This window comes from Rhodanobacter sp. Root480 (assembly GCF_001426645.1).
GTDB classification, from domain to species: domain Bacteria; phylum Pseudomonadota; class Gammaproteobacteria; order Xanthomonadales; family Rhodanobacteraceae; genus Rhodanobacter; species Rhodanobacter ginsenosidimutans.
This window is the reverse complement of sequence record NZ_LMEX01000003.1, coordinates 346,029-403,294: the sequence shown is the minus strand read 5'-3', so window position 1 is coordinate 403,294 and position 57,266 is coordinate 346,029. Positions and strand designations below refer to the sequence as shown.

Annotated in this window: 48 protein-coding genes, 1 tRNA gene and 1 riboswitch (2 of these 50 cut by a window edge); of the genes, 23 read left to right on the top strand and 26 right to left on the bottom strand. The window is 66.9% G+C overall.

Translation table 11 applies throughout. The features are described from left to right. Together ASD22_RS14515 and ASD22_RS14510 are read right to left on the bottom strand one after the other, a co-directional pair. A protein-coding gene (locus ASD22_RS14515) for a DUF2333 family protein (protein ID WP_056085097.1) crosses the window boundary here: on the bottom strand, positions 1-956 show its 5' portion. Its footprint begins 70 nt before the window's first position; the window shows 956 of its 1,026 coding nt (coding positions 1-956); its start codon is at positions 954-956; its stop codon lies beyond the left edge, outside the window. A gap of 46 nt (positions 957-1,002) precedes the next feature. After that, positions 1,003-1,911, bottom strand: a complete 909-nt coding sequence (locus ASD22_RS14510) for a LysR family transcriptional regulator (protein ID WP_056085095.1) — start codon at positions 1,909-1,911, stop codon at positions 1,003-1,005. A gap of 99 nt (positions 1,912-2,010) precedes the next feature. Between ASD22_RS14510 and ASD22_RS14505 the strand changes: the two genes are divergently transcribed. Genes ASD22_RS14505 through ASD22_RS14495 form a run of 3 tightly spaced genes read left to right on the top strand, consistent with a single transcriptional unit; the run spans position 2,011 to position 5,343 of the window. After that, on the top strand, positions 2,011-3,228 hold the full coding sequence (locus tag ASD22_RS14505) for an MFS transporter (protein ID WP_056085093.1): 1,218 nt from the start codon (positions 2,011-2,013) through the stop codon (positions 3,226-3,228). A gap of 19 nt (positions 3,229-3,247) precedes the next feature. Next, complete coding sequence (locus ASD22_RS14500) at positions 3,248-4,279, top strand: aldo/keto reductase (protein ID WP_056085091.1); 1,032 nt, start codon at positions 3,248-3,250, stop codon at positions 4,277-4,279. Between the two features lie 47 nt (positions 4,280-4,326). Then, the gene (locus ASD22_RS14495) at positions 4,327-5,343 is read left to right on the top strand and encodes a zinc-binding alcohol dehydrogenase family protein (RefSeq protein ID WP_056085201.1); all 1,017 of its coding nucleotides are present in this window, start codon (positions 4,327-4,329) and stop codon (positions 5,341-5,343) included. A gap of 36 nt (positions 5,344-5,379) precedes the next feature. Here the strand turns inward: ASD22_RS14495 and ASD22_RS14490 are convergent, their stop codons facing one another. Beyond that, positions 5,380-5,976: a ferritin-like domain-containing protein gene (locus ASD22_RS14490; protein WP_056085090.1), complete on the bottom strand. Its 597-nt coding sequence runs from the start codon at positions 5,974-5,976 to the stop codon at positions 5,380-5,382. Positions 5,977-6,130: 154 nt separating this feature from the next. After that, complete coding sequence (locus ASD22_RS14485) at positions 6,131-6,730, bottom strand: TetR/AcrR family transcriptional regulator (RefSeq protein ID WP_200945407.1); 600 nt, start codon at positions 6,728-6,730, stop codon at positions 6,131-6,133. Positions 6,731-7,012: 282 nt separating this feature from the next. Between ASD22_RS14485 and ASD22_RS14480 the strand changes: the two genes are divergently transcribed. Together ASD22_RS14480 and ASD22_RS14475 are read left to right on the top strand one after the other, a co-directional pair. Then, the gene (locus tag ASD22_RS14480) at positions 7,013-7,672 is read left to right on the top strand and encodes a protein-L-isoaspartate O-methyltransferase (RefSeq protein WP_056085087.1); all 660 of its coding nucleotides are present in this window, start codon (positions 7,013-7,015) and stop codon (positions 7,670-7,672) included. Between the two features lie 34 nt (positions 7,673-7,706). Next, positions 7,707-9,059 carry a TolC family outer membrane protein gene (locus tag ASD22_RS14475; RefSeq protein WP_056085085.1) on the top strand — a complete coding sequence of 451 codons (1,353 nt, stop codon included), beginning with the start codon at positions 7,707-7,709 and terminating at the stop codon, positions 9,057-9,059. Between the two features lie 65 nt (positions 9,060-9,124). Here the strand turns inward: ASD22_RS14475 and waaA are convergent, their stop codons facing one another. Next, positions 9,125-10,390 (bottom strand): lipid IV(A) 3-deoxy-D-manno-octulosonic acid transferase, encoded by a 1,266-nt coding sequence (gene waaA, locus ASD22_RS14470; protein WP_056085083.1) that lies wholly within the window; start codon positions 10,388-10,390, stop codon positions 9,125-9,127. Positions 10,391-10,629: 239 nt separating this feature from the next. Here waaA and lpxL point away from each other — a divergent pair, with 239 nt between their 5' ends. Next, a complete protein-coding gene (lpxL, locus tag ASD22_RS14465) occupies positions 10,630-11,556 on the top strand; it encodes an LpxL/LpxP family Kdo(2)-lipid IV(A) lauroyl/palmitoleoyl acyltransferase (RefSeq protein ID WP_056085082.1) in 927 nt (308 codons plus the stop codon). Here lpxL and ASD22_RS14460 read toward each other — a convergent pair. From ASD22_RS14460 to ASD22_RS14435, 6 genes are all read right to left on the bottom strand, one after another. Continuing rightward, positions 11,550-12,314: a glycosyltransferase family 2 protein gene (locus ASD22_RS14460; protein WP_056085080.1), complete on the bottom strand. Its 765-nt coding sequence runs from the start codon at positions 12,312-12,314 to the stop codon at positions 11,550-11,552. The genes lpxL and ASD22_RS14460 overlap by 7 nt on opposite strands. Further along, entirely contained in the window at positions 12,311-13,582 is a 1,272-nt protein-coding gene (locus ASD22_RS14455; protein ID WP_056085079.1) for an O-antigen ligase family protein, read from the bottom strand. Before ASD22_RS14455 ends, ASD22_RS14460 begins: the two co-directional genes overlap by 4 nt. 167 nt (positions 13,583-13,749) lie before the next feature. Then, the gene (locus ASD22_RS14450; RefSeq protein WP_056085077.1) at positions 13,750-14,874 is read right to left on the bottom strand and encodes a glycosyltransferase; all 1,125 of its coding nucleotides are present in this window, start codon (positions 14,872-14,874) and stop codon (positions 13,750-13,752) included. Positions 14,875-14,951: 77 nt separating this feature from the next. Continuing rightward, entirely contained in the window at positions 14,952-15,161 is a 210-nt protein-coding gene (locus ASD22_RS14445) for a zinc-finger domain-containing protein (RefSeq protein WP_007081103.1), read from the bottom strand. A 140-nt stretch (positions 15,162-15,301) separates the two neighbouring features. After that, positions 15,302-15,886, bottom strand: a complete 585-nt coding sequence (locus tag ASD22_RS14440; protein ID WP_056085075.1) for a YceI family protein — start codon at positions 15,884-15,886, stop codon at positions 15,302-15,304. Positions 15,887-15,925: 39 nt separating this feature from the next. Beyond that, positions 15,926-16,519 carry a malonic semialdehyde reductase gene (locus ASD22_RS14435; protein WP_056085073.1) on the bottom strand — a complete coding sequence of 198 codons (594 nt, stop codon included), beginning with the start codon at positions 16,517-16,519 and terminating at the stop codon, positions 15,926-15,928. A gap of 142 nt (positions 16,520-16,661) precedes the next feature. Here ASD22_RS14435 and ASD22_RS14430 point away from each other — a divergent pair, with 142 nt between their 5' ends. Continuing rightward, positions 16,662-17,630 (top strand): mitochondrial fission ELM1 family protein, encoded by a 969-nt coding sequence (locus ASD22_RS14430; protein ID WP_056085071.1) that lies wholly within the window; start codon positions 16,662-16,664, stop codon positions 17,628-17,630. Positions 17,631-17,832: 202 nt separating this feature from the next. Here ASD22_RS14430 and ASD22_RS14425 read toward each other — a convergent pair whose 3' ends face one another. Next, a complete protein-coding gene (locus tag ASD22_RS14425) occupies positions 17,833-18,540 on the bottom strand; it encodes an MgtC/SapB family protein (protein WP_056085069.1) in 708 nt (235 codons plus the stop codon). A 60-nt stretch (positions 18,541-18,600) separates the two neighbouring features. Beyond that, positions 18,601-21,441, bottom strand: a complete 2,841-nt coding sequence (gene glnE, locus ASD22_RS14420; protein WP_056085068.1) for a bifunctional [glutamate--ammonia ligase]-adenylyl-L-tyrosine phosphorylase/[glutamate--ammonia-ligase] adenylyltransferase — start codon at positions 21,439-21,441, stop codon at positions 18,601-18,603. Positions 21,442-21,609: 168 nt separating this feature from the next. On the opposite strand from glnE, the gene ASD22_RS14415 reads away from it, so the two are divergent. Together ASD22_RS14415 and metK are read left to right on the top strand one after the other, a co-directional pair. Next, entirely contained in the window at positions 21,610-23,502 is a 1,893-nt protein-coding gene (locus tag ASD22_RS14415) for an LTA synthase family protein (protein WP_056085066.1), read from the top strand. Positions 23,503-23,683: 181 nt separating this feature from the next. Continuing rightward, the gene (gene metK, locus ASD22_RS14410; RefSeq protein WP_056085064.1) at positions 23,684-24,883 is read left to right on the top strand and encodes a methionine adenosyltransferase; all 1,200 of its coding nucleotides are present in this window, start codon (positions 23,684-23,686) and stop codon (positions 24,881-24,883) included. Positions 24,884-25,041: 158 nt separating this feature from the next. Here metK and ASD22_RS14405 read toward each other — a convergent pair whose 3' ends face one another. Further along, positions 25,042-27,948: a serine/threonine-protein kinase gene (locus ASD22_RS14405; RefSeq protein WP_056085062.1), complete on the bottom strand. Its 2,907-nt coding sequence runs from the start codon at positions 27,946-27,948 to the stop codon at positions 25,042-25,044. 194 nt (positions 27,949-28,142) lie between these two features. Between ASD22_RS14405 and ASD22_RS14400 the strand changes: the two genes are divergently transcribed. The 4 genes from ASD22_RS14400 (at position 28,143) to ASD22_RS14385 (ending at position 32,238) form a co-directional block, all read left to right on the top strand. Continuing rightward, entirely contained in the window at positions 28,143-30,005 is a 1,863-nt protein-coding gene (locus ASD22_RS14400; protein ID WP_056085061.1) for an ATP-binding cassette domain-containing protein, read from the top strand. A gap of 194 nt (positions 30,006-30,199) precedes the next feature. Next, the gene (locus ASD22_RS14395; protein WP_056085058.1) at positions 30,200-30,829 is read left to right on the top strand and encodes a glutathione S-transferase family protein; all 630 of its coding nucleotides are present in this window, start codon (positions 30,200-30,202) and stop codon (positions 30,827-30,829) included. An 18-nt stretch (positions 30,830-30,847) separates the two neighbouring features. Continuing rightward, complete coding sequence (locus ASD22_RS14390; RefSeq protein WP_056085057.1) at positions 30,848-31,123, top strand: GIY-YIG nuclease family protein; 276 nt, start codon at positions 30,848-30,850, stop codon at positions 31,121-31,123. Between the two features lie 353 nt (positions 31,124-31,476). Next, on the top strand, positions 31,477-32,238 hold the full coding sequence (locus ASD22_RS14385; protein WP_056085054.1) for a TerC family protein: 762 nt from the start codon (positions 31,477-31,479) through the stop codon (positions 32,236-32,238). Between the two features lie 48 nt (positions 32,239-32,286). Here the strand turns inward: ASD22_RS14385 and ppc are convergent, their stop codons facing one another. After that, entirely contained in the window at positions 32,287-34,998 is a 2,712-nt protein-coding gene (ppc, locus tag ASD22_RS14380) for a phosphoenolpyruvate carboxylase (protein ID WP_056085050.1), read from the bottom strand. A gap of 311 nt (positions 34,999-35,309) precedes the next feature. Between ppc and ASD22_RS14375 the strand changes: the two genes are divergently transcribed. The 5 genes from ASD22_RS14375 (at position 35,310) to ASD22_RS14355 (ending at position 42,037) form a co-directional block, all read left to right on the top strand. Further along, positions 35,310-37,643, top strand: coding sequence for a cbb3-type cytochrome c oxidase subunit I (locus ASD22_RS14375; RefSeq protein ID WP_235577651.1), 2,334 nt, complete (start codon positions 35,310-35,312; stop codon positions 37,641-37,643). A gap of 62 nt (positions 37,644-37,705) precedes the next feature. Next, positions 37,706-37,815: riboswitch (S-adenosyl-L-homocysteine riboswitch) on the top strand. A 73-nt stretch (positions 37,816-37,888) separates the two neighbouring features. Beyond that, positions 37,889-39,328 carry an adenosylhomocysteinase gene (gene ahcY / locus ASD22_RS14370; protein WP_056085048.1) on the top strand — a complete coding sequence of 480 codons (1,440 nt, stop codon included), beginning with the start codon at positions 37,889-37,891 and terminating at the stop codon, positions 39,326-39,328. A 316-nt stretch (positions 39,329-39,644) separates the two neighbouring features. Continuing rightward, positions 39,645-40,469, top strand: a complete 825-nt coding sequence (metF, locus tag ASD22_RS14365) for a methylenetetrahydrofolate reductase [NAD(P)H] (protein WP_056085196.1) — start codon at positions 39,645-39,647, stop codon at positions 40,467-40,469. Positions 40,470-40,490: 21 nt separating this feature from the next. Then, a complete protein-coding gene (locus ASD22_RS14360) occupies positions 40,491-41,045 on the top strand; it encodes a DUF4124 domain-containing protein (RefSeq protein ID WP_056085044.1) in 555 nt (184 codons plus the stop codon). Positions 41,046-41,116: 71 nt separating this feature from the next. Further along, positions 41,117-42,037 (top strand): branched-chain amino acid transaminase, encoded by a 921-nt coding sequence (locus tag ASD22_RS14355; protein WP_056085043.1) that lies wholly within the window; start codon positions 41,117-41,119, stop codon positions 42,035-42,037. Positions 42,038-42,129: 92 nt separating this feature from the next. Here the strand turns inward: ASD22_RS14355 and ASD22_RS14350 are convergent, their stop codons facing one another. From ASD22_RS14350 to ASD22_RS14330, 5 genes are all read right to left on the bottom strand, one after another. Then, complete coding sequence (locus ASD22_RS14350; RefSeq protein WP_056085040.1) at positions 42,130-43,416, bottom strand: HAMP domain-containing sensor histidine kinase; 1,287 nt, start codon at positions 43,414-43,416, stop codon at positions 42,130-42,132. Beyond that, a complete protein-coding gene (locus tag ASD22_RS14345) occupies positions 43,400-44,086 on the bottom strand; it encodes a response regulator transcription factor (protein ID WP_007081123.1) in 687 nt (228 codons plus the stop codon). The genes ASD22_RS14350 and ASD22_RS14345 overlap by 17 nt, the downstream gene beginning before the upstream one ends. A 295-nt stretch (positions 44,087-44,381) precedes the next feature. Next, entirely contained in the window at positions 44,382-45,260 is an 879-nt protein-coding gene (rimK, locus tag ASD22_RS14340; protein WP_056085036.1) for a 30S ribosomal protein S6--L-glutamate ligase, read from the bottom strand. Positions 45,261-45,267: 7 nt separating this feature from the next. Then, entirely contained in the window at positions 45,268-45,726 is a 459-nt protein-coding gene (locus ASD22_RS14335; RefSeq protein ID WP_056085033.1) for a RimK/LysX family protein, read from the bottom strand. A 35-nt stretch (positions 45,727-45,761) separates the two neighbouring features. Beyond that, positions 45,762-45,835, bottom strand: a tRNA-Gly gene (locus ASD22_RS14330). Between the two features lie 178 nt (positions 45,836-46,013). On the opposite strand from ASD22_RS14330, the gene trmB reads away from it, so the two are divergent. Beyond that, a complete protein-coding gene (gene trmB / locus ASD22_RS14325) occupies positions 46,014-46,715 on the top strand; it encodes a tRNA (guanosine(46)-N7)-methyltransferase TrmB (RefSeq protein ID WP_056085194.1) in 702 nt (233 codons plus the stop codon). Positions 46,716-46,857: 142 nt separating this feature from the next. On the opposite strand, the gene ASD22_RS14320 is transcribed toward trmB, so the two are convergent. Further along, the gene (locus ASD22_RS14320; protein ID WP_056085030.1) at positions 46,858-47,205 is read right to left on the bottom strand and encodes a DUF559 domain-containing protein; all 348 of its coding nucleotides are present in this window, start codon (positions 47,203-47,205) and stop codon (positions 46,858-46,860) included. A 306-nt stretch (positions 47,206-47,511) separates the two neighbouring features. Here ASD22_RS14320 and ASD22_RS14315 point away from each other — a divergent pair, with 306 nt between their 5' ends. Beyond that, positions 47,512-49,353, top strand: coding sequence for an SLC13 family permease (locus ASD22_RS14315; RefSeq protein ID WP_200946374.1), 1,842 nt, complete (start codon positions 47,512-47,514; stop codon positions 49,351-49,353). A 42-nt stretch (positions 49,354-49,395) separates the two neighbouring features. On the opposite strand, the gene ASD22_RS14310 is transcribed toward ASD22_RS14315, so the two are convergent. Further along, positions 49,396-49,737: a Rieske 2Fe-2S domain-containing protein gene (locus ASD22_RS14310; protein ID WP_056085026.1), complete on the bottom strand. Its 342-nt coding sequence runs from the start codon at positions 49,735-49,737 to the stop codon at positions 49,396-49,398. A 78-nt stretch (positions 49,738-49,815) separates the two neighbouring features. On the opposite strand from ASD22_RS14310, the gene ASD22_RS14305 reads away from it, so the two are divergent. From ASD22_RS14305 to ASD22_RS14295, 3 genes are all read left to right on the top strand, one after another. Next, a complete protein-coding gene (locus ASD22_RS14305) occupies positions 49,816-50,091 on the top strand; it encodes a hypothetical protein (RefSeq protein ID WP_056085022.1) in 276 nt (91 codons plus the stop codon). Between the two features lie 75 nt (positions 50,092-50,166). After that, positions 50,167-51,078: a drug/metabolite exporter YedA gene (yedA, locus tag ASD22_RS14300; RefSeq protein ID WP_056085019.1), complete on the top strand. Its 912-nt coding sequence runs from the start codon at positions 50,167-50,169 to the stop codon at positions 51,076-51,078. A gap of 202 nt (positions 51,079-51,280) precedes the next feature. After that, a complete protein-coding gene (locus ASD22_RS14295) occupies positions 51,281-52,669 on the top strand; it encodes a TIGR00366 family protein (protein WP_056085190.1) in 1,389 nt (462 codons plus the stop codon). A 143-nt stretch (positions 52,670-52,812) separates the two neighbouring features. Here the strand turns inward: ASD22_RS14295 and ASD22_RS14290 are convergent, their stop codons facing one another. The 4 genes from ASD22_RS14290 to ASD22_RS14275 all read right to left on the bottom strand — a co-directional run. Continuing rightward, the gene (locus tag ASD22_RS14290) at positions 52,813-54,135 is read right to left on the bottom strand and encodes an ABC transporter permease (RefSeq protein ID WP_056085016.1); all 1,323 of its coding nucleotides are present in this window, start codon (positions 54,133-54,135) and stop codon (positions 52,813-52,815) included. Positions 54,136-54,147: 12 nt separating this feature from the next. Beyond that, the gene (locus tag ASD22_RS14285; RefSeq protein WP_056085008.1) at positions 54,148-55,311 is read right to left on the bottom strand and encodes an FtsX-like permease family protein; all 1,164 of its coding nucleotides are present in this window, start codon (positions 55,309-55,311) and stop codon (positions 54,148-54,150) included. 10 nt (positions 55,312-55,321) lie between these two features. Further along, the gene (locus ASD22_RS14280; protein ID WP_056085005.1) at positions 55,322-56,008 is read right to left on the bottom strand and encodes an ABC transporter ATP-binding protein; all 687 of its coding nucleotides are present in this window, start codon (positions 56,006-56,008) and stop codon (positions 55,322-55,324) included. 116 nt (positions 56,009-56,124) lie between these two features. Continuing rightward, positions 56,125-57,266, bottom strand: partial view of an efflux RND transporter periplasmic adaptor subunit gene (locus ASD22_RS14275; protein WP_056085002.1) — the 3' portion only. Its footprint extends 94 nt past the window's final position; the window shows 1,142 of its 1,236 coding nt (coding positions 95-1,236); the start codon falls outside the window, past its right edge; its stop codon occupies positions 56,125-56,127.

Below are 57,266 nucleotides of genomic sequence, written 5' to 3'. Positions count from 1 at the left end.
ACCAGCGAATGGTTGGCGAAGAAGCCGAACGGCGAGCCGTTCAACACCATCGGGCTGTGCAGTGGGCGCTGGGCTTCCTCCAGCTCGCGGATCACCTGCTGCAGGCTCACGTCGGCGTGCTTGCTGCGCAGGATGGGACCGAAATCGTGCTGCATGGCCTTGAGCTGTTCCAGCAGCGCCCAGGTGTAGCCGCGCGCCTCGTAGAAGTTGTCGTCGATCTTTGTCCAGGGCGTTTTCACCAGCTGGCTACGGGCGGGCGCGGCCAGGGCACTGGTGCTGGCAGAGGCCGGCTGGTCGGTGCCGGCATCGCCGATGCGCATCTGGCCCACGCTGGCCGACAACCGTTGCGACAACGAGCCCAGTCGCGACGACACCAGTTGCAGGTAATCGGCCAGGTTGTCGGCGCGGGCGTAGAAATGCGCCGACGCCCCCTCGTCGTCGCCCAGGCGCGACAGATAGCCGTCCAGATGGCCAATCGCCTTGCTGTACTGGCTCTCCGAGCTGGGCAGCAGCCAGCGATCGTTCGGGCTGTTGAGCAGCGGGTCGGCTTCGGCCAGGTCCTTGTCTTCGGTGGACTGCGCCTGCGAGCGGCTGAAGTCGTTGCGCAGTGCGCGCACCAGGTCACGCGAGGCGGTGAGCGAGCCGAACTCCCAGTTCGGCACGTTGTCCATCCACGCGCCCGGCGGCAGCTTGTCGTTGCTGAGGTAGCCGCCGCGCTTGTCCAGCAGCGTGCGCACCGATTCGATCAGGGTGGCGGTGGTGGTGGCGCCCACGCTGGCGGGCCGCTTCAGGTCCTGCAACTGGGCCTGCGCGACGGTGGGCGGATCGAACAGCGGCGGCTCGGCATCCCACCACCACATCAGCGCCAGCACCAGCAGCAACACCAGCGCGATGGCGGCGGCGATACCGCGCAACAGGCCGCGGCGCGGCGGATTCGTTGTGTCCGGAGTGGGCATCGGGATTCCTGTGGCTGGCGGGGATGCAGCAAGCTTACAACGCCGCTCAACACTCCCACGGCGGATGGTCGCCGAACCGTCCGGCCAGGAAATCGATGAAGGCGCGTACCCGCGGCGGCACCAATCGGCGCTGCGGCATCACCGCGTAGATGCCCGTGGTGTGGATCGGGTAGTCCGGCAGCAACAATTGCAACTGGCCACTGCGCAATGGCTCGTGCACATGCCACAGCGAATGCATCGCGATGCCAAGCCCGGCTACCACCGCATCGCGCAACAGCGCGCCCTGGTTGCTCTCGAAACGGCCCTGCACCCGTTGCGCGATGTCGCGCCCCTCGCGGTCCGTGAAGTGCCACACATCCTGCCTGCCCTGGCTGCCGACCAGCAGCAGGCAGTCGTGCATGGCCAGATCCGCCGGCGTGCGTGGCAACCCGCGCTTTTGCAGATACGCCGGCGACGCGCACAGCACGCGCCGGTTGCTGGCCAGCCGGCGCGCCACCAGCGCCGAGTCGCCCATGTCGCCGACGCGGATGCCCAGGTCGAAGCCGGAGCCGACCAGATCCACGACCTGGTCATCGAGATTCACGCTCAGCTTCACCCGCGGATGCAGGCCGAGAAACTCCGGCAGCAGCGGCGAAACGTATTGGCTGCCGAACGCAGCGGACATGGTGACCCGCAGCGTGCCGCTGACCTCGGTGGCGCTCTGGCGCAGTCCGCCGGTGAGCGACTCCAGATCCTCCACCAGCGCGCGACCCTGCTCGGCCAGCTGCATGCCCTCGGGCGTGGCATGCAGTTGGCGCGTGGTCCGGTGCAAAAGGCGCACGCCCAGCTCGCGCTCCAGCCGCTTCAGGCGCTGGCTGGCCACCGCCACCGAAAGATCCAGGCTGCGCGCGGCGGCGCTGATCGAACCCAGGTCGAGCACTCGCAGAAACAGGCTGAGGTCGCCGATGCGATCCATGACTATCAATGTTTCGTTGAAAATGATTAGCCATCTTGATGGTTACGTAATAAAACGCAACTGCCTAAGCTGCCGCATCGTTTCTTCAGGACTGCCGCCATGCGCTCCCTTTCCACTCGGCCACGCACGCCGCTGGCGCTGTACGCGTTGACCGCCGGCGCGTTCGGCATCGGCACCACCGAGTTCGTGATCATGGGCCTGTTGTTGCAGGTATCCGCCGACCTGCATGTGAGCATCGCCACGGCCGGCCTGCTGATCTCCGGTTATGCGCTGGGCGTGTTCGTGGGCGCGCCGCTGCTCACGGCGGCAACCAGCCGGTTGCCGCACAAGACCGCGCTGATCGCCTTGATGATCATCTTCACCATCGGCAACCTGGCCAGCGCACTGGCGCCCAGCTACGCGGTACTGATGATCGCGCGGGTGATTACCTCGCTGGCCCACGGCACCTTCTTCGGCGTGGGCGCGGTGGTGGCGACCGGGCTGGTGGCGGAGGATCGCAAGGCGTCGGCGATCTCGATCATGTTCACCGGCTTGACCGTGGCCACCCTGCTCGGCGTGCCGGCCGGGGCGTGGCTGGGGCTGCACTTCGGCTGGCGCAGCACGTTCTGGGCGGTCAGCGCGATCGGCGTGCTGGCCACGGTCATCATCGCCACCCTGGTGCCCGCCGACCGCGGCGAGCAGGCGCCGATGAACTTCGTCGAGGAACTGAAGGGCATCGCGCATCCGCAAGTCCTGCTCGGCCTGCTGATCACCGTGCTGGGCTTCGCCGGGGTGTTTGCGATGTTCACCTACATCCAGCCCATCCTCACCCGCGTCACCGGCTTCGCCGACAGTGCGGTGTCGCCGATCCTGCTGGTGTTCGGCGGCGGCATGGTGGTGGGCAACCTGCTCGGCGGCCGGCTGGCGGACAAGCATCTGGTGATGACGCTGCTGGGCTCGCTGGTCGCGCTGGCGACCGTGCTGGGCGCGATGACGTTCGCGCTGCACAACAAGCCGGCGATGATCGCGTTCAGTGCGTTGTTCGGCATCGTGGGGTTTGCCACCGTGGCGCCGCTGCAGTTGCGCGTGCTGCAGAAAGCCACCGGCGGCCAGGTGCTGGCATCGAGCTTCAACATCGCCGCGTTCAATCTCGGCAACGCGATCGGCGCCTGGCTGGGTGGCGTGGTGATCAGCCACGGTCCCGGCCTGGGCGCCGTGACTTGGGCCGCCGCGTTGCTGCCGTTGCTCGGCCTGGCCGTGGCGCTGTACAGCGTGCGGCTGGATGCAAGGCCATCGCGACGGATGGCCACCACGGCGTGCGTGGAAGCCGCGCCCTGACTTTCGGGAGGACATCACCATGGAATACCGCTATCTGGGCAACTCTGGCTTCAAGGTGCCCGCACTCGGTTTCGGCACCGGCACATTCGGCGGCACGGGCCCGCTGTTCGGCGCCTGGGGTCGAACCGACGTGGCCGAGGCGACCCGGCTGGTCGACATCTGTCTCGACGCCGGCGTCAACCTGTTCGACAGCGCGGACGTCTATTCCGACGGCGCTTCGGAATCGATCCTGGGCGCGGCGCTGAAAGGCCGGCGCGATCGCGCCATCATCTCGACCAAAATCAGCCTGCGCGCCGGCGACGGCGCCAATGATGTCGGCGCCTCGCGCCATCACCTGATCGGCAGCGTCGAGCGCGCACTGAAGCGGCTGGACACCGACTACATCGACCTGCTGCAACTGCACCATTTCGACGCGATGACGCCGGTAGAGCAAGTGATGTCGACGCTGGACGACCTGGTGCGCGCGGGCAAGGTGCGCTACCTGGGCGCTTCGAATTTCTCCGGCTGGCAGCTCATGAAATCGCAGGCAATCGCCGACCGCCATGGCTATGCGCGCTTCGTGGCGAACCAGGCCTACTACTCGCTGATCGGTCGCGACTACGAGTGGGAACTGATGCCCTTGGGGCTCGACCAGGGCGTCGGCGCCGTGGTGTGGAGTCCGCTGGGTTGGGGACGCCTCACCGGCAGTATCCGCCGCGGCCAGCCCTGGCCCGAAGGCAGCCGCCTGCACGACACCGCGGGCTTTGCGCCGCCGGTGGACGAGGAACGGTTGTACCGCGTCGTCGACGCGCTCGACACCGTGGCCGCGGAGACCGGCCGCAGCGTGCCGCAGATCGCATTGAACTGGCTGCTGCAGCGGCCCACGGTGTCCAGTGTGCTGATCGGCGCCCGCAACGAAACCCAGCTGCGGCAGAACCTCGAAGCGGCCAGCTGGCAGCTTGCGCCCGGGCAGATCGCCGCGCTCGACGCGGCCAGCGCCGTCACGCCACCTTACCCTTATTACCCCTATTGGAATGGCCCGTTCGCCGAACGCAATCCGCCGCCGGTATGAGCCGCACGGCGCATGCCGAATCCCCACCCGAATCACTGGAGCCCCACATGAAAGCCGTTGCCCTCACCCGCTACCTGCCCATCGACGACCCCGCCTCCCTGGTCGACGTGGAGTTGCCCATGCCCGAACCGGGCGCACACGACCTGCTGGTGCGGGTGGAGGCGGTGTCGGTGAATCCGGTCGACACCAAGGTGCGCTCACCCAAGCCGCAGGTGGAGGCGCAACCGAAGGTATTGGGCTACGACGCGGCCGGCGTGGTCGAGTCGGTGGGCGCCAGCGTGGAAGGGTTCCGCCCCGGCGACCGCGTCTACTACGCCGGCGACATCACCCGCGCCGGCAGCAATGCGCAATACCAGGCGGTGGACGCACGGCTGGTCGGGTACGTCCCGAAATCGATCGAACTGGCGGACGCGGCAGCGTTGCCGCTGACCACACTCACCGCGTGGGAACTGCTGTTCCAGCGCATGCCGTTCGACAGCGAGCACGGCGGCGAGGGCAAGACCCTGCTGATCATCGGAGGGGCCGGTGGCGTGGGTTCGATCGCGATCCAGCTGGCGCGGCGCGCGGGCTTCTCCGTGATCGCCACCGCGTCGCGCGACGAAACGGTGGCGTGGTGCCAGACGATGGGCGCGCAGCATGTGATCAACCACCGCGAACCGCTGGCGCCGCAGTTGAAGGCGCTGGGGATGAGCCAGGTCGACGCGGTGTTGAATCTTGCCGATACGGATCGCTACTGGGAAACCGTGGGCGAACTCATCGCCCCGCAGGGTCATGTCGGCCTGATCGTGGAGCCTGCGGGCGCGCTGCGGATCGGCGATCCGTACAAGGCCAAGGCGGTCGGCATCCACTGGGAGATGATGTTCACCCGCCCACGTTTCAAAACCGCCGACCAGGCCGAGCAGGGGCGCATCCTCGACCGCGTGGCCGCCCTGATCGATGCCGGGGAATTGCGCGGCACCCGCGCCGAAACGCTCACGCCCATCCATGCAACCAACCTGCGCGAGGCACACCGCCGCCTCGAATCGGGCACCACGGTCGGGAAGCTGGTGCTGGCCGGCTGGTGAACGAATGAGGGGTGGCAAGCGCCACCCCTCGAAAGTTCAGCCGCGTTTGCCGGCGGCTTTCGCGGGCGACGGCTTGGCCGGCTCGCCCTTCTTGCCGAAATCCTCCATTAGCGTCTTCATGTCTTCGGCGTGCTCCTCTTCCACGGCGAGGATGCCTTCGAGCATGCGCTTGGTGGTGGTGTCCCGGTCGCCCACGTAGTTGATGATTTCGCGGTAGCTGTCGATCGCGATGCGCTCGGCGACGAGGTTCTCCTCGATCATGCCGGCAAGGTCGTCCGGCACCACGAACTCGGCATGGCTGCGGGTGGACAGGCCATCGGGTTCGAAGTTTGGCGTGCCGTCGAGCTGGGTGATGCGCTCGGCAATCTGGTCGGCATGGCCCTGCTCCTCGTTGGCATGTTCGAGGAACTCGGCCGCCACGCTTTTGGCATTGATGCCCGACGCCAGGTAAAAGTGCGCCTTGTAGCGCAGCACGCAGACGAGTTCGGTCGCCAGCGCCTCGTTCAGCAGCTTCAGCACGACATCGCGATCAAGCGTGTAGCTGTCGGTGACCGCGCCCCGCTGCATGTGCTCGCGCGCACGCCTGCGGATGGTCTGGATATCGGAAAGGAAGGGTTGGTTCTTGGTGGCCATGCAGGTTTCCTCGTTACGCCGAAACGCGTATCCGGGAAGCTTACGCCCCGCCTGCGTGGTGATCGTGTAAACGCGGCCGGGCGCATGCCGCGATGCGCCCAACCAGTGGCCCGGCGCGCCCGGTTCAAAACAGGGCGCGCGAGGGGCAGCGCACTCAGCGCGGAACGTACGCCCGCAGGAAGGTGTTGACGCCGGTACGCGCCATCGCCTCGATTTCGGCGGCAGCGGTCTCCGGGCATTCGTCGCAACCGAACAGCCGGCGCAGCAGCATGTCGCCCTTGATCAGCGAGAAGAACTGCACGCTGGCCGTCTTCACCACGGGAATGTCCAGCGCGCCGTGGTCGACCGCCTGCTGCAGCAGGTTTTCCATCAGGCGGTGCATGCGCGCCGGGCCCTCTTCCCACAGCAGCTTGCCGTAGCGCGGATTGCCCTGGCGGCAGTCACTGAGGATCGCCCGGAAGGTACCCACATGCTCAGCCTGGCAGTCGATGTGCATGTGCGCCTGGGCGATGGCGTGCAGGGTTTGCTCGATGCCCACATTGGGGTCGAACTGGTAGATGTCCTCGGGCAGCAGGTCCTCGATGCGGGAACGGATCACCTCGCGAAAGAGGTTGTCCTTGTCGCCGAAATGGCTGTACACGGTCAGCTTGGAAACCTTCGCCTCGGCGGCGATGGCATCCATACTGGTACCGGCAAACGCATTGCGTATGAACAATGCCTTCGCCGCAGCGAGGATCGCCGCCCGTTTTTCCATGTCTTTGGGGCGGCCCGGTCCCTGTGGCTTTATTTGCGCGCCGCTAATCATGCCCGCACCTTCACAAATGAGAGTCTGCCCTTTATTATACGCGGCGGTACAATTATTTTCCAGACGCCATTCTCCCGCGTATGTCATAGGCGCTCAATGACGTGCGTCAACCATTCGCGATGACTTCCGGCACTACGTGGCGGCGGGCGGGGCCGTCACGCTGTGATTGTCGGAATGTGGCCAGACGCTTATTCTTCTTCACCTTTTCCGACTCACGGGACACCAGTTGAAATGGCAATGAACTTCGAGCAGGCACGACTGAACATGGTCGAGAACCAGGTTCGCCCGTGGGAGGTGCTGGACGGCCGCGTGCTGGACGTCATCGGCCGCGTGCGGCGCGAGGATTTCGTGGCTGCCGAACACCGCCGGCTGGCGTTTGCCGACCTGTGCCTGCCGCTGGGCCATGGCGAAGTGATGATGAAACCCGTGGTCGAAGGCCGCGTACTGCAGGCGCTGGAATTGCTGCCCACCGACCGTGTGCTGGAAATCGGCACCGGCTCGGGGTTTCTCGCCGCCTGCCTGGCCGGGCTTTCGGCGCATGTCACCAGCGTGGACATCCATGCCGATTTCACCGCCGCCGCCACCCGGCGGCTGCAGGCGGCAAGCGTGACCAACGTCAACCTGGCCACGGGCGAGGCCGTTGTCGACTGGCAGCCCGATGAGCAGTTCGACGCGCTGGTCGTCACTGGTGCGGTCGCCACCATCCCGCCGCGCTGGCTGGGCTGGCTCAAGCCCGGTGGCCGCGCGGTGATCGTGCGCGGCAAGTCGCCAGTGCAACAAGTTGTGTTGCTGACGCTCGAAGGCGAAGGTCGTTTCCGCGAGGAAACCCTGTTCGAGACCGACCTGCCCTACCTGCAGCACGCCGAGCCACTTCAACCTTTCGTTCTCTGAATTTCCGCCCCCGACTTCCCCTACGAGGCAACCCATGCGTTTGAAGCTGCTCACACTGGCCCTGGCGATGGCCGCCGTTTCACTGCCCAGTCATGGCGAAGACCTGCTGGATGCTTATCGTGAAGCCCGCGCCAACGACCCCGTGCTGATGCAGGCGGACGCCACGCGACTGTCCATTGGCGAAAACGTCGACCAGGCGCGCGCACTGTTGTTGCCGCAGATCTCCGCAGGGCTGTCGCTGCAGCAGACCAACGGCGGCAACCATGAGCTGGTGCGCGATCCCACCGATCCCACCCAGACCATCAACACCAGCGAGTTCGGTCACACCCGCACGCGCAGCGTGAACGCCCAGCTCAGCCAGACGGTGCTGGACTTCAGCGAATACGCCAACCTCAAGGCCGCGCACTCCGCCGCCCAGGCGCAGGACGAGTTGTACCAGTCCGCGCTGCAGCAGCTGTACGTGCGCGTCACCCAGGCCTATTTCGGCGTGCTCACCGGCGAGGATCAGCTGGCCTACGCCAAGGCCAACGAAGACGCCTACCGCCAGCAGTACGAGCAATCCAACCAGCGCTTCAAGGTCGGCCTTTCGGCGATCACCGACGTTTACCAGGCCAAGTCGTATTACGAGGCGGCCAAGGCCAACACGATCGCCACGGAAAACGCGCTCAACGATGCCCGCGAAGCGCTGACCGAGATCACCGGCAAGCCCACCGGCGAGCTGAAGAAGCTGCGTGAAGACCTGCCGATGCAGCCGCCCACCCCGAACGACCCGGATACCTGGGTCAAGCAGGCACTGGAAACCAACCCCGACCTGCTGGCCCAGCGCAGCAACGTGGAAACCACCGAGCACAACATCAGCGCGGCGCGTGCCGGCCACCTGCCCACCATCACCGCCAACGTCAGCTACGGCAAGAACACCAGCTGGTACCAGAACATCGGCAGTGGTCGCCAGGACAACCGCGGCGCCACCACCATCGGGCTGACCCTGAACGTGCCGATCTTCTCCGGCGGCGCCACCCAGTCACGGGTGCGGCAGTCCATCTACCAGCGCGACTCGGCCCAGGACGCGCTCGAGTCGCAGCGCCGCCAGGTGGTGCGCACCACGCTCAACAACTACCGCTCGGTGATCGCCGGCATCTCGCAGGTCGAGTCGACCCGGGCGGCGGTGGATTCGGGCAAGAAGGCGCTGGAAGCGACCCGCGCGGGTTTTGACGTGGGCACGCAGACGATGACCAACGTGCTGATCCAGATCCAGAACCTCACCCAGGCCGAAAGCGAGTACTCGCAGGCGCGCCACCAGTTCGTGCTGAACAAGCTGATGCTGAAGCAGTCCTCGGGTACGGCGGACATCAAGGACATGGAAGCGATCAACACGTTGCTGCAGTAAGCCGCGGCAAGCGCACGAAAAAGGCCGGGCATGCCCGGCCTTTTTCGTGTATCAACCACCGCTGCTCATTCCTGCAGCAAGGCATCCACCATCTGCATGACGCGCCGCACGGCACCACGCTCGCGATCGAATACCTTGTGCGCGACGCGCCCCATCCGGGCGCGCTTCTCGTCGTCGAGCAAGAGCCGCAGCACGTCGCCGCCAAGCTGGTCGCTGCTGCCCACGCATTCGGCGCCACCCTCGCGAATCAGGGTGAGCGTGATCTCGGCAAAATTGAACGTGTGCGGCCCGACCAGCACCGGCCGGGCCAGCGCGGCCGGCTCCAGCACGTTGTGGCCGCCGATGGGCACCAGGCTGCCACCCACGAAAGCCAGGTCGGCCGCCGCGTAGAACGGCATCAGCAAGCCCATCGCGTCGATCAGGAACACCTGGTGCGACGCCGCCGGCAGCCCATCGGCACTGTGCGTGGCCATCGGAAAACCCAGCGTGTGCACGGCGTGCTCCACCAGCTTGAACCGTTCCGGATGGCGTGGCGCAATCAGCAGCAGCGCGTCGGGAAACTGCTTGAGCACCTGCAGATGCGCTTCCAGTACCGCCAGCTCCTCGCCCTCGTGCGTGCTTGCAGCCATCCAGACCGGGCGTTCGCCGCCCCATTGCCGGCGCATGCTGGCGCCGGCAGCGGCGGCATCGGGCGGTATGCGCATGTCGAACTTCATGTTGCCGCTGACCACGATTTGCTGCGGCTCGGCGCCCAGCAGGCGATAACGCGCCGCATCGGCCACCGACTGCGCCGCGATCACCTGCACGCAGCGCAACGCCGAGCGCACGGTGCCGCGCAGGAATCGGTAGCCGCGTAGCGAGCGATCGGACAGGCGCGCGTTGACGATCATCATCGGCACCCCGCGCTTGTGGCAGGCGTGATACAGGTTCGGCCAGATCTCGGTTTCCACGATCAACGCCAACTGCGGGCGGATCCGCTGCAGGAACCGGTTCACCGCGAACGGCAGGTCGTAAGGCAGATAGACGTGAAACACCGCGTCGCCAAACAACTGGTGCACGCGCGCCATGCCCGTCGGGGTGACGGTGCTGATGACCAGGGGCGCGTTGGGATAGTCCTTGCGCAGCGCCTTGATCAGGGGCTCGGCCGCATTGACCTCGCCCACCGATACGGCGTGCACCCACAGGCTGCCGTTGAAGCCCGGCGCATCGAAAAAGCCGAACCGCTCCGACCAGCGTCGATGGTAGGGCGGCGAGCGCACCCCGCGCAGCAACAGGCGCAGCACGATCAACGGCATCGCCAGGTACATCGCGAAGGTGTAGAGATAACGCACGCGTAGCTCCGTGGTAGCGCCGCAGTATACGAGAGCGGGGAAGGAGCGACCCGATCGCGACGAAGTCGAAGCTTCATCGCGCCCGCCCTTCGACTCCGCCGCTGCGCGGCTACGCTCGGGGCGATCGGTGGAAGTGTGCGATGCCTCCCCCCCGAATCCCGGCTCTCAACAGCCGAACGGCTGGTCATCCCGAATCCCGAATCCCCTTTCCCCATTCCCGGCCAATTACACTAGCGCCAATGCCTGGTGCTTCCCGACCTCCCTTTACCCGCTCCCTGTTGTCGCCGCGTCACTGGCCGGCATGGCTGGGCGTGGGTGTGATCCGGCTGATCGCGCGGCTGCCGTATCCCGCGTTGCTGTGGCTGGGCCGGCGCCTGGGTGCGCTGGTGCAGTGGCTGCCTTCGCCGCGGCGGCACATCGTGCAGGTCAATATCGGGTTGTGCTTCCCCGAGCTGAGTGCCACCGAGCAGGCGGCGTTGATCGACGCCAACCTGCGCGACGTGGGCCTGATGCTGGTGGAGTTTGCGCTGGGCTGGATGGGCAGCGACCGCCAGATCGCGCGAATCCCGCTTGAGGTTGAAGGACTGGAGCATCTCGCGGCGGCACGCGCCCAGGGCAAGGGCGTGCTGCTGGTGGGCGGCCACTTCTCGCATCTGGAACTGTGCGCGCGGCTGGTATCGCAGCGTATCCGCATTGCCGGCATGTACCGGCGCATGGATTCGGACGTGTTCGAGTGGAACGTGCTGCGCGCGCGGCTGGATTATGCCGACGCGATGTTCGAGAAGGAGGACCTCCGCGGCACGGTGAAATACCTGCGCAACGGCGGCACGCTGTGGTATGCGCCCGACCAGGACATGCGCAGCAAGGACAGCGTGTTCGTGCCGTTCTTCGGCGTGCCGGCGGCCACCATCACCGCCACCCATCACCTGGCGCGGATGTCCGGCGCACTGGTGATTCCCTTTTTCCACCGCCGCCTGCCGGGCAGCGAGGGTTATGTATTGCGGCTGGGTGCGCCGCTGCAGGATTTCCCCGGCACCGACGTGCACCACGACACCGCCCGCATCAACGGCTGCATCGAACAGATGGTGCGCGAGGCGCCGACGCAATACCTGTGGGCGCACAAGCGCTTCAAGACCCGCCCGCCGGGCCAGCCGCCGCTCTACTGATCGCGCCGCTGGCGTCGCGACTCGTACAACTTCGCGTATTTCAGGAACGCGTAGAACGCGTGGATGCGCGCGGCAATGAAGCCGGCCCAGCCCGAGCGCCAGTGTCCGCGCAAAAGGTAGAAGCGCAGAAAGGCCACCGTGGGGTACGCCACCATGCGCAGGCGCAACCAGCGCACCCGCCGCCGGGCGAGGTCGCCCAGTTGCAGGCTTGAATAGCGATCCGCCTTGGCCACGCGCCCCGCAATATCGCGCTCGCCATGGTGATCGATGGTGACATCGAGCACGCCGACGGAGCCGTCGACGCACACTTCCTCGTGCACCGCGTGGCCGCTCATGCGCGCGTGCTGCCGATCGAACAGCCGCACGTAGTGGTTGAGCCGCGCCCGGCCCGACTGCCAGCGCCAGAACTGCCACTCCCGCCGCCACAATTGGTACGCCACGTGCGTCGGCGCGTGCAGCGCCTGCTGCAGGGGCACGGCGGCGGTTTCGGCCAGCGACTCGTCCGAATCGAGCAGCAACACCCAGCGGTGGCTGGCCAGATCGATCGCCGCCTGCTTCTGCGCGCTGTAGCCGGCAAACGGCTGCACGTGGACACGCGCGCCGTAATGCGCGGCGATCGCCGCCGTGGCGTCGGTGGAGCCGGAATCCAGCACCACGATCTCGTCCGCCCAGCGCACGCCGCGCAGGCAGGCATCCAGCGTGGCGGCGCTGTTGAAGCTGGTCACCACCACCGACAGCGGTTCGCGCGCGGCCGTCATCGGCGGCTCGCCCCGTCGACATCCGCCACCACGTACAGCGCCGCACACCAAAGCCCCAGCAACCAGGCAAACAGCAGGCCCCACCAGGCCGAATAGAAGGCCAGACTGGTGTTCAGCGGAAACAGCATCACACCCAGCGCCAGCGTGACGGGGAAAGCGCGCGAGCGCGCCGCCGCACCCACGCTGCGCCACGCACGCCACGCCAGCGCCACCGCCGCCAACCACAGCAGCAAACCCAGCGCGCCGGTTTCGGTGAGGATCTCCAGCACGACCTGATGCGCATGGCAGGCACCCAGGCCGGCGCCGCAGGGTTCGGCTACAAGGAAGTGGTCATCGGGCGGCGCGTAATGCGGGTAGGCGTAGCGAAACGCGCGCACGCCCACGCCATTGAGCGGATGGTCGGCGATCATGCGCGCGCTGGTCTCCCAGATATCCAGCCGGCCGCTGAGCGCGGCATCGAGCGAGCTGTCGGTGCCGTGCAGAGCCAGCAAGGTGCGATCCATCCGCGCCTGGAATCGCGGTGAGGTTTTCCACGCCACGCCACCGGCCAGCGCCAACAATGCCGCGCCCAGTACGCAGAACAGCGCAAACCGCCGCAGCGAGCGCGCCTCATGCCAGGCGAAGCCCAGCGCCACCAGCGCATAGCTCAACCACGCGGCGCGCGAGCCAGCCAGCAGCACCGGGCCGAGCACCAGCGCGAAGGCGATCAGCAGCCCGCGCAACCCCCAGCGCCGCCGCGCCGCCCACAGCGCGAACGGCGACAGCACCGCCAGGGTTGGGCCCAGCTTGAGGTTGTCCGCGCCGAAGATGCCTGACACCCGCTCGGCCTCGGCATGGCCGCCCAGGCTCCAGCCGGTAAGTGCCTGCACCCAGGCATCCAGCACCCACAACGCCAGCACCAGCGCCACGGCGACAAACAGCGCCTGCAGCTTGCTGTCCCGCCGTATCGCGAAACAGGCGTACAAGACCAGCGGCACATAGCGCAGTTGGCCCGCCACCGTGCCCCAGCTTTTTCCCGGCGCATACGAATCGAAAGCCGACAACAGCGCCGCGCTGATGAACGCCCCCAGCAGCCACAGCGACATCCGGGCACCCGCGTGCTCGCGCAACGCATCACGCTGGCGCGCGAACAGCAGCACCACACCGAGCAGGCACAGGAAGGTCCCCAGTTCCGCGCTGCGGCCAAACGGCAGCAGCGCGATCACCAGCCAGAACGGCAGCAGGGGCGAGCGCAGCGCGGCACCCAGCGTGGTTCCAAGGGAGGTCATGCGCCAGCCTGTGCGGGAGGAAAAGCGCATTGTAGGCGAGCGCGTCGCGACGGTGGCGTGCGGCCGTTCTTCACTTGCGGGAGCGGCTTCAGCCGCGACGCTGTTGGCTTCGAGGTGCTCGACGAAAAGCGTCGCGGCTGAAGCCGCTCCTACGGGAGGCAACGGCGTTAGCCGGCCACCTCGCGATACAGCGCCAGCGTGTTCTGCTGCATGTCCGCCAGGCGGTAGCTGTGCAGCAAGGGAATCGGTGGGGCCACCCGCAGCAGTTCGGCGGCGCGTTCGGCCAGGCGTTCGCGGTCGCCCGGCGGCACGCGGCCGGCGGGGTACAGCTCGGCCAGCAGTTCGCCTACGCCGCCGTGCGCATAGCCGAGCACCGGCCGGCACAGCGACAAGGCCTCGACCACGGTGCGGCCGAACGATTCAGGCTGGTTCGACAACTGCAGGATCAGGGTGGACACCGCGTAGATGTCGCGCACATCGTCACGCTGCGGGGTCAGCACCACCTGGGCGCCGACGCCGCGCGCGCGGATCAGCTCGTTCAACTCCGCCACATAGGCTTCGCGGCCCGGCTCGATCACGCCCAGCAGCAGCAAGCGGGTATCGATGCCGCGGCCCTTCAGGTCGGCGACCAGTTCGATCGCGTCGTGATGGCCCTTCAGGCGCGTGCCGCGAGCGGGCAGCGTCAGCAGCGGTGCGCCCATCAACGACGGGTATTCGGAGAAGAACGAGGTCTTCCAGCCATCGTCGGCACGATGGCCGTAGGGGAACGCCTCCGGGTCGATACCGCGCGGGATCACCCGCACCCGGCCCGGTTCCAGCCAGCGGTAGTGGCTGAGCACGTAATCGCGCAGCGTCTGCGATACCGCCACCACGCGTTCGCCGCGCAGCAGGATGGCGCTGTAGCGCGAGGGCGAGTTGAGCCCATGCACGGTGGTGATGAAATGCGGTCGCGGCGACAGCCCCTTCATCGCCCACCAGCCCAGCCACGCGGGCAGGCGCGAGCGCGCGTGCACGATGTCGGGGCGAAGCTGGCGCAGCACGCGCCGCAATTTGCCCAGCCGCAACAGGGTGAGCAGCGATTTGCGGCCGATATCCAGGGTGATGTGCTCGCCGCCCTCGGCCTGCAACTGCGCCACCAGCCGGCCACCGGCGGAAATCACCACCGAGCGGTGCCCGGCCTGTACCAAGGCACGACTGATCTCCAACGCCGACCGCTCCGCACCACCCGCGTGCATGGCGGGAATCAGCTGGACAACGGTCAGCAGCTTGTCGGGCGCGATGGTGCTGGACATGGGCTCACGTTTCGGGGCATTGATCGCAGGGGACAAGCAGAAACCATGCCGCCGGTCGCATCACGCCGCGCCCGTGGTCAGTCGCGCAACACGTAATGGGCCGCGCAGTAGGCGCAGGTTGACTCGCCGCCGTCATCGACAATCGGCAGGTACACCTTGGGATGCGAATTCCACAACGCCATGCCGGGCATCGGGCAGGACAACGGCAGGTCCGCGCGCGTCACTTCGTAACGATTTTCGGCATTTGCCGGTATCAGCGGGACGGCCGCGGAAAGGGGGCGCGACATGGACGAAACTCCAGACAGACCATCAAGCCGCAAATGGTAGCAGGCACGGCTGGCCGCTGGCTGACCGGTACGCTGCGTTTTTGGCAGGCCAAACGACAAGGGCGGCCGAAGCCGCCCTGCCTTGGCCGATCTCGACCGGCTTACTTCGCCTTCGGCACCGAGCCTTCGGTGGTGATGCGGATGGTGATCTCGTCACTGACGTTGGGCACGTAGGCGCCCACGCCGAAATCGGAGCGCTTCAGGCTGGTGGTGGCGTCGAAGCCGATCGACTGCGCCTTGCTCATCGGATGCGGGCCGATCTTGTTCAAGGTGGCATCCAGCACGACCGGCCGGGTCACGCCATGCACGGTGAGGTTGCCGGTGACCTTGAACTTGTTGCCGCCCAGCGGCTGCACCGCCGTGCTCTTGAAGGTCACCGTCGGGTACTTATCGGCGTCGAGGAAGTCCGGCTTCTTCAGGTGCTCGTCCAGCGCCGCCACGTGCGTGTCGAGGCGGTCCAGCGGCAAGGTCACCTGCACGCTCGACTGCGCCGGGTGCTGCTCGTCGTACACCAGCGTGCCCTCGCCCAGGCCCAGGTCAGCGGTTGGGTTGGAGTAGCCGAAGTGGTTCCAGCTGAACAGCACCATCGTGTGGTCGGGGTCGAGCTTGTAGGTCACCGGGGCAGCCTGCACCGAGACGGCGGCGCCGAGCAGGCTGGCCACAACGAGATAACGAAATGCGCGCATGGTGAATCTCCAGGTGGGTAACAGGTGCAAGGGAAAGGATCAGGCGATCCGGCAGGCCTCGTCGAACGACAGCCGCGGGCTGCGCGGGAAGAAATTGCGGCTGCGATCGCCATGGCCGATGGCGATCAGGAAGTTGGATTTGACCGCGGTGCCGGCAAAAAATGCCGCATCCACGCCGGCCTGGTCAAATCCCGACATCGGGCCGCAATCCAGCCCCAACGCCCGCGCCGCCATCAACACGTAGGCGCCCTGCAGGCTGGCATTGCGAAAGGCGGTGGTATCGATCAGTGGCTGGTTGCCGACGAACCAGCTGCGCGCGTCGGCGTGCGGGAAGAGTTGCGGCAGGCGCTCATAGAATTCGTGATCGGTACCGATGATGGCGGTGACCGGCGCCTCCATCGTCTTGGCGCGATTGCCGTCGGACAGGTGCGGCGCCAGTCTGGCCTTGGCTTCCTCGGATTTCACGAAGATCACCCGCATCGGCGAGGCGTTGGCGCTGGTGGGCCCGAACTTGGCCAGCGCGTAGAGCTGATGCAACTGCTCGTCGGTCACGTCCTGCGGCAACCAGGCGTTGAACGTGCGCGCCTCGCGAAACAATTGATCCAGCGCCATCTCCGAAAGCGAATCACTCATGGGTATCCTCCAAGGCATGCGCGCGCCAACGGGCGGCGCTATCGCGAATTAGAGAGTGTAATGGTGGCCTGGCGCGATCGAACCACGGCCGAGGGGAACGCACTGTGTACGCCAGCGAAACAATTACCCGCAAAGCGCCGCCATGCTGACGCCAGGCGAGTGCTGGGTGATCACGGACAACGCCGCCGGCAACCAGCGTCAGGCGCTTGCGTTGGCCGAGCACATGCAGCGGCCGGTGCGCCACCTGCGACTGCAACTGCGGGCGCCGTGGTCGTGGCTGTCGCCGCGCTTCACGATGGGAAACACGCGGGCCTTGCCGGCGTCACAGCGCCCGCTGTTCGCGCCGCCGTGGCCAGAGCTGGCGATCGGCTGCGGTCGCTCCGCGGCGCTGCTCACGCGGATGTTGCGGCCGCTTTCCGCGGGGCGCTGCTACACGGTGCAGATCTTGGACCCGCGCATCGACCCGCGCCATTGGGATGCGGTGATCGCGCCACGTCATGACGGCCTCGACGGCGCCAATGTGCTGCGCCCGTTGGGTTCGCTCAATACGGTGGACGAGCGCTGGCTGGCCGACGGCCGCGACGCCTGCCCCTTGCTGGGCGAGCTGCCGCAGCCGCGGGTCGGCGTGCTGCTGGGCGGGCCGCGTCGCGGCATCGATCTGGACGATGACTACGCCGACCGCTTGCTGGGCCACCTGCTGGCCCGCCACCGAAGCGAGGGCGGCAGCCTGCTGGTGCTGGCCTCGCGCCGCACGCCCACGGAACTCATCGAGCTTTTCCGCCAGGCGTTGCGCGACGTCCCTGGGATCGTCTGGGCCGGCCCCGATGACGGCCGCAACCCGTTCCCCGGCGTGCTCGGCTGGGCCGACCGGCTGGTGGTGACGCCCGACTCGGTGAACATGCTGTCCGAGGCCTGCGCCGTGGGCTGTCCGGTGCATACCTTCACCATGGCGCCCTTGCCGGCCAGGATCGCCCGCTTCCATCAGGCCTTGCGCGCGGCGAACCTGCTGCACGACATCGACGACACCGCATCTCCGCAACCGCCACTACGCGAAACGGCGGCACTCGCCGGGCAACTGCTGGCGCGCATGGCGCAACGCCAGGGCGACTGAGAGGTTGTGATTTTTTCAACCTCGAAGCCCGGCCACGTGAGGGCATGGATGCCCGAGTTGAGGCAACGCAGGAGCGGTTGCCCGATGGCCGGGCGCGGATCGATCACGCAGGTGATTGATCCGCGTGAGCGCTTCCGGGCCTGTGCCGGAAGCGCGATAGAGGAAAACCACAGGAAGTGGTTTTCCTCACAGGCTCGGAGCCCTACTTCGAGCGGCTGGCGTCGCGAATGGCGCTGCCCAGCTGGATCGCGGTGACGCCTGCCACCCCTCGCAACGCGTCGGTCAAGGCGGTCATCCGGGCGCTGTCCACGCCGCGCTCGAAGATCAGGATGAGCTGGTCGTCGGCATCCTTGCGGCAATTCAGGATCAGCTTGAACAGCGGCAGCTGTTGCGCCGCCACCACGGCTTCCACGCCGGCCACCGCACCATCGCCAGCCAGGCTGAGCAGCACCCGCGGGCGCAGGTTGTGACGCGCGAACAAGCGCCGCTGCAACGGCTTGAGCAGTACCAGGATCACCCAGATCAACGCCGTGGTCATCGCTGCCGCCGCATACAGGCCGGCACCCGCCGCCAGGCCGATCGACGCCACCGCCCACAGCCCGGCGGCGGTGGTCAGGCCACGCACCACCTGCTCGCGCTGCATGAACAAGATGGTGCCGGCGCCGAGGAAGCCAATGCCGCTGACCACCTGCGCCGCCACGCGCGACGGGTCCAGCATCACGCGCGGGTTTTTCAGTGCGTCGCTGAAACCGTAGGCCGACACGATGATCGCCAGCGCCGCGCCCACGCACACCAGCATGTGCGTACGCAGGCCGGCGGCCCACTCACGCCGCTCGCGGTCGGCGCCGATGACCGCACCGAGCACCGCCGCCAGCACCAGCCGCTGCAGTATTTCCCACGTATCAAGCATGCCTGCCTCCCGTGATCCATCGGACTTCGCGATCCGTGCCGATCCCACGCACAGCCGCAGTCATTCGTCGAAGGTGAAACCCAGCGCCGCGGTGACCTCGCGCACGCTGGCGCAAAGCGTCGCCAGCGCCTCGTCGCGCGGCGCGATCCGCGAACGCAGGTCCATCGTGCAGCGCAGGGCGCGATGCAGCAGTTCGGCGTGGGCGGCGCCGAGCACGGCGGCCTGGTTGGCATTCAACAGGCCGGCGTCGTGGCAGGCGCCGATCACCGACGCGTTGGCGGTGACCTCAAGCAGGCCCGGCCGCTGGGCGTGCGCCAGCACCAAGCCCTGCAGCGCGAACTCGATATCCAGCAAGCCGCCGTGGCCCTGCTTCAAGTCGAATTGGGTGGCGTCGGAGCGGTCGCGTTCGGCGCGCCAGCGCTGGCGCATGCTGCTGACCTCGGCCAGCACGGCGGCCGGATCGCGCGGCACGGCCAGGATCTCGCGGCGTACCCCGGCCAGTTGCGCGGTGAGCGCGCGGTCGCCGGCCACCGGCCGCGCCCGCAGCAACGCCTGGTGCTCCCACGTCCAGGCGCGGCCGCGCTGGTAGGCCACAAAGCCGTCCAGGCTGCTGACCAGCAAACCCTTGGAGCCGTCCGGCCGCAGGCGCGTGTCCACTTCGTACATGCGCCCGCCGCGGGTCAGCACGGTCAGCCAGTTCATCACCCGCTGTGCCAGCCGCTGGTACCAGCGCGCGCCTTCCAGCGGGCGCGTGCCGTCGCTCATCGCCTGCGCGCGGCGGCCGTCATAGACGAAGACCAGGTCCAGATCCGAGGCGAAACCCAGCTCCTCGCCGCCCAGGCTGCCGTAGCCCAGCACGGCAAAACCGGAACCCTCGCCCGGCAGCCGGCCGTGCTGCACGGCCAGTTCGCGTTCGGCCAGCGAGGTCACCGTGGCGACCACCGATTCGGCCAGCGCGGCCAGTCGGCGCGCGGTGGCCACCGCGTCGGCGCGACCATCGTTGAATGCCAGCCCCAATCGGAACGCGGTGCTGGCCTTGAACTCGTTGATGCGCTCCAGCTCCGCCTCGGCCTCGCGCTCGTCCAGCGTGCCCAGCACGCGGGTGATCTCGGCGCTGATGTCGGCGCGCTTCAGCGGCAATTGATCGATGCGCGGGTCAAGCACGTCATCCAGCAACAGCGGCTGCATGATGACCCGCTCGGCCAGGAACGCGCTGTCGCCGAACAGCCGGGCCAGCCGCTTGCGCGCCAGCGGCTGTTCCTCCAGCAGGGCCAGATAGGCGGAGCGACGCGCCACCGCCTGCACCAGGCGACACAACCGCAGCATGCAGGCCACCGGCGCGGCGCTCTCGCGCGCCACGCCGAACAGCTGCGGCATCAACCGATCCAGCCGTTCGCGCGAGCGCGCCGACATCGCCCGCACCGGCGAGGCCTGCGGCAGTTTCAACAGCGCGTCGGCCAGCTCGGCGCCGGGCACGAAACCGGAGGCTTCCAGCGTGCCCGCTTCCAGCGACTCGTCGCAGGCGTGCTGCCACAGCACGTTGTCGGCCGCGGGCACCTTCGCGGCGCGCCCGCCCTGCGGCATCAATACGGCGGCAAATTCCTCGCTGACATGGGCGCGGTGGTGCGCCAGCGTGGCATTCAGTGTTTCCCAATCCGGATGGCCCAGCCCCAGCGCAATGCGCTCGCGGCTCAGCGCGTCGTCGGGGATGTCGTGGGTCTGCGCGTCGCGCAGCATCTGCACGCGGTTTTCCAGCCGCCGCAGGAACACGTAAGCCTCGCGCAGCATGCGTGCCCGCGCCGCGCCAATATGACCGCGCGCCTCGCAGGCAGTCAGCGCCGGCAGCAGGCCGCGCACGCGCATCGAGGGTTCGCGACCGCCGCGGATCAGCTGGGTCAGCTGCACGATGAATTCGATCTCGCGGATACCGCCGGGGCCGAGTTTCAGGTTGTCGGCCAGGTCCTTGCGCGCCACCTCGGCATCGATCAGCGCCTTCATTTCGCGCAGGCCGGCAAAGGCGGTGTAGTCGAGATACTTGCGGTAGATGAACGGCCGCAGCAGCTCCTGCAGCTGCTTGCCGGCCTGGCGATCGCCTGCCACCGGCCGGGCCTTGATCCATGCGTAGCGCTCCCAGTCGCGGCCTTCATTCTGGTAGTACTGCTCCATCGCCGCGAACGACAGCGCCAGCCGCCCCGCGTTGCCGAACGGGCGCAGGCGCAAGTCGACGCGGGCGCAGATGCCGTCCATCGTGGGCTCGTGCAGCAGCCGCACCAGTTGGCGTCCCAGCCGCACGAAGTACTCGCTGTTGTCGAGCGTGCGCGCGCCGTCGCTTTCACCGCCGTGGGGGTAGGCCAGCACCAGGTCGATGTCGGACGAGAAATTCAGCTCGCTGCCACCGAGCTTTCCGAAGCCCACCACCACCAGCCGCTGCACGGCGCCATCACTGTCGCGCGCCTGGCCGTAGCGTGCGGCCATCCACCGTTCCGACCAGCCCAGCGCGGCACTCAGCAAAGCCTCGTACAGCACGCTGGTGGCCGACAGGGTTTCGGGAAGTTCGTCCAGGTCGTTGACGTCGCGGAACACCAGCCGCAAGGCCTCGGCGTGACGAAAGCGCCGCAGCGTTTCCATGCAGGCCGCTTCGTCGTCGGACAACTTCAATGCCCCGACACGCGTGGACGCATCACCGCCCGCACGCAGCCGTTGCAGGCCCGGCGCCAGCAGTTCCGGCTGGTGGCACCACACGTCGAAGGCGAAATCGCTGGCCAGCAAGGTGTTCCGGATGCGCTCGGCCACCCCGGCGTCGTCGTGCAGCGGGATGCCGGCGGCGCGGCAGCGAGCCGCCAGGTCGCCGTAGCGGTCGTCGATCAGCGCGCGCAGCGCGGGGGAAGGTTGGACAGGCATGCCCGCATTGTGCCGCAGTGCGGCGTGCAGCCGACACCGTTCCGGGCGAACGTGGCCCATCCATTGAAGCGCGCCCGTGCAGGGCCGAAACTGCGCGATCCGACCAACGTGCGGTTCATGTTGGCTTGATTACATTCGCTGCCCCGCGATGACAGCAACAGGACTGCCATGTCGTTGAAACCCACCCGCCTCCCGCACCGCTGGCATGCCCCGGTTTGGCGCACGCTTGCGCTGCTGGCCGTGGTGTTCGGTTTCGTGCTGCTGACCGGGCTGATCGACGGCGGCGTCGGCGTGGTGCCGAAGCGCCTGCTGGACCAGGCCCGCTTCCCGTTCGCCAATGCCCTCCCCGGCCTGCTGCTGGCGGGCGTGCTGTTGCTGCTCACCCGCCGGCTGCTGCTGTCGTTCGGCCTGGTGCTGCTGTTCGAAGGCGTGGTCTACGGGGTCAACACGCTGAAGGTGGCGAACCTGGGCACGCCGCTGCTGCCGGCCGATTTCCAGATGGTGGGCCAGTTGCGCAAGGGCGGCATGCACCTGCTGTCCGGCTACCTGCCGCACAGCCCGTGGCCGTACCTGGGCTTGCTGGCCGGGCTGGCGCTGGTGGTCGCGATGTGGCGCTACGAGCCGCCGCTGCTGCCGCAACGCACGGGCGGCAAGCGCCTTGTCGCCGGCAGTGTGCTGGCGGCAGCGCTGCTGAGCCTGCTGCTGGGCGTCACCACCTGGGAGCGGCTCTACAACGGACGCGTGCTGTGGCTGGAGCCGTGGTCGGCGATGTCCACCGCCAACCACTCGGGGTTGATCAGCGGGCTGATCATGTTCGACCTGCATTACGGCCACGGCAAGAAGAAGCCCGACCTCGCCCTGGCCAGGCAACTGATCGCCGATTACGACCACCCGCTGCGCCAGCGCCTGCTGCTGCCCTCGGCGGGCAGCGCGGAGCTGCCCGACATCGTGGTGGTGCAGAGCGAATCGTTCTTCGACCCGACCATCATGAAGGGCTACGAGCACAGCCACTTCACCCCCAACCTGCGCCGGCTGGCGCGTCGGGGGACCAGCGGCCAGCTGCATGTGCCGACCTTCGGCGGTGGCACCATCCGCACCGAGTTCGAGATGCTGACCGGTCTGTCGTTGCGCTATTTCGACAACCTGCAGTTTCCCTATCTGCAGCTGAGCCACGCCACCGTGCCCAGCCTGGTTCGCGTGCTGAACCAGCATGGCTACGACACCATCGCGCTGCACGGCAACGACCCCGCGTTCTGGAACCGCAGCGCGGCGTTCAAGGCGCTGGGCTTCGACCGTTTCGTGTCGCAGGCGTCGTTCCCCGCCGATGCGCCGCTGGATGGCAAGTACATGGCCGACGCCGCCATGACCGACGAAATCCTGCGCCAGCTGAAAGACAGCGGCCCGCCGCAGTTCATCTTCGCCATCAGCATCGAAGCGCACGGACCCTACGACATCGAGCCCGCCCACACCGCCGAGCGCGACGCCATCGCCGTGCCGGAAGGCATCGAAGGGCGCGACAAGCTGGAGCTGCAGACCTACCTCTATCACATCGGCCACGCCGACGCCGAGCTGGGCCGGCTGGTGAAACAGCTGGCCGCGCGCCGACGCCCGAGCCTGGTGCTGTTCTACGGCGACCACCTGCCGGCGCTCAGCAACAGCTACCAAATCGCCGGCTTCGTCGACGGCAAGGACATGCTGAGCCAGGCCGGCACCTGGCTGCTGGTCGAACCGAAGCATCCGATCAAGCCGGTGCACCTGGACACCGCCTCCTGGCTGCTGCCCGGCGTGCTGCTGGAACAGGTGGGCATCCACGACGACGCGTACTTCGCACTGACCCAATTGGTAGGCCCGGAACTGGCGGCGCTCACCGAGGCGCCCGGCGCACCGCCGCCGACGGAGGGCACCGAGCAGCGCAAGCTGGACCAGGCCATGTCCAGCATCGACCAGCTGCGCATGAACGGCACGCTCGACAGCCTGCTGCCGAAAGTCCTCGCGCCGATCGGCGGCGTTGCCCACGATGTCGCACCGGCGCCGCCGCAGGCCGCCGCCGTCGGGTTGTGAGGGTCCGGCCCGCGGTGGGCCGACTTGCCGCACCGCGCCGCTGGCTGGCGACGCGGCGGGCGGCTGAACGCGGCTGGAATTCCGCCCACGACGTGCTTGCGCGAGGCTGCAAAACCGGGGATGGCGTTGTATCATCGCGCCTTTCTTTATCTTTCTATCCGTACAAAGGGATATAGCCGCGATGTCCAACTACCTGTTCACCTCCGAATCGGTCTCCGAAGGCCATCCGGACAAGGTCGCCGACCAGATCTCCGATGCCGTGCTCGACGCCATCATCGCGCAGGACCCGCGTGCCCGCGTCGCCTGCGAAACCATGGTCAAGACCGGCGTGGCGATCGTCGCCGGCGAAGTCACCACCAACGCCTGGATCGACCTGGAGGCGCTGACCCGCAAGGTGATCCTGGACATCGGCTACGACTCGTCCGACGTCGGTTTCGACGGCGCCACCTGCGGCGTGCTGAACCTGATCGGCAAGCAGTCGCCCGACATCAACCAGGGCGTGGACCGCAAGAATCCGGAAGACCAGGGCGCCGGCGACCAGGGCCTGATGTTCGGCTACGCCACCAACGAAACCAAAACCTTCATGCCCGCCGCCATCCACTTCTCGCACCGCCTGGTCGAGCAACAGGCCAAGGTGCGCAAGAAGAAGAACTCGCCGCTGCCGTGGCTGCGCCCGGACGCCAAGAGCCAGGTCACGCTGCGCTACGAGAACGGCGTGGCGGTGGCGATCGACGCGGTGGTGCTGTCCACCCAGCACGATCCGGGCGTGAAGCAGAAAGACCTGATCGAAGGCGTGCGCGAGCTGATCCTGAAGCCGGTGCTGCCGGAGAAGTGGCTGCACAAGGGCACCAAGTTCCACATCAACCCGACCGGCAAGTTCGTCATCGGCGGACCGGTGGGCGACTGCGGCCTGACCGGCCGCAAGATCATCGTCGACACCTACGGCGGCTGGGCCCGTCACGGTGGCGGCGCGTTCTCGGGCAAGGATCCGTCCAAGGTCGACCGCTCGGCCGCCTACGCCGCGCGCTACGTGGCCAAGAACATCGTGGCCGCCGGCATCGCCGACCGTTGCGAAGTGCAGGTGAGCTACGCGATCGGCGTGGCGCATCCCACCTCGATCTCGGTCACCACCTTCGGCACCGGCAAGATCAGCGACGAGCAGATCGAAAAGCTGATCCGCAAGCACTTCGACCTGCGCCCGTTCGGCATCCTGAAGATGCTCGACCTGATCCACCCGATGTACCAGCAGACCGCCAGCTACGGCCACTTCGGCCGCACGCCGCAGGAGCTGACCGACGCCAACGGCAACAAGTTCACCTCGTTCTCGTGGGAAAAGACCGACCGCGCCGAGGCGCTGCGCAAGGACGCGAAGCTGAAGTAAGCGCCCCGCAGATTTGCCGCTTCGACAAAAGGCCCCGCACATGCGGGGCCTTTCGCGTTTCACGACGGCGGAAGCTGCCCATCGCCTCCCCCGCTCGCACGGAATGGCCGGGGAGGGGTCAGCTTTTGATCTTTCCGCCAGCCGCCGCCCTTCAAACCTCAAGGCGTCAGCGTGCGAATGGCCTGTTCGCGCACGCCACGCATGCTGGCGTTGAGGTCGGCCGGGTTCAAGGCGATGACGGGGTCCAGGTAACGGCGACGGATATCGTTGGCGGCGCGGCCGTCACGCAACTCGTCGAGGGCGTCATGCAGCCGCGTGGCACTTTCGATCGTGTGCGCATCAAGCAGGCCAAGAAGCTTTTCGCGACCGTTCAGCGCCTGCTGATAGGCCACGCGCGCCGCCTTCCAGTTGCCGGCGTCGCTGTTGATGTCGCCGATCAGGGTCAGCGTGCTGAAGACAATCGGATGCTTTTCACCCAGCACGCGGCGTTGCCCCGCCAGTGTGAGCTCGGCCTCGGCCAGCGCCTCCCGGTACTGTCCGGCGGCACTCAGGAGGCTGGCGAGACTTCCGTGAGCCATCAGCGTATGGGGATGATCCGGTCCCAAGACGCGTTCGTGCGACGCCAGAATCCCGCGTTCCTGCTTGATGGCCTGCGCGAAATACGCCTGCGCGACGGCGGGGTCGTCTGAAAAATGGCCCTGCTTGGACAGCAGTCGCACCATCACGGTACGCGACGACATCGTGTCTGGATGGTCCGGGCCAAGCAATCGTTCGCGCGTGGCCAACACCCGGTCAAGCAGCACATGCGCCTGCTTGAACGCGACCGGGTCCTGCGCCAGGTAGACCTCGTCGGTGGCCACCATGTTCTGCGCGCGCAACGTCTCGGGGTGATCCGCGCCCAGCTTGCGTTCGCGGATGTTCGCCACTTCGCGCGCCAGCGCCAGTGACTTCTCGTACTCGTGGCGGTAGTGCAGCAGCTTGGCCAGCACCACCATGGCCCTGAGTGTTTCGGGGTGCTCCGCGCCCAGCTTGCCGCGGTCCAGCGCCACCAACGCCTCGGCCTGCTTGCGCGCTTCGTCGCGCATGCCCAGGCCGATCAGGGTGCTCACCAGATCCTGCCGCAGTTCCATCACGCCGGTGTCGGTGGCCGGCAACAGCGGCTGCAGTTGCTCATACAGCTTCTGCTGCAGCACCAGCGCCTGCTGCAGGTGGCCTTGCGCCGCCAGCACCCGACCGCGCCCGGCTTCAGCGGCAACGCGCAACGGCGCGGCCACCGGCAGCGAGGACGATTCCCGGCCCGATTGCCCGAACAGTTCCGCCGCGGCATCCAGGTCACCCTTGCGATACAGGGCCTGCGCCAGGTCGATCTGCGTCGAAAGCCGCGCCTGGTCATCGGCGGGGGCGCCCTGATCGCGGGTCGACAGCACCTTGCGCAACTCGGTGACGGCATGCGGGTAACTGCCGATGTTCACCAGCACGCGGGCCAGGGATTGACGCATGTCGGCGGCGAGGGTCGGTGCATCGGCAAACGCCGCGTCCAGGCTGTCCAGCGCGTGCGTCACCACGTAGGTATCGAGCACGTTGCGGGCGGTGTCGGTGGCCGAGATGCCGGCGAAGGCGCGCTGCAATTCCTCGACCGCGCCCTTGTCCGGCACCGGCCCGTCCTTGCCGGTCGAGAGCATGGCGGTCAACTGCCGCTCCTGATCACGCTTGATCGCATGACCCATCGCGTCGATATCCACGCTGTCGAACATCGACTGCTGAAAGTGCACGATGCGCTCCAGTTGCTGCTGCCGGTGTTCGGCCAGCTGTTGCTGGGTGCGCGCCTGGCCTAGCGCATACAGCGATGAACCCAGGCCGGACAGCACCGCGACCAGCAGCACCGACGCGGCCGCCAGCGGCCAGCGGTTGCGCTGCACGAAGCGGCGTACGCGATACAGCCGCACGCCGCGCCGCGCGTGCACCGGGTGGCGCGCCAGGAAACGCCGCAGGTCCGCCACCAGTTCGCCGACGGTGGCGTAGCGTTCGGCCGCGTGCCGACGCAGCGATTTCAGCACGATCGCATCGATATCGGCAGGCACCGAAAACCCGGGGGTTTTCTCGCCGCCGATCTCTCTTGCCGCCGCCTTCGCGACGCGGCTTGGCGCCACCACGACACCGCCGATGATGGCGTTGGTCAACAGGTGCGGCGTCACCAGATGCTGGAACGGCCGCCGCCCGGACACCAGCTGGTAAAGCACCACGCCCAGCGAATAGACGTCCGCGGCGGTGGTCAGCGGCTGGCGTTCGATCTGTTCCGGGCTGGCATAGGCCAGGGTCAGCGCCTGGGCGCCGGTGGCGGTGGCGGCAACGTCAACGTGTTCGTCGATGATTCGCGCAATGCCGAAATCCAGCAGCTTCGGCTCGCCATATTCCGTTACCAGGATATTCGCCGGCTTGATGTCGCGATGGATGATGAGGTTGCGATGGGCGTACTCCACCGCCGCGCACACCTTCAGGAACAGCAACACGCGCTCGCGCAGGTCGGCCCCATGGTGTTCGCACCAGGCATCGATGCGCTCGCCCTCGACGTACTCCATCGCCAGGAACGGTTTGCCGTCGGTCAGCACGCCGCCATCGAGCAGGTGCGCAATGCCCGGATGCTCCAGTCGCGCCAGCACCTGCCGCTCGCGGGTGAAGCGCTCCAGCAGCACCGGCGAGCCTTCCGCCGACGCCTGCAGGAATTTCAGCGCCACCTGCTGCACGAAATCACCGTCGGTGCGCTCGGCCAGGTAGACCGTGCCCATGCCGCCTTCACCCAGCCGGCGCAGCAAGCGGTAATGCCGGGGCGCCGAGGCCTGCGCATCGTGGCCGCTGAGGTCGGCCGTCTGCATCTGGTCGCCGGGCATCGGCGCGGTGTGGCTGCTCTCTATCGCGCCGATCATCCAGCGCACTTCGCGGCCGAGCTCCTCGTCGCCGGCCACCGCCGACGCGATCATTTCCTCGCGCGCATCCATGCCAAGCTCGATCGCCGCCATGGCGATAAGCTTCGCCTCGCGATAGCGATCCGTCAGTTGCCTGGTCATCCCCCACCCCCGTGTTGGCCAATCAGTATAGACGCCTGAAGCCGGGGCCGTATGGCCCGCCTTTTCGACCCGTGTCCGCGGCCGCTCCCGGGGGCGCCGGCCCGGTGCGCCCTTCAGGGAATACCGCCAATTTCTTTCACCATCGCGAACCTTCGCGCGGCGGCGTTCAGAGCCGTAACCGCTACAATGGGCGGATGTCTCTTATCCAATTGCAACGCGTCGACTTCAGCATCGGCGGCCCACTCCTGCTCGAACATGTCGATCTGTCGATCGAGGCGAACGAGCGGGTCTGCATCGTCGGTCGCAACGGCGAAGGCAAATCCACCCTGATGAAGCTGATCGCCGGCGAGCTGCATGCCGACGACGGCGAGGTGCGCGTACAGAACGGCATCGTGGTGGCGCGGATGGCGCAAGAGGTGCCGCACGGCACCGAGGGCAGCGTGTTCGACGTGGTCGCCGAGGGCCTGGGCGACCTGGGCCGGCTGCTGGCGCGCTACCACCACCTGCTCGACACCGGCGACTTCGACGCGCTGGGCGATGTGCAGCACCAGATCGAGGCGCAGCACGGCTGGGACCTGGACCGCCGCGTCAGCGACGTGATCACCCAGCTGGAACTGCCCGGCGAAACCGATTTCGCCGCGCTGTCCGGCGGCATGAAGCGCCGCGTGCTGCTGGCCCAGGCGCTGGTGCGCAAGCCCGACGTGCTGCTGCTGGACGAGCCGACCAACCATCTGGATATCGAAGCCATCGGCTGGTTGGAAACCTTCCTCAAGCAGTTCGCCGGCAGCATCATCTTCGTCACCCATGACCGCAGCTTCCTGCGCGCGCTGGCCACCCGCATCGTCGAGATCGACCGCGGTGCGCTGACCGACTGGCCTGGCGACTACGACAACTACCTGCGCCGCCGCGAGGAACGCCTGCACGCCGAAGCACAGGCGAATGCGCTGTTCGACAAGAAGCTGGCGCAGGAGGAAGTGTGGATTCGCCAGGGCATCAAGGCCCGGCGCACCCGCAACGAAGGCCGCGTGCGCGCGCTGAAAGCATTGCGCAACGAGCGCGCCGAACGGCGCAACCTCGGCGGCAACGTGAAGATGACGGCGGCCAACGCGCAGTCGTCTGGCAAGAAGGTGATCGACCTCAAGCACGTGCACCAGGCCTACGACGGCCGCGTGCTGATCGACGACCTCAGCACCACCATCCTGCGTGGCGACCGCATCGGCATCATCGGCCCCAACGGCGCCGGCAAGAGCACGCTGCTGAAGATCATGCTGGGCGAGCTCATTCCGCAGCGGGGAACGGCGGAACTGGGCACGTCCATCGAGATCGCCTATTTCGACCAGCACCGCCTGCAGCTCAACGACAAGCTCAACGCGCTGGACAACGTGGCCGAAGGCCGCGAATACATCGAGCTCAACGGCCAGCGCAAGCACATCATCGGCTACCTGCAGGATTTCCTGTTCTCGCCCGAGCGCGCCCGCGCACCGATCACCCGCCTCTCCGGCGGCGAGCGCAACCGCCTGCTGCTGGCCAAGCTGTTCGCACAACCGTCCAACCTGCTGGTGATGGATGAACCGACCAACGACCTCGACGTGGAAACACTCGAGCTGCTCGAAGAATTGCTGACCGACTACCAGGGCACCCTGCTGCTGGTCTCGCATGACCGCGCCTTCCTCGACAACGTGGTCTCCAGCACCCTGGTGCTGGAGGGCGATGGGCAAATCGGCGAATACGTGGGCGGCTACAGCGACTGGCTGCGGCAGAAGCCCGGCCCGCGCACGGCCGGCCACGCGCCAAAGCCGGCCGCCGCAACTCCCGCGCCAGCCGCACCGGTTGCAGCGAAGCGCAAGCGCAGCTTCAAGGAGCAGCATGAGCTGGATCAGCTGCCCAAGCGCATCGAGCAATTGGAACGCGACATCGCCACGCGCAGCGCCGCGATGAACGAGCCGGCGTTTTTCCAGCAGGACAGTGCGGCGATCGTCAAGGCGAACGAGGAGCTGGTGGCGGTACAGGCTGAGCTTGATGCGGCGTATGCGCGATGGGCGGAGCTGGATGGCTGATTCGCGGGGACGGCGCAAAAGCGGCCCTCATCCGCCCTGTCGGGCACCTTCCCCCGCAAGCGGGGGAAGGGAGCTTGCTGATTCGAGGAGTCCTGTCGCTTCCTTCCCCCGTGCAACGGGGGAAGGAAGCGACAGGGCGAATGGGGGCTGCTCTTGGCCGTATCATCCACTGACCCCATCCACGGACACACCCCATGTACACGCTCTACTACGCCCCCGGCTCGGCCAACCTGCTGGTGCACCTGGCGCTGCTGGAAATCGGCGCGCCGCACGAGCTCAAGCGCATTGACCTCGACAAGGGCGAGCAGCGCAGTGCGGCGTATCTGACGATCAACCCGAATGGCGTGGTGCCGACGCTGATGATCGACGGCGTGCCGCACAGCGAAGCGGCGGCGCTGGCGATGCTGCTGACCGAACGCCATCCCGAAGCCGCGCTGGCCCCGGCGGCTGGCAGCGCCGGGCGCGCGGATTACCTGCAATGGATGCTGTACCTCGCCAACAATCTGCAGCCGCTGTTCCGCCAGTGGTTCTATCCCGGCGACCACTTGCCCGAAGGCGCCGACACGATCGGGCAGGCGGCGCGCGCCGGCATCGAAAAGTGCTGGACGAAGATCGATGCCCACCTCGCCGCACACGGCCCGTACATGCTCGGCGACACCTTCGGCTTGGTCGACCTGTATGCGCTGATGCTGATGCGCTGGTCGCGCAACATGCCGAAGCCGGCGACGGAATGGCCGCAATTGGCCGCCCTGGCCACGCGTCTCAAGGCACGCCCGTCATGGAAGCAGGTCTGCGATACCGAGGGCCTGGTCGAATGGGCCTGATCGGGTGGGATTGAACCGGTGAACGACGACCCCGGCGCCACTGCCTGGGCCGTCTACCTGCTGGAATGCGCCGACGGCCGCGTCTACACCGGCATCGCCCGTGACCCCGAACAACGCTACGCAAAGCACCTCGCCGGCAAGGGCGCGCGTTTTACCCGCTCCAACCCGCCGAGGCAGATGCTGGGTTGGGTCTGGGTCGCCAGCCACGGCGAGGCGTTGCGGCTGGAGATCGCCTGGAAGCGCCTGCCGCGGGCGCAGCGCATCGCGGCGCTGCACGAAAGCATGTCGCGGTAAACGGCGGCGCACGTGCTAGCATCGTCCGCGAAGGGGAGTAGCTCCCAGTCGCTGTCGCCGTCATTACGGGCTTTGCCCCGGTGCAGCAGCAAGCCGGCAAACGGTTTGCGAGCAAGACCTTCGCCGATCCACGGCGAAGGTGCGTCCATCACAGATGCCCCGCGGCCGTGGCCCATGAGCCTTGCCGGAGCAGCTGTACGCCCATGAAACTTCCTTCCCCGTAGCACCGCGCCGCATTTGCCGGCGGCGGTCGAACCGCTGTCAACGTCTTCACCGCCGCCATTCGCTGCCGGCGGCATGCTTCACCTCAATGGCGAAAACCTTCGCCGCCTTCATCCACCCGAGAGATTCCCATGGAAGCACTGGCCAATCCTGAAATCTGGATCGCCCTCGCCACGCTGACCGCCCTGGAGCTGGTCCTTGGCATCGACAACATCATTTTCATCTCGATCCTGGCCGGCAAATTGCCGATCGAGCAGCGCGACAAAGCCCGCCGCCTCGGCATCATGCTGGCGGCGATCACGCGGCTTGGCCTGCTGCTGGCGATCGCCTGGATCGTGGGGCTGACCGCGCCGCTGTTCTCGCTGTTCGGCCACGCCTTCTCGTGGCGCGACCTGATCCTGATCGGCGGCGGCCTGTTCCTGATCGCCAAGGCCACCCACGAAATCCACCAGAAACTGGAAGGCGCCACCGAGCAGGTGACGGCGGGTACGGCGGCCGCGACGTTCGGCGGGGTGATCGTGCAGATCATGCTGCTGGACGTGGTGTTCTCGCTGGACTCCATCATCACCGCCGTGGGCATGGTCGATCAGCGCTGGGTGATGGTCACCGCCATCCTGGCCTCGATCGGTTTCATGCTGGCGTTCGCGCGGCCGCTGGGTGAGTTCGTGGAGCGCCACCCCACCGTCAAGGTGCTGGCGCTGAGCTTCCTGATCATGATCGGCCTGGTGCTGATGGCCGACGGCTTCGGCCAGCACATTCCCAAGGGCTACATCTATGCCGCGATGGCCTTCTCGGTATTCGTGGAGCTGATCAACCTGTGGATCCGCCGACGCGCCGCCAACCAGACCGCGCCGGTGGCGCTGCACGAGAAATACCGCGGCGAGCCGGGCTGACCCGGTGCAGCGGCGGCGCGCCGCATGTGCGCGCCGCCGTCCCGGCAATCAGCCCGTGTTCTGCAAACCCTGCGACACGCCGTTGACGCAAGCCACCAGCGCCTGCAGCAACGCATCGTCGGTACCGTTGCCCGCACGCCAGCGGCGCAGCAGGTCGACCTGCAGCAGGCTCATCGGGTCGATGTACGGGTTGCGCAGGCGGATCGAGACGGCCAGCCGCGGCGAGTCGTTCAACAGCGTGCCGGTGCTCTTCAGGCGCAACAGCCAGCGCCGGGTGCGTTCGAACTCGTCGCGGATCAGGCTGAAGAAGTCGTCGTGCAGCGGCCCGGACAAGGTGGAAAACGCCTCGGCAATGCCGAGGTCGCATTTGGCCAGCACCATTTCGACGTCGTCGAGCATGTTGCTGAAAAACGGCCAGTGCCGCGCCATTTCCGCCAGGGTGTCCTCGCCGAACTGCTCGACGCCCTGCTCCAGCGCGCTGCCCAGGCCGTACCAGCCGGGCAGGATCGAGCGGCACTGGGTCCAGGCGAACACCCACGGGATGGCGCGCAGATCCTGCACGCCGCGCATGCTTCGGCGGCTGGCCGGGCGCGAGCCCAGGGTCATCTTCTCGATCACGTCGACCGGCGTGGCGGTGCGGAAATATTCCACGAAATGCTCGCGGTCGACGAAGGCGCGATAGGTCTTGCGGCTGGCGGCCGACAGAGCGGTCATCACCTCCGACCAGCGCACTTCACGGGGATCGGTCTGGCGTGGGCGCAGCGAGGCGCGCAGCACCGCGCCCACGGTCTGCTCCAGCCCGCGCAGCGCCAGCGCGCGGATGCCGTACTTGCGGTGGATCACCTCGCCCTGCTCGGTGACGCGCAGCACGCCGGCTACCGCGCCGCGCGGCGAGGACATCAGCGCCGGCGTGATACGTGCGCCACCGCGGCTGGCCGAACCACCGCGGCCGTGGAAGAACGCCAGCTGGATGTCGGCTTCGCGCGCCACTTCCAGCAACTCGCCCTGTGCCCGTTGCAGCGCCCATTTCGAGGCCAGCGTGCCGGCGTCCTTGCCGCTGTCGGAGTAACCCAGCATCACCCACTGCTGGTCGCCGCGCGCCGCCAGGTGCTGGCGATACACAGGGTCATCCAGCAGCGCCCGCAGCGAGGCCGGTGCGTTCTGCAGGTCATCCACCGTCTCGAACAGCGGCGCGATGTCCAGCGGCACGTCGTGCGGCTTCTCGGGCGAGACAAGTCCGCCGCGCCGCGCCAGCGCCAGCACGGCCAGCACGTCGGCGGCCGAGCGCGCCATGCTGATGATGTACAGCCCGGTGGCATCGAGGCCGTAGCGCTGGCGGCTCTCGCGCAGGGTGATGAAAACCGATTGCAGGTTTTTCGCCGAGTCGTCGTCGCAGTCACCGAACGCCTGTGCGCCGCTGGCATACGGGCGCAGCCGATCGGCACGCTCCAGCTTCGGCCGGCTGGCCCAGTCAGGGTCGTTCAGCAGGGCGCCGAGCGCGTCGTCGTGCACCCGCGAATCCTGGCGCAGATCCAGCCGGGCCAGGTGGAAGCCGAAGCTGCGCACGCGGCAGATCAACCGCTCCACCGCATAGGCGCCAGCGTGCAGGCCCAGGTTGTCGAACAGGCTGTCGGCGATCAGTTGCAGGTCATCGGTCAGTTCGGCCGCGGACGTATAGCCGTCTTTCTGGTCGTCGCGCGTGGCTTCCAGTCGCGCGCCGATCAGCACCAGGAAACAGCGGTACGGCATGTCCAGGTGGCGCGGCCGGATCTTTGCCGCCGCGGCCGGAAAGCGCTCGCGGTAATCAGCGAGCCGGGTACGCAGGCCGCGCGCCACGCCCACCCGGCCTTCGGTCTGGCTGAGCTGATGGGCCAACGCGTTGATGTCTTCGAGATAGCGCTCCAGCACCTGGGCGCGCTGCGAGGCCAGGCTGGAGGCGATGGTGTCGGAGCCCACGTTGGGGTTGCCGTCCATGTCGCCACCCACCCAACTGGCGAAGCTCAGCAGCCGCGGCAGCTTCACCGCCACGCCATAGACGTCCTGCAGCGAGCGGGCCAGCGACTCGTACAGCGCCGGCACGATACGGTAGAGCGGGTTGGCCAGGTAATAACCGACGTGCTCGTATTCGTCCTGCACGCTGGGCCGCACCGGCGAGGCCTCGGCGGTTTGCCAGCCGGCGGAGAGCGCCATGTAGATGCGGTCGTCGTCCTCGATGCGCTCTTGCGGCGTGCGGTTGTGATTGAAGTTGTCCACCAGCGAACGCACGATCGCCTGCTCTTTTTCCAGCAGCGAACGGCGCACCGCCTCGGTGGGATGGGCGGTGAACACCGGCTCGATCCACAGCCGCTCCATCCAGCCCAGCAACTCCTCGGCCTGCACGCCATCGGCCTTCAACTGGCCCAGCACGTCGAGCAGGGATTCCGGCTGCGGGGTGCCGCCCTCGCGCTGGTAATCGCGCCGGCGGCGGATGCGATGGACGCGCTCGGCGGTGTTCACCGCCTGGAAGTAGGTGGCGAAGGCACGGGCCAGCGTCTCGGCATCGGCCGCGTCCAGACCCGCCAGCGAGTCGGCCAGCTCGTCCACCGACGCGCCTTCGCGCCGGCGACGGATCGCCGCGGTGCGCACCTGTTCGACGCGCTCGAAAAAGGCCGGGCCTTCCTGCTCGGCCAACATCAAACCCACCATCGCACCCAAGCGGCTGACGTCCTCGCGCAGGGGGCCGTCATGCGGCAAAAACTCGAGTTCGCGGTTGTCTTGCATTGGGTACGCTCCAGCCGAATCAGTGGGCCAGTTTAGCGAATTGTGCAGCGCAGCGGAAAATTTTCGTTTTGGACGTCTTTACCGCCCTTTCATCGCGCGCTCGTCACGCGTCGGGTAGCCCACGATCACGATTGCTTCGCCTCACGCTTGCCTCCCTGACGGCGCCGGGCACATGATGTTCACGCCCGGCGCGTTATCCGTTGTACCGGGATCGAACCATGTCATCCGCCGATCTGCGGCACCTGCCGCCGCATGGGCGGTCATGTTCGTCCGCTCGCCGTATTCTTCTTGCAGCAGCCAGGGGACCCACCATGAATATGCCCATCGACGCCGCCGCGCACACCGTGTCGGAACCACTGCTGGGCGATGACGGCCCGGTCTCTCCGTGGTGGGTGCGCACCCTGGTGATCGTGATGGTCGGGGGCTTTGCGCTGCTGATCATGATCACCACGCTGGCCTATCGCCACGCGCCGCCGATCCCCGGCAAGGTGGTCGACGCGCAGGGCACCACGCTGTTCACCGGTGCGGATGTCAGCGACGGCCAGGCGGTGATGCTGCGCTACGGCTTGATGGACAACGGCAGCATCTGGGGTCATGGCGCGTATCTGGGGCCGGACTACTCGGCGCTGGCGCTGCACATGATCGGCGTCGACGTTTCCGAGGCGCTGGCGCTTCAGCGTTTCGGCAAGCCCGCCGACCAGCTCGACGCGGGCTCGCGGGCCGCGTTGCAGGCCGAGACGGCGGTGATCCTGAAGACCAACCGCTACGACTCCGGCACCGACACCTTGCAGCTGACCGCGGCGGAAGCGGATGCGTACCGCAAGCAGATTCCCCACTGGGCCGACTATTTCAAGCTGTCCACCGGGAATGGCGGCCTGAAACCGAACCTGATCACCGACCCGACCGAGATCCGCCAGTTCAGCGCGTTCGTGACCTGGGCAGCGTGGGCGTCGGTGGCCAACCGGCCGGGCAAGAACTTCTCCTACACCAACAATTTTCCGTACGACCCCAGCGTGGGCAACGTGCCCACCGGCGGCGCGGTGCTGTGGAGCGCGCTGAGCCTGGTGATCCTGCTGGCGGGCATCGCCACGGTGCTGCTCATTTTCGGGCGCTTCGAGAACCTGGGCTGGATCAGCCATGGCCACCACGTGCACCCGCAGGTCTTGCCCGGTGCCGCCAGCCCGGGCCAGCGGGCGCTGGTGAAGTTCTACGTGGTGGTGGCCGCCTTGTTCCTGATGCAGACGCTGGTGGGCGGCGCCATCGCCCACTCGCGCGCGGAGCCGGGCGACTTTTACGGCTTCCCGCTGGACAACATCTTCCCCAGCAACCTGCTGCGCACCTGGCATCTGCAGACCGCGATCCTGTGGATCGCCACCGCCTACGTGGCGGCCGCGCTGTTCCTGGGGCGCACCCTGCGACGCGATGAACCGCGCTCGTTCGCCATGTGGGTGCACCTGCTGTTCGGCGCGTTCGCGGTGGTGATCGTGGGCAGCCTGCTGGGCGAATGGGCGGGCATATCGCAGTTGCTTGGCGACTGGTGGTACTGGCTGGGCAACCAGGGCTGGGAGTACCTGGAGCTGGGGCGGCTCTGGCAGGTGCTGTTGGTGATCGGCCTGTTCGCATGGTTCGCGATGCTGTGGACGCTGGTGCGCCCGCGCGTGGTGACGGCGCAGGCGCGGCCACTGGCGGTGATGTTCCTGATTGCCGCGCTGGCAGTGCCGGTGTTCTACGTGCCGGCGCTGTTCATCGGCTCGCACGACAACTTCACCGTGGTCGACACCTGGCGCTTCTGGATCATCCACCTGTGGCTGGAAGGCTTCTTCGAGCTGTTCGCCACCACGGTGGTGGCGCTGACCTTCTACCAGCTGGGCCTGGCCCGCCGGAACACCGCGCTGCGGGTGATCTACCTGGACGCGATCCTGTATTTCCTGGGTGGCCTGGTCGGCACCGGGCACCACTGGTACTTCAGCGGGCAGACGCATATCAACATGGCGTTGGCCGGCCTGTTCTCGGTGCTGGAAGTGGTGCCGCTGACCTTGCTGACGCTGGACGCCTGGGCGTTCGTGCGCACCACCCGTGGCGAATGCGACGAATGCGGCAAGGCCATCAACATCCCGCACAAGTGGACGTTCTACTTCCTGATGGCGGTGGGCTTCTGGAATTTCGTGGGCGCCGGCGTGTTCGGCTTCCTGATCAACCTGCCGATCGTCAGCTACTACGAAACCGGCACCATCCTCACGCCCAACCATGGCCATGCCGCGTTGATGGGCGTGTTCGGCATGCTGGCGATCGCACTGATGGTGTTCGTGCTGCGCCAGACCATCGACGACAAGCGCTGGCCGGCGGTGGAGAAGTACATCAAGGTGGCCTTCTTCGGCACCAACGGCGGCCTGGTGCTGATGATGCTGCTGAGCCTGTTCCCCGGCGGGGTCTGGCAGATGTGGGACGTGATCGAGAACGGCTACTGGCATGCCCGTGCACCGGCGTTCACCGGCGGCACGGTGGCCAAGACGCTGGAATGGATGCGCATGCCCGGGGACATGGTGTTCATCCTGTTCGGCTCGGTGCCGCTGTTCATCGCCGCGGTGAAAGGCTGGCTGCTCATGCGCGCCGACGGGGGCAATGCGCTGGATAGCGCCAACTAGGCACGCCCGCCCCGACGGATTCATGCCGGCGGGGCTTCCGGTTACAATGGGGACTTCGCTTGCCCGCCGAGGGGCGCTGCGACCGTTTGTGAGCGCGAATGCGGATGCCTCCGCGTCTCACGGAAAACGGCCAGGCTCGGCGCGGCACGTTCCACAACGGCGCCCGGTTGTTTCATGCGAGCCCTTCGACAGACCGCCCCTCCGTGGCCGGTCCCACAAGAGCCTCGCCCTGACCGGAGATACCGATGAACGCCGCACTCAAAGAAAACACCCAGGACTACAAGATCCGCGACCTGTCGCTGGCCGACTGGGGCCGCAAGGAGCTGGACATCGCCGAGCACGAGATGCCGGGCCTGATGTCGATCCGCAAGAAGCACGCCACCGCGCAGCCGTTGAAGGGCGTGCGCGTGACCGGCTCGCTGCACATGACGATCCAGACCGCCGTGCTCATCGAGACGCTGAAGGACATCGGCGCCGACGTGCGCTGGGCTTCGTGCAACATCTTTAGCACGCAGGACCACGCGGCCGCCGCGATTGCCGCCACCGGCACGCCGGTGTTCGCCTGGAAGGGCGAGACCCTGGAAGAGTATTGGGACTGCACGCTGGAAGCGCTCTCCTTCCCCGACGGCAAGGGCGGTTTCCTTGGGCCCCAACTGGTGGTCGACGACGGCGGCGACGTGACGCTGCTGATCCACAAGGGTTACGAGCTGGAGAACGGCTCCAAGTGGGTCGATGAAAAGGCTTCCTCGCACGAGGAGCAGGTCATCAAGAACCTGCTCAAGCGCGTGCACAGCGAGCGCCCGGGTTACTGGCACACCGTGGTCAAGGACTGGAAGGGCGTCTCCGAGGAGACCACCACCGGCGTGCACCGCCTGTACCAGCTGGCCGAGGCGAAGTCGCTGCTGATCCCGGCGATCAACGTCAACGACTCGGTGACGAAATCCAAGTTCGACAACCTGTACGGCTGCCGCGAGTCGCTGGCCGATGGCCTGAAGCGCGCGATGGACGTGATGCTGGCCGGCAAGGTGGCCGTGGTCTGCGGCTACGGCGACGTGGGCAAGGGCTGCGCGCACAGCTTGCGTGCGTATGGCTCGCGCGTGGTGGTGACCGAGATCGATCCGATCAACGCGCTGCAGGCGGCGATGGAAGGCTTCGAGGTCAACACCGTCGAGAGCACGCTGGGCCGTGGCGACATCTACGTCACCACCACCGGCAACAAGGACGTGCTGACGATCGATCACCTGAAGGCCATGAAGGACCAGGCCATCGTCTGCAACATCGGCCATTTCGACAACGAGATCCAGGTCGACGCGCTGAACGCGCTGGCCGGCGTGGAGAAGATCAACATCAAGCCGCAGGTCGACAAGTACGTGTTCGCCGACGGCCACGCGCTGTTTCTGCTGGCCGAAGGCCGCCTGGTCAACCTGGGCTGCGCCACCGGCCACCCGAGCTTCGTGATGTCCAACTCGTTCGCCAACCAGACCCTGGCGCAGATCGACCTGTGGGAACACAAGGACAGCTACGAGAACAAGGTCTACATCCTGCCCAAGAAGCTGGACGAGGAAGTCGCCCGCCTGCATCTGGAAAAGATCGGCGTGAAGCTGACCACGCTCAGCAACGAGCAGGCCAAGTACCTGGGCGTGCCGGTGGAAGGCCCGTACAAGCCGGATCATTACCGGTATTGATGTAGCCGGGATTCGGCATTCGGGATTCGGCATTCGGAAAAGCAGGACGGGGCGCAGCAATGCGCTCCGTTTTTTTGTGCCAGCGGCGGCCCTTCGACTTCGGCCCTGCGGGCCTACGCTCAGGGTGAACGGTGAGGGGAGAAGGTCGACGCGCAAAAGTCCGTTCACCCTGAGCGTAGCGCAGCGAAGTCGAAGGGCACCGCCAAGCGCACGTTTCGCTTCAAACGAATCCCGAATCCCGAATCCCGCCCAACCATCCATCGCTTCATCGCGAAACAAAGATATACTTGCCCGCACCACGACAGGGAGCCCCATGATGCCGGCCGTCAGTTTCGAGTTTTTTCCGCCCAAGACCGATGAGCAGCGGGTGCAATTGGACCGCACCGTCGCGGCGTTGAAGGCGTACCAGCCCGACTACGTGTCGGTGACTTTCGGCGCCGGCGGCTCCACCCTGAGCTACACCGCCGAAACCGCGCGGCACCTGCATGAACAGCACGGCCTGCCCGCCGCGCCGCACCTGTCGTGCGTGGGCGGCAACCGGGCCGAGCTGGCCGCCTTGCTGGACGACTACCGCGCCGCCGGCTATCGCCGCATCGTGGCGCTGCGCGGCGACCTGCCCTCGGGCATGGCCACGCCGGGCGACTTCCGCTACGCCGCCGAGCTGGTGCGTTTCATCCGCGAGCACAGCGGCGACCATTTCCATATCGAAGTGGCGGCCTATCCGGAAACCCACCCGCAAGCCGACAACGCTTTGCGCGACCTGCAGCATTTCAAGGCCAAGGTCGATGCCGGCGCCGATGGCGCGATCACCCAGTATTTCTTCAACGCCGATGCCTATTTCCGTTTCGTCGACGACGTGCAGCGGTTGGGCGTGAACGTGCCGATCGTGCCGGGCATCATGCCGATCACCAACTACAGCCAGCTGCAGCGGTTTTCCGACATGTGCGGCGCGGAAATCCCGCGCTGGATCACCCAGCGCATGCGCGCCCACGGTGACGACGCCGATGCCGTACGCAAACTGGGCACCGAAGTGGTGACGACGCTGTGCCGGCGCCTGCTCGACGGCGGCGCGCCGGGGCTGCACTTCTACACGCTGAACCGGGCCAAGGCCACCGAGGCGGTGCTGAAGCAACTGGCGTGATCGCAACGCTATGCTGACGGCATGCGCTTGCCATGCCACCTGTTGTTGTTCGCCCTGCCCCTGATCGCACTGCCGGCCGGGGCGCAGACGGCCATCCACCACTGCATCGGCAGCGGCGGAAATCCTGTATTCACCGACCAGCCCTGCGCCAGCATGCAGGCCTCGCCGGTGCGCGCATCGCCCACCCCGGAAGGCGCACCGTCATCCGCACCCATGATGTTGTGCGCCGCCAACCGCGACGACTTGCGCCAGGGCGTGATCGAGGCATTCGCGCAACAGGACGCCAACCGGCTGGCCGGGCTGATGCTGTGGAACGGCTACGGCAAGGGCGCCGCCATTGCCGATATCGAGATGCTGGCCGGCCTGGTACGGCAACCGCTGTTGGGCATCGATTTCCCCGGTGCCCCGACGCCAGCGCGCAGTGCGGCGACGCCCTACCCCACCGCCGTATCGACCACGCCTTCCACGCCGATGCTGGTGCTGGACGTCGCCGACCGCACGGGTACCGGCGCGCGCCAATGGCATTTCGACCTGGTGCATCGCGCCGGCTGCCTGTGGCTGCGCAACGCGGATTGATGCCGGCCGGGCCATTACGCAGGCCTTGAGCAGGCGGCGTTATGATGGTTGTTCCCCACGGAGAAACGACCATGGCGCAGCAGCAATACCCCGACTGGATCTGGCAGAACGGCAGCATCAAGCGCTGGCAGGACGCAACCGCCCACGTGATGTCGCACGCGCTGCATTACGGCTCCTCGGTTTTCGAGGGCATCCGCAGTTACGCGACGCCCGACGGCGCGGCGATCTTCCGGCTCACCGACCATCTGAACCGGCTGTACCAGTCGGCCCGCGTCTATGACATGACGATCCCGTACAGCGCCGACGAACTGGCGGCGGCCTGCCGCGATGTCATCAGCAAGAACGGCCTCGACGCCGCCTACCTGCGCCCCGTGGCCTACCGCGGGCTGGGTGGTTTCGGCCTGTCCGCCGAAACACCGATCGACGTGGCCGTGGCCGCCTGGCCGATGGGCCCATACCTGGGCGCCGAAGCGCTGGAGAACGGCATCGACGCCTGCGTGTCCAGTTGGCAGCGCTTCGCGCCCAACACCATCCCGGCCGGAGCCAAGGCCGGCGGCAATTATCTCTCCGGGCAGCTGATCGCGCGCGAGGCGCGCCGGCTCGGTTTCGGCGAAGGCATCGCGCTGGCGTCCACCGGCCTGCTCAGCGAAGGCGCGGGCGAGAACCTGTTCCTGGTGTTCGACGGCGTGCTGCACACGCCGCCGGCCAGCGCCTCGCTGCTGGCGGGCATCACCCGCCACACGCTGGTGACGCTGGCCCGCGAGGACGGCATCGAAGTGATCGAACGCGACCTGCCGCGCGAATACCTCTATCTCGCCGACGAGATCCTGATGTGCGGCACCGCGGCCGAGATCACCCCGATCCGCTCCGTCGACGGCAAACAGATCGGCGCCGGCAAGGCCGGCCGCATCACCCTGCGGCTGCAGGAATTGTTCTTCGGCCTGTTCGACGGCCGCACACACGACAAGTGGGGCTGGCTGGAGCAGGTCTGAAGCCTGATGTGGGAGCGACTTCAGTCGCGATGCTCTGAGCTTTCAAAGCAAAAGCATCGCGACTGAAGTCGCTCCCACAGGCAGCCGCGAGGTCAGCTGAACTTGATGCAGGCCACCGCGCCGTTGCCGTCGTCGCGCGGGCGCATCGAAACATCCCAGCCGTAGAGTTCGCACAGCCGGCGCACGATCGCCAGGCCCAGGCCGGCGCCGCTGCCGCCAGCACCTTCCCCGCGTACACCGCGCTGGAACAGACGCTCGGCGTCTTCGGGCTTGATGCCAGGGCCGGTGTCGATCACCTCGATGCGACCATCACCCACTTCGACCCGCACGGTGCCTTCCAGGGTGTACTTGATGGCGTTGCCGATCAGGTTGGTCAGCGCCACCGACAGCACGGACGCTGGCGCGTTGACGCTGACTGCCTCGTCCTGCACGACCAGCTCGATCATCAGCGGTTTGCCGCGTACTTGCGGGCGCTGACTTTCGATGACGTCGGCCGCCACCTTGCCCACCTCGGTGGTCTCGCCGCGGGTGGGGCCGCGCCGCTCGGCACGTGACAGCAGCAGCAGCGCCTCGATCAGCTCGGTGGCCTGGCGCGAGGCGCGCTCGATCCGCTTCAACCGCTCGCTCAACTTCTCGGTGAGATCGGGCGAGCCCTGCAGCAATTCGGTGGTGCTGGCGATCACCGCCAGCGGCGTACGCAGCTCGTGGCTGACGTCGGAGTTGAACTCGCGATCGCGCTCCACCATCGCGGTGAGCCGCGCCGAATATTCATCCAGCGCATGCGCCAGCTCACCCACCTCGTCGTCGGCAAAATACGGCGCCAGCGGCTCGGCCTTGCCGACCTTGCGGAAGTCGCGCAAACGATTGGCCAGTTCGGTCACCGGCTTGAGCACCTTGCGCGAAAGCCAGAGCCCCAGCACCAGCGACAGCAGGCCGAACAGGAATACGGCACCGATCACGCTGATCAGCAGTTGCTGCTTGCCCAACTCATCACGAGAGACGTCGTAGCGAAGAAAATTGATCACCCCGCCTTTTCGCCGCACCGCCAGCTTGTAATGCTTGGTCTGGCCGCTGGGATCAACCTCTGTGATGTCGTGCACGCCGGTCGCCAGATTCTGCCAATTCAGCGGCGCCTTGTAGATCGTGCGGTCGCTCCAGGTCCACGCCTTGACGATGTTGAAGTGAGGTATCTGTGTGCGATCGGCAATCACCTGCGCATTGAGGCTGTCGACCTCGTCCTGGAGGCTGGCAGTGACCAACTGATCTTCCACCTTGGCGCGGATGTTCAGCGCAGCCACGGCAAACAACGCGCTGAGGCCGAAGCCGAACAGCGCGAAGGAGACGATCAATCGAAAGCGAAGCTTACGCCTGGATCGCATCCGGCTCGACCATGCGATAGCCAATGCCGTGACGAGTGTGGATCAGCGGCTTCTCGAACGGCTTGTCGATCGCCGCGCGCAGGCCGTGGATATGCACGCGCAGGCTGTCGCTGTCCGGCAACTCCTCGCCCCACACTTTCTGCTCCAGATCCTGTCGCGTGACCACCGAGGGGCTCGCCTCCATCAGCGCCTGCAAAAGCTTCAGGCCGATGGGGTTCAGCTGGATCGACTTGCCTTCGCGGTTCACCGTCAGCGTGTCGAGGTTGAAGGTGAGGTCGGCCACTTTCAGCACGCGGCTTTGCGGACCCTTGCCGCGGCGGGCCAGCACTTCCAGCCGCGCTGACAGTTCCTGCAGCGCGAACGGCTTGGTCATGTAGTCGTCGGCGCCGGATTCGAAACCGGTCAGCTTCTGCTCCAGCGCATCGCGCGCGGTGAGCATCAGGATCGGCGTCTGCTTGTGCGCCTCGTGGCGCAGCTTGCGCGCCACGTCCAGCCCGTCCATGCCGGGCAGGGTGAGGTCCAGCACGATCACGTCGAAGTCGTGCACCACCGCCAGATGCAGCCCGGTGACGCCGTCGCCGGCGAAATCCACCACGTGGCCGCGGTCTTCCAGGTAATCGCCGATATTGGTGGCGATATCCGTGTTGTCTTCAATCACCAGAACGCGCATGCGTCACTCCGCTACGCAGCCGGCGACAGGGGCCGGACTGAGGGTTGCAAGCTTAACAAAGCTTGGATGAAGGGCGCTTGCACTCCTGGCTGAAGTCAAGGCTCCAGGCAAGAAAAAGGCCCAAGTGAAACGACTCGCCGTCGCCGCACCTGGGCCCAAGCTACTGCCCCGATACCGTCGTCTGTCGCCACCGCCTCGCGGTTGAGGTGCCAGACAAAAACAGTGGGATCGTTATAGAGGTTCGAAAGTTACAACCCGGTTAATCCGGCGTGTTTCCGCGTCACCGAGCGGGAAATCACTTGCCCGCGTGCTGCTCCAGGTGCTGGATGATGTGGCCGGAAACATTCACGCCGGTAGCCGCTTCGATACCCTCCAGCCCCGGCGAGGCGTTGACCTCCAGCAGCAACGGGCCGCGATTGGAGCGCAGCAGGTCGACCCCGGCGATGCCCAGCCCCAGCGTGCAGGCGGCACGCACCGCGATGCGTTTCTCGTCGGCGCTGAGCGTGGCCGCCACCGCGCTGCCACCGCGGTGCAGATTGGCGCGGAACTCGCCGGGGCTGGCCACGCGCTGCATCGCCGCCACCACCTTCTTGCCCACCACGAAGCAGCGCAGGTCGCTGCCGTTCGCCTCGGCCACGAACTCCTGCACCAGGAAGTTGGCGTACAGGCCGCGGAAGGCCTCGATCACGCTTTGCGAGGCGCTGCGCTTTTCCGCCAGCACCACGCCGGTGCCCTGGCTGCCCTCGTTGAGCTTGATCACGTGCGGCGGCTCGCCCAGCATCGCCAGCACGTCGGCGGTGTCGTCGGGGTTGTCGCCGAACACCGTCACCGGCATGTCGATGCCCTGCGCCGCCAGCATCTGCAGGCAACGCAGCTTGTCGCGCGCGCGCAACACCGCGTCGGACGGATTGGGCGTATACACGCCCATCATCTCCAACTGGCGCAGCACCGCGGTGCCGTAGAACGTGCTGGAGGTACCGATGCGCGGGATCACGCAATCGATATCCCGTACCGGCTTGCCCTGGTAGCGGATCGCCACCGCCCCCGGCGCGATGCGCACGTAGCAGCGCAACGGGTCGAGCACGCGGACGACGTGACCGCGCTCGCGCGCCGCCTCCACCAGCCGCTTGGTGGAATACAGACGGGTATTGCGCGACAGGATCGCAATCTTCATTAGGGGCTCATCGCGGAAAGTCCGCGGCCGCCACCGGCCGCGGCTGGGTATAGGAACGGGCCGGATCGACCACAAAACGCCCCACCAGGGCGCTGCGGCCGAGCAGCATGGGAAACAGCATGTGGCGGCGATCCACGAGGTTGATGTCGATACTGAATTGCTGGCCGGCCAGTTGTACTGCGCTGCGGATGAACCAGCGCTCAGTGCGCCGCCCGCCGGTATCGGTCACCACGCGCCGGTCCAGCGCCGGTGCCTCGCAAAGGACTTCGTGCGGTTGCCGGCGCCCCACATGCATGCCGAAACGCAGCCACGTCGTGCCGTCGCGATCGAAGGTTTCCAGCGTATCCACGTGCAACGCGCTGCTGCGCGCGCCGGTATCGAGCTTGGCCTTGAGCAGGCCGATGCCCAGCTGCGGCAGGCAAACCCGCTCGCGCCACCCCAGCACCAAGAGATCCGCGGTGATCATGCAGGTTCGAAGACGTCGACGAAGGACCACGGGGATGGAGCGGGTGAAGGGAATCGAACCCTCGTCAGTAGCTTGGGAAGCTACAGCTCTACCATTGAGCTACACCCGCGTTGGTCGAGGGATGGTAACCCGGGATTCGCGCGGTTGGAACTGCCCGCGGTGTCGCCGGCTCGGCAAACGGCGGCAGTCGCTACAATGGCCGGCCCTCATCCGGGGTTTCCGACGCGATGGCGCGCCACGTCGCGCCATCGGCTGAAACCCTCTCCACGCCGCACCCGACGACCCGCATGACCGACACGCCTCACGACAACGCCCATTACATGCGCCGCATCCGCAGCTTCGTGCTGCGCGAGGGACGCATGACGCCCGCGCAACAGCGCGCGTTCGACACGCTGTGGTCGCGCTTTGGCGTCGACTATCGCGGTGCGCCGAACGATTTTTCGGCCAGCTTCGGGCGCGCGGCACCGCTGGTGATGGAAATCGGCTTCGGCAACGGCGAGGCGCTGGCGTGGGCCAGCGAGCATGACGCCGCGCGCGATTTCATCGGCGTGGAAGTGCACGGCCCCGGCGTGGGCCGGCTGATGAACGCGCTGGCCCAGCGCGACGCCACCAACGTGCGCCTGTACAAGCACGACGCGGTGGAGGTGCTGGAACACGAGATCGCCCCCGGCACGCTGGCCGAGGTGCGCATCTGGTTTCCCGACCCTTGGCACAAGGCGCGGCACAACAAGCGGCGGCTGATCCAGCCCGAGTTCGTCGCCCTGCTGGCGTCGCGCATGGCGCCGGGCGGCCTGCTGCACCTGGCCACCGATTGGCAGGCCTATGCCGAGCACATGCTGGCGGTGATGGAGTCGGCGCCGGACTGGCGCAACGACATTGGCCCTGGCCAGTTTGCCGAAAAGCCCGCCTGGCGCATCGAGACGCACTTCGAGCGACGCGGGTTGAAGCTGGGGCACGGGGTGTGGGATTTGTTGTATCGGCGGGTTTAGAGCAAGAGCTTTACCCCTCTCCAACCCTCCCTGCGACCGAAGGAAGTCCCTTTAGGGACGAGCAGTGGAGGAAGCAAAGCGTAGCGCATGGAGTTCGGGCTTCGGCTCCTCCCCCTGCGCGCAGGGGGAGGCCGGGAGGGGGTCAAGCTTTTGGCTTTTCTCCCAGCGCGCGAAAAATCTCCGCCACCACATCGTCCGTGCGCAAAAGCACGTCGTCGTTCCAGAAGCGCAACACGCGGTAGCCCTTGCATTCGAGCCTCGCGGTACGGCGCTCATCGTATGCCAACGCGTCGAGGTGCTGCCCGCCATCCAGTTCAATCACGAGCCGTGCCGGCACGCAAACGAAGTCGACGATATAGCCTGCCATCGGGTATTGCCGGCGGAATTTGTGGCTGGCCAGTTGCTCGCGACGCAGGAAATACCACAGCCGGCGCTCAGCGTCGGTGCTGTTGTTGCGGAGTTGGCGGGCGCGGGTCCATTGGCGCTGCATGGCGAGTCCGTTCGTGGAGCTGGCCGGAAAAGCGTAACCCCCTCCCAACCTCCCCCTGCAAGCAGGGGGAGGAGCAAAGCCGTGTACTCCCCCGCACCTCCAACTGCGCGCTGTGCTCCCTCCCCTGCTCGTCCCTAAAGGGACTGAAAGGGCTGGGGAGGGGTCGCTCTTGGCTCTTGGTTCACCAGCAACCATCCCGCGCCGCTTATACTCAGGCGATCCACCAGGGACGAATCGTCGCAGCGTGAAGCTTCCACTGCCATCGCCTAGCCACTTGCGCGCAACGCCAACGCGGGACGCACGCTGATGGGTCTGTCGCTCACCCCCGACATGATCCTGGTGCTGGGTCTGGTGGGCTTCACCATGATCATGCTGGTGCTGGAGTGGATCCGCGCCGACATGGTGGCGCTGCTGGTGGTGGTGGTGATCGGGCTGACCGGGCTGATTCCCGCCGATCGCGTGTTCAACGGTTTCGCCGGCAACGCGGTGATCGCGATCATCGCGATCATGATCATGGGCGAGGGGCTGGACCGCGCCGGCGTGCTCAACCTCACTGCGAATTTCGTGATGCGCATGGCGCGCGGGGCGGAGTCGCGCCTCGGCGTGGTGATCAACCTGGTGGCCAGCCTGTTCAGCGCGGTGATCCCCAGCCAGGCGCTGGCGGCGATCATGATCCCGGTCAGCAGCCGGTTGTCGGCGCGCACCGGCGTGCCGTTGTCGCGGCTGTTGCTGCCGATGGCGTTCTGCATCCTCACCGCCACCAACACCACGCTGATCGCGAACTCACCGCTGATCGTGCTGAACGACCTGATCGCCAGCGCCAACGCCAACCTGCCGCCGGGCGCGCACACGATCCCGAAATTCGGCCTGTTCAGCGTGACCCCGATCGGCCTGGCGCTGGCGTTCCTGGGCGTGGGCTACTTCTATTTCTTCGGCCGCAAGTTGCTGCCCGGGCACGAGGACGAGCGGCTCAAGGTGACGCCCGGCCGCACCGAAAGCTATTTTGCCGAGACCTACGGCATCGGCGGCGAGACGGCCGAGCTCACTGTCACCGCGGAAAGCCCGCTGGTGGGCATGAGCATCGGCGAGGCGGAACAATTGCACGAGGCGCCGCTGATCCTGGCGATCAAGAGCGGCAACGAGGCGCGCATGGCGCCGCCGGCCGATCACGTGATCTGGGTGGGCTCGGTGCTGGGCGTGCTGGGCCCGCGCGAGCAGCTCAGCCAGTTCGCCAACAACCAGTTGTGCCGGCTGTCGCCGCGCATGCGCCAGTTGGGTGAGTTGTTCAACCCGACCCGTGCGGGTATTTCCGAGGTGGTGATCCCGCCGGTATCGCGCTTCATCAAGCAGACCATCGGCGACCTGCGCTTGCGCAAGCGCTTCGGTATTTCGGTGCTGGCGGTGAACCGCGGCGACCAGGTGTTTCGCGACGACGTGCGCGCGGTCACCCTGCGCGCGGGCGACACCGTGGTGCTGCACAGCAACTGGCGCGACCTGTCGCTGGCGGCCGAGGACAAGGACCTGGTCGTGGTCACCGACATCCCCAAGGATGAGCAGCGGCCCGGCAAGATCTGGCAGGCGGTCGGCTTTTTCGTGATGGCCAAGTGCCTGGCCCTGTTCACCAACCTCGACCTCTCCGTGGCGATGATGACCGGCGCCATCGCGATGCTGTTGTCGGGCGTGCTGAATATGGACGAGGCGTACAAGGCGATCAACTGGAAGACGATCTTCGTCACCGCCTGCCTGATCCCGCTGGGCTGGTCGATGGATTCCACCGGCACCGCCGCGTGGCTGGCGCAGCAGGTGTTGTATTACCTGGGCGGCGCCTCGCCGTACGTCCTGCAGATCGTGCTGGGCGTGTTGACACTCCTGTTTTCGCAGGTGATGTCGAACGTGGGCGCCACCGTGATGATGGTGCCGATCGCCATCAGCGTGGCGGTGGCCACCGGCGGCAACCCGTCGGCGTATGCGTTGATCGTGGCGGTGTCCTCGTCCAACACCTTCCTGCTGAGCTCGGGCCACCCGGCGCTGATGATGGTGACCGGCCCGGGCGGCTACCGCAGCAAGGACTTCCTGCGCGTAGGCTTGCCGTTGACGGCGCTGGTGCTGACGGTGACCATCGTGGCGATCAACCTGGTCTTCCGCTGAGAGCTTGGGATTTTTTCAACGCCCCCGCCCAGCCTGAACGTCTCAGGCCAACCACACCTCGCCGCCCTCGACCCGCAACGCCACCGCGCGCAGGCTGTCGCCGCGGCAGGGGCCGGCCACGCACACGCCGGCCTGTCGTTGAAAGCTGGCGCCATGCACGGCGCAGATCAGGGTGTCATCCTTGAGCAGGAATTTGCCCGGCGCGTAGTCGAGGCGACGGCCGGCATGGGGGCAAACATTGCGATAGCCGCGCACCTGCCCGCCATCCCGCAACAGGATCAGGCTCTGCTCGCCGCCGGCCAGCAAGGCGTCGACCGCCGTCGCCCCGCCGTCGGGAATATCCGTCAACCGGCACAGCGGCAAAACGGTGATGATTGTGTCCATCGGCACTTGCCTCGGAGGCCGGTTGGCCCCATGGTTACGCCCGCAAGTCATTGATTTTACCACACGGATTTTTAACACATGCACTTCTCACTCCCCTCCATGCGTCGCTCCCGCCACCCGCTGGCCCGTGCCCTGTCGCTGCTGTTGGGTATGGCGCTGGTCGGCTTGCTGCTGGTGTTCGGGCTGGTGGTGGCAGGGGTGCTGATGGTGGGTGGTGTGGTGTTGCTGGCGTGGCGTTACTGGACCAACGGCCGCAAGCTGACGCCGCCCGGGGCAGCGACGCGCGCGCGCCAACCGGAAGTGCTGGAAGGTGAATTCGTGGTGCTGCACCACCGCCGGCCGGTGACTCACTGAGCCCGCCCGCAAGCGCGCAAAACGGTGGCGAGAAGCGGATAATCCAGCGCCGTCTCCGGATAACCCCACCCCACCATGTCCGATCTTTCGACCTGCGCCGCGGCTGAATCGCCGCGCTCCCTGGCCGATCCCCGCGTTCTGATCCCGCTGGCGCTGTTCGCGCTGTTCGTGATCTGGGGGTCAACCTATCTGGGCATCCACTTCGCGCTGGAAAGCTACCCACCGTTCCTGCTGGCCGGCGTGCGTTTCCTGTGCGCCGGCGTGGTCATGTACGGTTTCCTGCGGCTGCGCGGCATGGCTGCACCGACATTTCCGCAATGGCGCAACGCGGCGTTTACCGGCTTGTTGTTGCTGGGCATGGGCAACGGGTTGGTTTGCTTTGCCGAAGAACGGGTGAGCTCGGGCATCGCGGCCGTTTCGGTGGCCAGCATGCCGTTGTTCGCGGCGCTGTTTTCCGGCATGTACGGGCAGTGGCCCAACCGGCGCGAAACCATTGGCCTGGCGATCGGCTTCGCCGGCGTGATCGTGCTCAACCTGGGCAGCAGCCTGTCGGGCTCGCCGGTGGGCGCGGTGGCTTTGCTGGTGGCGGCCGCCTGCTGGGCGTTCGGCTCGGTCTGGAGCCGTGGTCGCGACATGCCGCCGGGCCCGATGAACACCGCCGCGCAGATGCTCTGCGCCAGCGTCGCGCTGCTGCTGGTCGGCTATGCCAGTGGCGAACACCTGCCCGCGCATCCCACCCTGCACGCAACATTGGCCCTGGCGTATCTGGCGGTGTTCGGTTCGATCATCGCGTTCAGCGCTTACTTGTACGTGCTGAAGCACGCGCGCCCTGCCCTGGCCACCAGCTACGCCTACGTGAACCCGCCGGTGGCGGTGCTGTTCGGCGTGCTGCTGGCCGGCGAGCACGTGGGGCCGTATGACCTGGCCGGCATGGCGATCATCCTGGTCGGCGTGGTGGCGATCACGCTGGCCAAGCAGAAGCGTTAGCCTCGCATTTGCTCCCTCCCCTGCTCGCAGGGGAGGGTCGGGGAGGGGGCGCTCTTGATCTCCGCCAAGGTCAAAAGCTACCCCCTCCCAACCTCCCCCTGCTTTGCAGGGGAAGGGGCAAACGAAACGCCGCCTTTGGCGACGTTGGCACTGATTTCATTGGAGCGGGGAGAGCAGCATGAACGCATCGCAAGACGGCTGGATGGCGCGCGCAGCCCTGCGCAGCGCCGCATGGGCGGAACGCTGGTTTCCCGATGCGTGGGTGTTTGCGGCATTGGGCGTGGTCGTGGTGGCGCTGGCCGCGTTTGCCTTCGGCGCCACGCCGACGGCCACCGTCAATGCGTTCGGCGACGGCTTCTGGAGCCTGATCCCGTTCACCATGCAGATGGCGTTCGTGGTGATCGGCGGTTACGTGCTGGCCACCGCGCCAGTGGTGGCACGCTTCATCGACGTGCTGGCGCGGGCGCCGCGTAGCGGCCGCGGCGCGATCGTCTACATCGCGCTGGTGAGCATGCTGGCGTCGCTGCTTTCCTGGGGTTTCTCGCTGGTGTTCGGCGGCCTGCTGGTGCGTGCGCTGACACGGCGCACCGATCTGCATATGGATTACCGCGCCGCCGGCGCGGCGGCGTACCTGGGCCTGGGCGCGATCTGGGCGATGGGGCTTTCGTCGTCGGCGGCGCAGTTGCAGGCGAACCCGGCCAGCATGCCACCGGGCCTGCTGGCGATCACCGGCGTACTGCCTTTCAGCCAGACGATTTTCCTGTGGCAGTCGATCGTGCTGACGGCGGTGCTGATCGTGGTGTCGCTGCTGGTGTGCTGGTTCACCGCGCCGTCGGATGCGAACGCGCGCACCTCGAAGGATTTCGACATCGGCGAAAGCTCCACGCCCGCACTGCCGCCGCGCACGCGACCGGGCGAATGGCTGGAATACAGCCCGCTGCTGTCGCTGGCGATCGGCCTGCTGGGGCTGGGCTGGCTTGGCCACGAATTCGCCAGCAAGCCGGCGGTGACCGCGATCGCCAACCTCAACACCTACAACTTCCTGTTCCTCACCCTGGGCATCCTGCTGCACTGGCGTCCGCGCAGCTTCCTCGACGCGGTGCATCGTGCCGTGCCCAGCACCGCGGGCGTGCTGATCCAGTTTCCGCTGTACGGCGGCATCGCCGCCCTGCTCACCCACGTGCCCGGCGCCGACGGCGCGACGCTGGCGCACCGGTTGTCGAATCTGTTCGTGCACATCGCCGGCCAGGAAAGCTTCCCCGCGGTGATGGGCGCGTACTCGGCGATCCTGGGTTTCTTCGTGCCTTCCGGCGGTGGCAAGTGGCTGGTCGAGGCGCCGTACGTGATGCAGGCGGCAAACGACCTGCACGTGCATCTGGGCTGGGCAGTGCAGGTGTACAACGCGGCCGAGGCGCTGCCCAACCTGATCAATCCGTTCTGGATGCTGCCGCTGCTGGGCGTGCTCGGATTGAAGGCGCGCGACGTGGTCGGCTACACCTTCGTGCAGCTGGTGGTGCACGTGCCGCTGGTGCTGGGCATGCTGTGGCTGCTGGGCCTGACGCTGGAGTATGTGCCGCCAGTGATGCCTTGAAAGCCGGGATTCGGGATTTGGAAGAGCCGCCAATCAGCGCGCTGCCCGTAGGAGCGCACCCTGTGCGCGATGCTTTTGCTTTTGCTTTTGCGAATCCCGAATCCCGAATAAAGGCATCGCGCACAGGGTGCGCTCCTACATGGCTACAGCTCGCGCAGCGCCGTGGTCACCGGCAGCCTGGCCGCGCGCACGGCGGGGAACAGGCCGCCGACGAAACCGATCGCCATCGCCCACTTGATGCCCAGCCACAGCAGCTCCGGCGACACCTTGAACTGGAACACCACCTGGCTGAAGTTCGCACCCAGCGTGGAGGCGGTATAGCCGTTGAAGATCAGCCAGCTGATCAACCCACCCAGCACGCCGCCGAGCAGCGCCAGCAGCATGGTTTCCATCAGCACCGAGACCACCACCGGCAGGCCGCGGAAACCGATCGCGCGCAGCGTGGCGATCTCGCGGGCACGTGAGGCGATCGCCGCGAACATGGTGTTGAGTGCGCCGAAGATCGCGCCGATCGCCATGATCACGCCCACCGTGATGCCGACGATGCGGATCACCTTGGTGAGGCTCTCGGACTGCTTGCTGAAGTACTCGCGAGTGGTGCTGACGTCGACCTTCAGGCGTGGGTCGCTGGACAGCGCGGCCTTGAACGTGTCGAACGCCTGCGGCGAGGTCAGCCGCACGGTCACCGACTGCGCGCTGCTGCCGCGGCGGTACGCCGAGGCCACCGTCTGCGCGTCGCCCCACAGCTCCGAGTCGTGCGAATCGCCCGACGCGAACTCGCCCACGATGGACCATTCCTGCCCCGCCAGGCGCAGCCGGCTGCCCACGTCCAGCCCGGCGAACTGGCGCATCGCGCCCTGGCCCACCACCAGCTCGCGCAGGCCGGGCTTGAAGCGGCGGCCCTGCACGATCTTCACGTTGGGCCGCAGGATCCACGCTTCGTCACCCACGCCGCGGATCGGCACGTTCGCCTCCACGCTGGCGTCGCTGCGCTTGGGCAGGTTGGCGACCACCGACTGTTCGGCCGACGCCACCGGCTTGCCGTCCGCGCTGCGCGCCACGCCCGGCGCCTGGATGATGACGTTGACGCTGTCGCGGTCGAGCACCGAGTTCAGCTCGGCATTGGAGCCGCCGCGCAGCACGATCGCGGTGTCGTCCGAGCCGGTCTGCTGCAAGGTGCTCTGGAAACCCTCGCCCATTGCCAGCATCGCCACCAGCACGCCGACCACGCCGGCGATGCCGACCACCACCACCAGCGAGGCGCCGATGCGCTGGCGCAAGGTGCTGATGCCCACGCTGGTGATCGAAAGGGTTTGCCGGCCGCGGCGGGTCAGCACCAGCCACAGCGCCAGCACCGCCACCAGCGCCAGCACGGCGGTCCACGGCAGGCGCGACCAGATCAGCAGGCCCGCAATCACGATGGCAACCAGGCCGAGGCCGCGCAGGAAGGACTTGAATGTGCGCATATCCGATTCTCCTCAGCGACCGGCCAGTGCATCGACGATGTTCAACCGCATTGCCCGCCACGCCGGCAACGCGCCCACCACCAGCCCGATCAGCACCATCAAGCCCACGCCCATCGCCCAACTGCCGGCACCCACCGGCGGCAGGTTGATCATGCCGCCGCTGCCCTTGCCGATGGCCGGCGCCAGCACCGCGGCCAGGCCCAGCCCGACCACGCCACCGATAAGCAACAGCAGCACCGATTCGGCCAGCACCAGCGCCAGCACGCTGCGGCTGGAGAAGCCGATCGTCTTCAGCACCGCCAGCTCCGACGTGCGCTCGCGCACCGCCTGCGCCATGGTGTTGGCGGTCAGCAGGATCAGGGTGAAGAACACCGCGCCCATGATCGAGCCCACGATCAGGCCGATGTCGCCCAGCTGCTTGGCGAACGAGGCACTGAAGGCCTGCTCGGTCTGGGTCTTGGTTTCATGGTCGGAGTTGGCCGACAGCGCGTCGATCGCATGCGCCACGCGGTCGCCCAGCGCCGGGTCGGTGAGCCGGTCGACGTACCAGCCGACCGTGCCGTTGCCGAACGCGTTGGCCTCGTCGAAATATTTCCAGTGCAGCATGAACAACTGGTCCATGCCGTTGGCCGCGTCCTTGTCCACCGTGTAGATGCCCTCGATGTCGAAGGTCCAGGTCTTCGAGCCGTTTTTCAGCGGGAAGATGGTCGACTGCAGCGGGATCTTGTCGCCTACCTTCCAGCCGTACTTCTGCGCCAGCTTGTCGCCGATCACCGCACCGGTGCGGTTGCCGTCGAAGGCTTTGCGCTGCTCGGCCGACAGGTGGATCTCCGGATACAGGTCGAGGTAATTCGGGCTCACCGCGTAGCTGAAAACGAAGTTCTTCGGGTCCTGGTAGATGCCGCCGAACCAGTTCGCGTGGCCCACGTCGCGCACGCCCGGAATCGCGGCGATGCGCGTGCCCAGCGATTCGGGCAGCGGCTGGATGATCGAGTAGCGCGACGAGGTGACCAGCCGATCCACGCCGGCGATGCCCTGGCTGCCGGAGTCGAACGCGGTGCGTACCGCGTCGAGCATGCCGAACAGCAGGAATGCGGCGACGATCGACACCAGGGTCAGCACGGTGCGGGTCTTGCGCCGGAACAGCGCCGCCCAGATCAGGTGCAGGTATTTCATGACCGCCTCCTCACGCCGTGGCCGATTCGACGAGCGTGCCCTTGTCCAAATGCAGCGTATGGCTGGCGTATTCCGCCGCCTTGGGGTCGTGGGTAACCATCACGATGGTCTTGCCGTGATCGCGATTGAGCTGCTGCAGCAGGCCCAACACCTCCTCGGCGGACTGGCGATCGAGGTCGCCGGTAGGCTCGTCGCAGACCAGCAGCGCGGGGTCGGAGACGATCGCGCGGGCGATCGCCACACGTTGCTGCTGGCCGCCCGACAGTTCGCTGGGCTTGTGGCTGGCACGATCGGCCAGGCCCACCAGTTGCAGCGCGATGGACGCGTTCTTCTTGCGCTGCGCCGCCGACAGTTTCGTCAGCAGCAGCGGTAACTCCACATTGCGCTGCGCCGACAGCATCGGCATCAGGTTGTAGAACTGGAAGATGAAACCGACATTCGACGCACGCCATTTCGCCAGCGCGCCGCCGCCGAGCTGGTCGATGCGCTGGCCACCCACGCTGATGCTGCCGGCGCTGGGCGTGTCCAGGCCGCCGATCAGGTTGAGCAAGGTGGTCTTGCCCGAGCCGGACGGGCCCATCAGCGCCAGGAAATCTCCTTCGGCGATGTCCAGGTTGACGTGGTGCAACACTTCGACTTTCTGCTTGCCGCGGGTGTAGCTCTTGGCGAGGTTCTGGATCTCGATCAGCGTGGCCATGGCATTCTCCGACGATGTGCGGTCTTTTGTGGGAGCGACTTCAGTCGCGATGCTCTGCTTCTTGAATCCCCGGGAAAGCATCGCGGCTGAAGCCGCTCCCACAGGGATCTGGAAATTTACGGTTTCGCTATCTGGACGTCCGAACCATCCTTCAATGCCGGCGGCGGCGACACCACCACGCTTTCGCCCGCGCTCACCGCGGCGGGCAGCAGGCGCAGGTCGCCGTAGGTCTGCGCGGCCGGCGTCACCGTGCGCTGACGCACCTGCTCGCCGTCGAGCACGAACACCACGCTGTGGCGATCGCGCTGCACGATCGCCGTGGCCGGCACCAGCACGCCTTGCGGCGCGGCGGCGCCCGCCTTCGCCTTTTCTTCCAGGAACGACACCCGCGCGCCCATGTCCGGCACCACCCGCGCGTCCTTCTGCTCCAGCGCCACACGCACCTTGATGGTGGCCTTGCCGCGGTCGGCGGTGGGCACGATGGCGACCACGTGGGCGGGGATTTTCCAGTCCGGGTACGCGTCCAGCACCGCTTCGGCCAGCATGCCCGGCTTGACCCGACCGATGTAGGCCTCGTTGACGTCGACGTCGATCTCCAGCGAATCCATGTCCACGATGGTGCCCACGCCGGTGCGGGTGAAGCCGCCGCCGGCGGACAGCGGCGAGATGATCTCGCCTACCTGCGCGTCCTTGGTGGTGACCACGCCGCTGAACGGCGCGCGCACCACGGTGTAGTCGAAATTCACCTTGGCCACTGCTGCCTGGGCGTCGGCGGCATGCGCCTGCTGGCGCTGTGCGGCGAGCTGGGCGCGCAGGCTCTCGACCTGGGTTTGCGCCTGCTCGGCACTTTGCCGCGACACCAGCCCACGCTCGACCAGTTGCTGCTGGCGCCTGGCGTCGTGTTCGGACTGCTTCAATTGCGACTGGTACTGCGTCACCAGCGCATGCGCCGCATCGGCCTGCGCCTTCACCGCGGCGAGCGTGGCCTTGTAGCCGCTGTCGTCCAGCCGCGCCAGCACCTGGCCCTTGGTGACGCGGTCGCCCTCTTCGATCAGCACGGCGGTGAGCGTGCCGGTGATCTGCGCCGACACGGTGGCCTGGCGCCGCGCGGTGACGTAGCCGGTGGCCTGCAGCACCGCGCCGGACTCACCCGCGGCGGTGGGCGCCACGGCGGTGGCGGTTTTCACCGGCAGCGGCCGCTGGCCCAGCCACAGCCAAGCGCCGCCGCCAAGCAAGGCGAGCAGCACCAGCACGCCGG

Bases quoted from the DNA above. Each gene is read 5' to 3' on its own strand.
- ASD22_RS14510 (WP_056085095.1), bottom strand. From the start codon at position 1,911: ATGGATCGCATCGGCGACCTCAGCCTGTTTCTGCGAGTGCTCGACCTG.
- ASD22_RS14505 (WP_056085093.1), top strand. From the start codon at position 2,011: ATGCGCTCCCTTTCCACTCGGCCACGCACGCCGCTGGCGCTGTACGCG.
- ASD22_RS14500 (WP_056085091.1), top strand. From the start codon at position 3,248: ATGGAATACCGCTATCTGGGCAACTCTGGCTTCAAGGTGCCCGCACTC.
- ASD22_RS14495 (WP_056085201.1), top strand. From the start codon at position 4,327: ATGAAAGCCGTTGCCCTCACCCGCTACCTGCCCATCGACGACCCCGCC.
- ASD22_RS14490 (WP_056085090.1), bottom strand. From the start codon at position 5,976: ATGGCCACCAAGAACCAACCCTTCCTTTCCGATATCCAGACCATCCGC.
- ASD22_RS14485 (WP_200945407.1), bottom strand. From the start codon at position 6,730: ATGGAAAAACGGGCGGCGATCCTCGCTGCGGCGAAGGCATTGTTCATA.
- ASD22_RS14480 (WP_056085087.1), top strand. From the start codon at position 7,013: ATGGCAATGAACTTCGAGCAGGCACGACTGAACATGGTCGAGAACCAG.
- ASD22_RS14475 (WP_056085085.1), top strand. From the start codon at position 7,707: ATGCGTTTGAAGCTGCTCACACTGGCCCTGGCGATGGCCGCCGTTTCA.
- lpxL (WP_056085082.1), top strand. From the start codon at position 10,630: ATGCCTGGTGCTTCCCGACCTCCCTTTACCCGCTCCCTGTTGTCGCCG.
- ASD22_RS14460 (WP_056085080.1), bottom strand. From the start codon at position 12,314: ATGACGGCCGCGCGCGAACCGCTGTCGGTGGTGGTGACCAGCTTCAAC.
- ASD22_RS14455 (WP_056085079.1), bottom strand. From the start codon at position 13,582: ATGACCTCCCTTGGAACCACGCTGGGTGCCGCGCTGCGCTCGCCCCTG.
- ASD22_RS14450 (WP_056085077.1), bottom strand. From the start codon at position 14,874: ATGTCCAGCACCATCGCGCCCGACAAGCTGCTGACCGTTGTCCAGCTG.
- ASD22_RS14445 (WP_007081103.1), bottom strand. From the start codon at position 15,161: ATGTCGCGCCCCCTTTCCGCGGCCGTCCCGCTGATACCGGCAAATGCC.
- ASD22_RS14440 (WP_056085075.1), bottom strand. From the start codon at position 15,886: ATGCGCGCATTTCGTTATCTCGTTGTGGCCAGCCTGCTCGGCGCCGCC.
- ASD22_RS14435 (WP_056085073.1), bottom strand. From the start codon at position 16,519: ATGAGTGATTCGCTTTCGGAGATGGCGCTGGATCAATTGTTTCGCGAG.
- ASD22_RS14430 (WP_056085071.1), top strand. From the start codon at position 16,662: ATGCTGACGCCAGGCGAGTGCTGGGTGATCACGGACAACGCCGCCGGC.
- ASD22_RS14425 (WP_056085069.1), bottom strand. From the start codon at position 18,540: ATGCTTGATACGTGGGAAATACTGCAGCGGCTGGTGCTGGCGGCGGTG.
- glnE (WP_056085068.1), bottom strand. From the start codon at position 21,441: ATGCCTGTCCAACCTTCCCCCGCGCTGCGCGCGCTGATCGACGACCGC.
- ASD22_RS14415 (WP_056085066.1), top strand. From the start codon at position 21,610: ATGTCGTTGAAACCCACCCGCCTCCCGCACCGCTGGCATGCCCCGGTT.
- metK (WP_056085064.1), top strand. From the start codon at position 23,684: ATGTCCAACTACCTGTTCACCTCCGAATCGGTCTCCGAAGGCCATCCG.
- ASD22_RS14405 (WP_056085062.1), bottom strand. From the start codon at position 27,948: ATGACCAGGCAACTGACGGATCGCTATCGCGAGGCGAAGCTTATCGCC.
- ASD22_RS14400 (WP_056085061.1), top strand. From the start codon at position 28,143: ATGTCTCTTATCCAATTGCAACGCGTCGACTTCAGCATCGGCGGCCCA.
- ASD22_RS14395 (WP_056085058.1), top strand. From the start codon at position 30,200: ATGTACACGCTCTACTACGCCCCCGGCTCGGCCAACCTGCTGGTGCAC.
- ASD22_RS14385 (WP_056085054.1), top strand. From the start codon at position 31,477: ATGGAAGCACTGGCCAATCCTGAAATCTGGATCGCCCTCGCCACGCTG.
- ppc (WP_056085050.1), bottom strand. From the start codon at position 34,998: ATGCAAGACAACCGCGAACTCGAGTTTTTGCCGCATGACGGCCCCCTG.
- ASD22_RS14375 (WP_235577651.1), top strand. From the start codon at position 35,310: ATGAATATGCCCATCGACGCCGCCGCGCACACCGTGTCGGAACCACTG.
- ahcY (WP_056085048.1), top strand. From the start codon at position 37,889: ATGAACGCCGCACTCAAAGAAAACACCCAGGACTACAAGATCCGCGAC.
- metF (WP_056085196.1), top strand. From the start codon at position 39,645: ATGCCGGCCGTCAGTTTCGAGTTTTTTCCGCCCAAGACCGATGAGCAG.
- ASD22_RS14360 (WP_056085044.1), top strand. From the start codon at position 40,491: ATGCGCTTGCCATGCCACCTGTTGTTGTTCGCCCTGCCCCTGATCGCA.
- ASD22_RS14355 (WP_056085043.1), top strand. From the start codon at position 41,117: ATGGCGCAGCAGCAATACCCCGACTGGATCTGGCAGAACGGCAGCATC.
- ASD22_RS14350 (WP_056085040.1), bottom strand. From the start codon at position 43,416: ATGCGATCCAGGCGTAAGCTTCGCTTTCGATTGATCGTCTCCTTCGCG.
- ASD22_RS14345 (WP_007081123.1), bottom strand. From the start codon at position 44,086: ATGCGCGTTCTGGTGATTGAAGACAACACGGATATCGCCACCAATATC.
- rimK (WP_056085036.1), bottom strand. From the start codon at position 45,260: ATGAAGATTGCGATCCTGTCGCGCAATACCCGTCTGTATTCCACCAAG.
- ASD22_RS14335 (WP_056085033.1), bottom strand. From the start codon at position 45,726: ATGATCACCGCGGATCTCTTGGTGCTGGGGTGGCGCGAGCGGGTTTGC.
- trmB (WP_056085194.1), top strand. From the start codon at position 46,014: ATGACCGACACGCCTCACGACAACGCCCATTACATGCGCCGCATCCGC.
- ASD22_RS14320 (WP_056085030.1), bottom strand. From the start codon at position 47,205: ATGCAGCGCCAATGGACCCGCGCCCGCCAACTCCGCAACAACAGCACC.
- ASD22_RS14315 (WP_200946374.1), top strand. From the start codon at position 47,512: ATGGGTCTGTCGCTCACCCCCGACATGATCCTGGTGCTGGGTCTGGTG.
- ASD22_RS14310 (WP_056085026.1), bottom strand. From the start codon at position 49,737: ATGGACACAATCATCACCGTTTTGCCGCTGTGCCGGTTGACGGATATT.
- ASD22_RS14305 (WP_056085022.1), top strand. From the start codon at position 49,816: ATGCACTTCTCACTCCCCTCCATGCGTCGCTCCCGCCACCCGCTGGCC.
- yedA (WP_056085019.1), top strand. From the start codon at position 50,167: ATGTCCGATCTTTCGACCTGCGCCGCGGCTGAATCGCCGCGCTCCCTG.
- ASD22_RS14295 (WP_056085190.1), top strand. From the start codon at position 51,281: ATGGCGCGCGCAGCCCTGCGCAGCGCCGCATGGGCGGAACGCTGGTTT.
- ASD22_RS14290 (WP_056085016.1), bottom strand. From the start codon at position 54,135: ATGCGCACATTCAAGTCCTTCCTGCGCGGCCTCGGCCTGGTTGCCATC.
- ASD22_RS14285 (WP_056085008.1), bottom strand. From the start codon at position 55,311: ATGAAATACCTGCACCTGATCTGGGCGGCGCTGTTCCGGCGCAAGACC.
- ASD22_RS14280 (WP_056085005.1), bottom strand. From the start codon at position 56,008: ATGGCCACGCTGATCGAGATCCAGAACCTCGCCAAGAGCTACACCCGC.